Source organism: Brucella sp. 22210, assembly GCF_052045675.1.
Taxonomy (GTDB): domain Bacteria; phylum Pseudomonadota; class Alphaproteobacteria; order Rhizobiales; family Rhizobiaceae; genus Brucella.
This window is the reverse complement of the sequence record NZ_JBQEPD010000018.1, coordinates 1-55595: the sequence shown is the minus strand read 5'-3', so window position 1 is coordinate 55595 and position 55595 is coordinate 1. Positions and strand designations below refer to the sequence as shown.

Here is a 55595-nt window from a genome sequence, read left to right as displayed (position 1 = left end):
CCATTCACTGGCGGGACCTATCGACAGTCTGGGTCAATGGGCGGTTGCAAACCGGACGGCGTTGCGCAGCGCTCGCTCCCGTTTCGATAGCGAACAGGAATAGCAGGCTGGAACTGATTCCTGTCCGGCACGTTGGCCTTGGGGCGGCGTAACAGGAGACGATTCCATGCCTGCAAAATCTCAAGCCCAACAGAAAGCTGCCGGTGCCGCGCTTGCGGCCAAGCGCGGCGAGATCAAGCTCAGTGAGCTTTTCGGTGCATCGAAGGAAATGTATGAATCGATGACCGAGAAGGAACTGGAGGAATTTGCGGAGACCAAGCGCAAAGGACTGCCTGAGCATGCCGACGACAAAAAGGCCTCCTGATTTGTAATCAAGGGGCCTCTTCGGTCTGGCAGTCGCGGGTGGGTTTACTCGGCGGCTTTGGTTTGAACCAGCTCGATGGCGGTCAGCTTGCCATTGGTGATGCCGCAACGCAGGTTGACGCCATCCCACTTATAGCCTGTGCTCTTGATGCGCGCTTCGCCCAGCACGGAGATCACGGCTGATACCTTGCGCGGGTCCTTGGTGCTGAACTTCGACGAAGTATCATTGGTCGTTGCCGATGAAATATCATCCTTGGTAAAGCCCAGACGATCATATTTCTTGTCCTTCTTCACCAGATCATAGCCGCTGGCCACGCAATCGGCGACCTGCGGCGAGGCGTGCTGGTCCTTGACCAAAGTCTGGTAATTTCCGGTAAAATCTTTCGAGCGTTTCGGAACGGCGTCCGCGTGGGCGGCGCTCGCAAAGCCGATTGCGCAAATGGTGGAAAGTATAATTTTAGTCAATTGCATGCCCCACATCCTTTTCGGAAACCGTGCAAAATAAGCAACAAGAGCGCTTCCAACGATTCTATCTCAAGCGGAACCGTTCTGGAATCGATAATACCGCATCAAATTAGAAACCGGATTTGGATTTTTTTATGAATTCCGGGCGGTTAGAGTAAAACTCTCGTGACCACCTTACTGGCATATGCGTGCTGTGCAGGTTTTGCCATGACACCCCTGATCAAGATGCATATTGGTGCGATGCGCCGCATCGCCATCGGGGCCGATAACAGTCATGAATAGCTTGCAGCTTGCGCCATGCACGGCGCGCCAAAAGGCCTTTTCCTTGTCGGCTCCGTTCCAGCCGCTTTCCAGCTCCGTCTTGCTGCCGTCAGAGAACGTGAACGACATGATGTCGAGCGCATTGCCAAATGCATGTTCGGAGACGCGGCCTGTCGATGCGCCGTTCACCTTGCGGCATTGATAATCAGAGCCGGTGCCGATTTGCGTAATCTTGACGTCCTTGCCGTAAATATCGTGGGCAGCACTTTTCACGTCGTTGCTCCACTGGGCCAGTGTCACCGCCATGGCGCAGTTCGTCGTGACGGGGTTTGCGAGCTTGAGCGGTTCGTCCTTGCCGATTGCCGTCAGTGATAGCGGCGAATGAACGCCGCATTGCGCGCCATCTTCGATGGGCGACAGGAGCTTGCCTTCGACGTCGCCGGAAATGAGCGCAGGGCAGGCGACCTGATAGACACGCTCGTCAGGGGCGGGTTTCGCAGGTTCCGGCTGTTTCGGCTCGGCATGTTCCGGCGGGGTTGGCTTTTCAGGTGGTACGATGACAGCAGGCTGGGCCTCGTTTTTCGGTTCGGGTTTCTCATCCGGCTTGGTTTCCGGTGCCGGTGCCGGGGCTGGCGTCGGCACTGGCGCTGCCTCCGGGACCGGTTCCGGTCTGGGAGCAGGTGTCGGAACGGGAACAACCACAGGCAATGCGGACTGGGATATTGGCCTTTCCGGCGTTTTCTGTTCCTGTCGGGGGGCAGGCTGCTTGCTTTGCCGCTTCTTTTGCGGCTTCGCCGACGGGCGCTTGCGCTGCTGCTTTGCCTTTTGCGCGTCGCGTTTCAGGATTTTTTCGATGAATGTCTGCGCGTGGGCGGGCTGAGGGTAAAGGATCGCCGCTCCAGCCGGAGCGAGTAAACTGAGGGTGAGAATTGCGGTAATCGAATCTTTGCGGGATAGGAAACGGGGCAGGACCAGCAACACCGATGTACACCTCATATTCTACAGCCCCGACTGCATAATGCGGTAAATAGAGGCCACGTTCCTTCACGCTTGATGGCAATATGTTGCAAAGGACGGTAAAAAACGCTTTAAACGCCCGGTTATCAGGGCTTTGGCAAGCGTTCGAACTTGACAAGATGACATGCACATGACTAAAAGCCCGCCATCGCTGGCGCTTTAACGCGCTGGCGTTTCATTTGACGTGTCCCGTGGATGGAGATCGCTGCTGCGCGCTTCATCCTGTCAGTCCTCGAAAACGGAGGGCAGAGGAGGGCGCGTTTCCTGTCTGCGCCGTATGGCGCACTAACTTTTTGAAGGAAATGCGATGAGCAAGCGCGAATCCGCAAAGTATAAGATTGACCGCCGTCTTGGCGAAAACATCTGGGGCCGTCCGAAGTCCCCGGTTAACCGTCGTGAATATGGCCCGGGCCAGCACGGCCAGCGCCGCAAGGGCAAGCTCTCGGACTTCGGTGTGCAGCTGCGCGCCAAGCAGAAGCTCAAGGGTTTCTACGGCGATATCTCGGAAAAGCAGTTCCGCAAGACCTATGACGAAGCCGCTCGCCGCAAGGGCGACACGGGTGAAAACCTGATCGGTCTTCTCGAATCGCGTCTGGACGCTGTTGTGTACCGCGCAAAGTTCGTTCCGACGATCTTCGCTGCACGCCAGTTCATCAACCACGGTCACGTGAACGTGAATGGCCGTCGCGTCAACATCCAGTCCTTCCGCCTGAAGGCCGGTGACGTTATTGAAGTTCGTGAAAAGTCGAAGCAGCTGGTTGTTGTTCTCGAAGCTGTTCAGCTCGCAGAACGCGATGTACCTGACTACATCGAAGCAGATCACAACAAGATGGTTGCGACCTACGCCCGCGTTCCGACCCTGACGGATGTGCCTTACGCCGTCCAGATGGAACCGAACCTCGTCGTCGAATTCTATTCGCGTTAATCTGGTCGCCTTCGGGCACCACTTATCGCAAAGAAATGGCCGCCCATGGTTTCCCCATGGGCGGCTTTTCTGTATGTAAAGCGCAGTACGAGACAGCATCCGAGAAGAACCATGAACGCTTTCGATCTGAACATTGCGCCCGATAATTCGCCCGGTATATCGGAAGACGCCAGCGGAGACGGTTGCCATGCGCTGTTTCGCGAAGTGCCCACTTCGGTTGAATTCAACAAGCTGCGCAAGCGCCTTCTGCGTCTGACGCGTCAGGCTATCGAAGATTTCGGGATGGTGAAGCCGGGCGAGCGCTGGATGATCTGTCTGTCCGGCGGCAAGGATTCCTATGGCCTGCTGGCGCTGCTGCTCGACCTCAAATGGCGCGGCCTGCTGCCGGTGGAACTGCTGGCCGTCAATCTGGATCAGGGGCAACCGAATTTTCCAAAGCACATTCTGCCCGATTTCCTGAATCGCTATGGCATCGAGCATCGCATCGAATATCAGGACACCTATTCGATCGTGACGGAAAAGCTGCCAGAGACGAGCACCTATTGCTCGCTCTGTTCGCGCCTGCGTCGCGGCAACCTCTATCGTATTGCGCGTGAGGAAGGCTGCTCGGCCATTGTTCTCGGCCATCATCGCGAGGATATCCTCGAGACCTTCTTCATGAACCTGTTCCATGGCGGACGTCTCGCCGCGATGCCGCCGAAGCTTCTGAACGACGAAGGCGACCTGATGGTTTTCCGCCCGCTGGCCTATGCCGCGGAAGACGACCTTGAGAAGTTTGCGACGGCCATGCAGTTTCCGATCATTCCATGCGACCTGTGCGGCAGCCAGGAAGGGCTCCAGCGCAATGCCATGAAGGCCATGCTGACGGATATTGAAAAGCGCATGCCGGGCCGTAAGGACACGATGATCCGCGCTATGACCAATGTGCGTCCGAGCCACTTGCTGGACCGCAAGCTGTTCGATTTCGCAGGCCTGATGGCTGGCCCGCATGAGGAGAAGAGTGAGGGGAATGACAGTGCGCTTTGATGAAAGCCAGATCGACTGGCTTGCCGATCTTTTGGCAGAAGCCGCCCAACAGGAAATCATGCCACGTTTCCGCAAGCTTGATGCGGACGATATCCGACAGAAAACATCGCCAGCCGATCTGGTAACGGAAGCTGATGTCAATGCAGAGCGCTTTATCACCGCGAAGCTCAAAGAGCGTTATCCCGATGCTATGATCGTGGGTGAGGAAGCTTGTTCCGATAACCCAGCCTTGCTCGATGGACTCGGCGATGCCGATTTTGCTTTCACCATCGATCCGGTGGACGGCACATTCAATTTCGCATCCGGTGTGCCGCTTTTTGGTGTGATGCTGGCCGTTGTGTCGAAAGGCGAGACCGTAGCGGGTATCATTCACGATCCGGTTGGCAATGACTGGATCATGGCCGCAAAGGGTAGCGGTAGCTATGTTCGCCATGCTAGCGGCAGCACGCGCAACGTGCGCGTTGCCGAACCTGCTGGTATCAACCAGATGACAGGCTCGATTTCATGGCAATATACGGCGGAGCCGATGCGTTCCCGTCTGGCGCGCAATCACACGAAATTTCTGTCGCAGATCGGTTACCGCTGCGCAGCGCATGAATATCGCATTCTCGCGACAGGCGGTGCGCATTTCGCCGTCTACAACAAGCTCATGCCGTGGGATCATTTGCCCGGCGCGCTGATCCATCAGGAAGCGGGTGGCCATCTCGCTCGCTGGGATGGCAGCGATTATCATCCGTCGCATATCGGCGGAGGCATATTGGCCGCACCGAGCAAGGAAAGTTGGCAAGCCATTCAGGCCGCGCTCTGGGAAGAATGAGAACTAAAAAGCCCGCCAATTGGCGGGCTTTTCGTTTGGGCCTTATCCGACGACATGTTCGGCAGGCGGGTTTTGCACCCGGAACAGTTTGCCGCGTTCGGCGATCAGCACGCAGATCAGTGCAACGAAACCAAGCACGCCGTAACCCATCGCGACAGGCGTCGTAGTGCCATCAAAGGCCTGACCGATGATCGCCCCCAGCGCAGCACCGATGACCGTCTGGGCAAAGCCCAGCACAGACGAGGCCGTGCCTGCCACTTCGCCAAGCGGCTCCATGGCGAGTGCATTGAAATTGGCGGTCACGAGGCTGAACGAGAACATGATGGTCATGTAGATCGCCATCAGCAACGGGAATGGCACAGGATCGACCAGCACAATCGACAGTACCATCCAGAGCAGGCTGAAGCTGGTGAAGACCAGCAGCATCGTCTGGGAAATGCGGCGCATACCGTAACGCCCGACCAGTCGGGAGTTGAGGAATGAAGCCAGTGCCAGCGTCATGGCAACCGCTGCGAAGGCCAGCGGAAACAAAGAACCAAGCTTGTAGATTTCCACGAAGATCTGCTGCGCCGAATTGATATAGCCAAACAGCGCGCCGAGGATGAACGATGTGCCAAGCATATAAAACAGCGCGACGCGGTTGGACAGCACGATGCCGAAGCCGCCAATCACGCTTTTGACGGTCAATGGACGGCGCTGTTCGGCCGGAAGCGTTTCAGGCAGCCGGATAAAGGCCCAGATGCCCACAATCAACGCCATGATAGCCATGGACAGGAAGATCAGGTGCCATTCGCCGAACAGCATGATCAGTTGTCCGGTCGCTGGTGCAATGACGGGCAGGATCATGAAGATCATCATCACCAGCGACATGACTTCCGCCATCTGGCGTCCGGCAAAGCGGTCACGAACCACCGAAACCGCAATAACGCGTGTTCCGGCGGCGCCAAGTCCCTGAAGTACGCGCAGGATGATGAGTGTGGTGAAATCCTTGACCATGGCGGCACCGAGTGCGGCCAGTACATAAATCACCAGCCCGCCGAACAGTGGCGCGCGACGGCCGAAACGGTCGCTGAGCGGTCCATAGAACAGCTGTGAGACACCAAAGCCGAGCAGATAGGCGGTGATCACGAATTGAACGTGGTTTTCCGACTGCACACCGAGGCTCGCGCCAATCTGCGGCAGGCCGGGCAGCATGATATCAACCGCCAGCGCATTGATGGCCATGATAGCTGCGATCAGTGCAATGAATTCGCCACGCCCGTGCATGGAAGTTTTTTGATCTGGCGAGGCGTGCTTTATGTCGATCGGCATGACTGACATTCCTTGGCATAATGACGCGCCGCGCCTGAAAAGGGCGGTGCGAACGTCGAAATCTCGAAAATGGGGCACCCGGCAGAAGCTGCCGTCGGAAAAAAACGAAAAGGCGCCGATGAACGGCGCCTTTATAAAAAGCTAAGACTAAAGCCGTATGACCGGCTATTAATCCTCAAGCAGCCTTGGTGGCAATACCTTTATCGGTAAAAAGTGCTTGTAGTTCGTTGGACTGGAACATTTCGCGCACAATATCGCAGCCGCCGACGAATTCACCCTTCACATAAAGCTGCGGGATGGTTGGCCAGCTGGAATATTCCTTGATGCCCTGACGAATCTCGTCGGAGGCGAGCACGTTCACGCCCTTATAGTCGACGCCGAGATAGTCGAGAATCTGAACGACCTGACCGGAAAAGCCGCACTGCGGAAAGCCGGGCGTGCCCTTCATGAAAAGCACGACGTCGTTGGTCTTCACTTCATTGTCGATGAAATCGTTAATGCCGGTCATCTCGTTTCCTTTCAGAGCGTGTGCCCAATGTCGTCAGAACATATGGGCATCATCACGCTTCAAACAAACTCGCCGGGTCGATTTCCGGCATAATTGGGAGGTCACTCCCAATATAATCATTTACATGCTCGTAACCACCCCGTTCGGGTGAAAGCAAGTCAAATACGCGCGAAGTGCAGGATTTAAGGGGGCAACATCTTGCCGCAGCAATTGTCGCCCGCTCAATAAAGCGCCTGCCTTATTCCGGTACGCTGGTCTGCAGGGCGAGCGCGTGAAGCACGCCGCCCATGTTGCCCTTCAGCGCGTCATAGACCATCTGATGCTGCTGCACGCGCGACTTGCCGCGGAAACTCTCCGCGACCACTTCGGCTGCATAATGATCCCCGTCTCCGGCAAGGTCGCGGATCGTCACCTTTGCGCCGGGAATCCCTTCGCGTATCAGTTTTTCGATCTCATGAGCGTCCATAGCCATGCAAAAACTCCCGCCGTTTCCAGCTTCTTATCGTTGTTATTCATCGAATCGTACCGCACCATCGTGGAACGTCAATGAGTATCTGTCTAATGTTTAAATGCCACACACGCGATCCATACAAGCAAAACGCCCGGACGAGATATTCATCCGGGCGTTGAAGTCGTGTTCGCTTTGCTACGATCAGTTATCGCTGACCGGTTCACCACTCATGAAGCCCGGGAACCATCCTTCGAAAGCCTGCGTCAGTTCTGCGACGCTCGCATCAACGGTATCACCAAACGTCAGACGGTCGCCGCCGACTTGACCCAGAATGCGGAACGGAACGCCTGCGCCCTCGGCATTAAGCGCAATGAGCTTGGCCATTTCCGGCGTTGCAGCAATCACATAGCGCGCCTGATCTTCACCGAACAGAACAGCGTGCGGCAGGCCGTCGCCAGCATTGAGGGTCGCACCCTTGCCGGACTTGATCGCCATTTCAGCGACAGCAATTGCCAGTCCGCCGTCGGACAGGTCATGGCAGGCCGTGACCTGACCGTTGCGAATTGCCGAACGGACGAACTCGCCGTTGCGCTTTTCCATCGAAAGATCGACGGTCGGGGCAGGGCCGTCTGCACGGTCGAACAGATCGCGCAGATAGATCGACTGGCCGAGATGCGAGCCGTCGCCGCCAAGCAGAACCAGCGTGTCGCCGTCCTGCATGCCGCCGATCTTGGCCGTCTGCGACCAATCCGGGATAAGGCCGACGCCAGCAATGGTAGGGGTCGGCAGAATGGCCTGACCATTGGTTTCGTTATAAAGCGAAACATTGCCCGAAACGATCGGGAAATCGAGGGCGCGGCAGGCTTCGCCAATACCTTCGATGGCCTTGACGAGCTGGCCCATGATTTCCGGCTTTTCAGGATTGCCGAAGTTCAGATTGTCGGTCGAAGCCAGCGGCTCTGCGCCGGTCGCCGTGATGTTACGCCAGCATTCGGCCACAGCTTGCTTACCGCCTTCGAATGGGTCCGCTTCGCAATAACGCGGCGTCACATCCGACGAGAAGGCAAGCGCCTTGGTGTCATGGCCCTCAACGCGGATCACACCGGCATCGCCGCCGGGAACCTGCAAAGAATTGCCCTGAATGAGCGTGTCATACTGTTCGTAGACCCAGCGACGCGACGAAAGATCCGGCGAGCCGATGAGCTTGAGGAGCGCTGCCGAATAGTCGTCCACCTGCGGCACATTGCTGGCTGGGAGCGGTGCGTGCTTGCCCGGTTCCATCCACGGACGATCATATTCCGGTGCCTGGTCGCCCAGATCCTTGATCGGCAGATTGGCGACTTCCACGCCCTGATGAATGACGCGAAAACGCAAATCGTCGGTGGTCTTGCCGACAATGGCGAAGTCGAGGCCCCACTTGCGGAAGATCGCCTGCGCTTCGGCTTCCTTTTCCGGCTTCAGAACCATGAGCATGCGCTCCTGGCTTTCCGAAAGCATCATTTCATAGGCCGTCATGTTCTCTTCGCGGACGGGAACATGATCGAGAATGAGTTCAATGCCGAGGTCGCCCTTGGCGCCCATTTCAACAGCCGAACAGGTGAGGCCAGCCGCACCCATGTCCTGAATGGCGATAACCGCGCCGGAGGCCATCAACTCAAGGCAGGCTTCGAGCAGGCATTTTTCAGTAAACGGATCGCCGACCTGAACGGTGGGGCGCTTTTCATCAATCGATTCGTCGAATTCAGCCGAAGCCATAGTCGCGCCGCCGACGCCGTCGCGGCCTGTCTTGGCACCCAGATAGACGACCGGCAGGCCGACGCCCTTGGCTTCCGACAGGAAGATGCCGTCATGCTTGGCAAGACCGGCAGCAAATGCATTGACGAGGATATTGCCGTTATAGCGCTTGTCGAAGTTCACTTCGCCGCCAACGGTCGGCACGCCGAAGGCATTGCCATAGCCGCCGACGCCGGAAACGACGCCCGATACCAGATGACGGGTTTTCGGATGGTCAGGCTCGCCGAAGCGCAGCGCGTTCATTGCCGCAACAGGACGCGCGCCCATGGTGAACACGTCGCGCAGAATGCCGCCAACGCCAGTTGCTGCACCCTGATAGGGCTCGATATAGGACGGGTGGTTGTGGCTCTCCATTTTGAAGACGACGCAATCGCCGTCACCAATGTCGACAACGCCTGCATTTTCGCCGGGGCCCTGAATAACGCGCGGACCTGTGGTCGGCAGCGTGCGAAGCCATTTCTTCGAGGACTTGTAAGAGCAATGCTCGTTCCACATGGCCGAGAAAATGCCGAGTTCGGTAAAGCTCGGCTCGCGTCCGATCAATTCGAGAATACGCTGATACTCGTCCGGCTTGAGGCCGTGGGATTCGATGAGTTCCGGCGTGATTTCGCGATTATTGGAATTGGAAATAGTCATGGGAATGGGCAACCCCGTCGCAGGCTGTGGCACCCGAAAACCTTCCGCCGAAGGCTGGGCATCTAAGGTTTCAAGGGGTCTCTTTAACCTAACTCTGTTGGAAGCGCGACAGGAAAATGCCGCTTTCCCGGCCTGATTCAGCATCTTGCCGCATCTAGGCTCCAACAGTCCTGTGACGGGCAGCGTTTATACGCTGCCCTCATAGCCCGCCTGCTCGTTTTCGAGCAGTTGCCGCAATGTCAGGAAACTGCTCTCAACGATGTTCCGGTCGATTGGGGAGGAGAAGGCGATGCGCACGCGATGATAAATCTGATCGACGCGACCGGCTTTGAACTCGTCTTCATCATCAATCAGAATGCCGCTTTCATAGGCTGCAGCCTTGAATGTGCCAGATAGCCACGGCTCGGGCAGCCCCATCCAGAGGAAAGGAATATTGGGGCGGGACACAAAGTCGAAGCCAGAGAAAACGCGGCGCGCGATTTCCTCGCGCGCTTTTGTTTCTATACGGCTTTTCTCGCGAATGGCGTCGGCTGCACCGGAAAGCACAAGCTGCGCGCCGGTTTCAGCCAGAAGAAAAGCCACGCCGCCCGTCATCATCTTGTGTGTGACCTTCACACGCTGCGCGCAATGCGGCGGGCAGGAAACCCATCCGCTGCGTATGCCGGCGGCAACCGCTTTGGACAGGCTCGATACGACGAATGTGCGCTCTGGCGCAAAACTCGCCAGCAGCGGAATGTCGCTTTCGCACATGCCGCCGTAGATATCGTCCTCGATGAGCCAGACATTATAGCGTCGCGCAATATCGGCGATGGCGCGCCGCCGCTCCTCCGTCATGGTCGCAAGCGTTGGATTGTGCAGGGTCGGCATGAGAAATGCCAAAGTCGGGTGCTGCTGGCGGCAGGCGCGCTCGAACTCTTCCGGAATTAGGCCATATTCATCATGTGCAGCCTGAATGGTGCGCCTTCCGAGAAGTCGCACCGAACGGTTGATCTGCGCATAGGTCAGATTTTCGAACAGGATGCGGTCGCCCGGATTGGTAAAGGCCGTGATGATGGCAATGCTCGCGGCCTGCGCGCCATTGGTGATGACAATGCTGTCGAGATCGGGCTGCCAGCCAGCTCTGCTGAGCCATTTCTGGCCTGCTTCCAGCCAGTGCTGCGGAAACTGACGCGAATAGTTGGCAATCTCCTGGGGAAAATCGCGATGAATGTCGGCGCTGATCCTGGCGAGCACTTCGTGCTGGCCAACCTCTGGGGCCGATGTGGAATCGAGCCGGATTTTGCCCATCGGCACATCGGTAGGTTTTGTGCCGACCAGTCCTGGCGGGACAAGTCCGGATTCGGACGGCTCTTCGCCGAGCACATAGGTGCCGCGTCCCACTTCGCCGGTGACAAGGCCACGTTCATGGGCAAGTGCATAGGCGCGACCGATTGTACCGATTGTCACCTTTAGATCGAAAGCGAGATTGCGTTGCGGCGGCAATTTTACACCCGCAGGCAATCCGCCATTGCCAATCGCTTCTTCAATGGCATCCGCCAATTGCAGGTAAAGCGGACCAGTTCTGCTTGATAGGTCAGGAATCCAATTTGTCATGGTGACAACTTATAAATTGTATCGATTACTGAGTCAATTATAGAGTCATTCCAACGCTGAGTGATGACACGGCAACCAGATTTGCTGCGAGTAAACTTCAAATCTGGTCCGTTTGGACATCTGACGAGCAGAAAAATGGATCGAACAATGTTTTACTTCAGGCCGCAGACCGAGACAATAGATACAATTCTACCGATACCCGATGCTGATCGCATAAGTGACCTGCCTCAAGGCTTGCATGCCCAGCTGGCAGCTGCGACGGGAGAGGGGACGGATGTGGGCCTGCTGCGTCGATTTGTGAACTGGCTTTCATACATCAGCATGATGCGTCGCAGCCGCTTGGCGCTGTACGAAATGACGGATGAACAATTGCGCGACATCGGTCTCAAGAGAAGCGAGGCTGAACGCGAAGCACGTAAAGTGCGTTTTCATCTCCGTTAGAGATATCAAGGTAAAGTCCGGCATTGCGGCGCTGGTTGGCAAATCTGCGCCTGCAATAATTGAGATATGTATTAGGGATGTCGCGGTAGCTCTTTCAAAGAAATAGGGGGCGATAAAACCGGCTCAACTAGTTGTAATTGTTAATTTTTATGAAGTTGTTAGCATACTAATTATTGAAACATTTGCATAAAGCTAATGTTATAATTAGGAGGCTGCTGTAATGAACTACATCAGATCAACCAATGAAGTAATTGACGTCATTACCATTCTTCCGAATGTCGATCTTGAGAGTGATTTGAACGCAAGATTGCGCGCTCAACCGCCTTCGGACGAGCCGCAACGCATAAGCAGCGTATGGACATGGATTGTCGATGCAGTTCGATTTTCTCTGAACAGGCAGCGGACAAGGCGGATGCTCCGGGAACTGGATGATCGGCAGCTGCAAGATATCGGCATCAGGCGGGACGAAATTTGAAGCCTACCGTCCGGAAAAAAGAGCCGGTCTTGCGGAAGCTAGGCGCAAAGTGAATGGGAAAACCCAAGCCGATGGAAGTGGACCGGTATTCTATACGACTTATATGTGTCGCTTTATCTTTGAAGAGTGATGCAATCGAATGAACCCCTCCCGTGAGATCGCGGGAGGGGTTATTGATTTCAGCAGCCCTTCTGGCCGGATGCCCAGCGATTGACGTCGCTGAGGATGCGATTGCCATGGCTCTCCTGAAGCATCGGGCCGAAGGTTTCGACGCGTGCTGGATTGCCTTCCGCCTGAACAACCAGCAGCGGGCGCGCTGCAGGGTTATGGCCTGGTACAACGAGAATACGCGGACGGCCGCTATAGGAATTCAGTTCCGGCGCCAGCGTATAGCTGCGGAAATCCTTGTCCTTGGATTTGAACCAGCAGCTATTGGCGGCCAGCGCGATGCGTTCCATTGTCGGTAGCGCAGCCTTGCTGACATTTTGCGTGACGGGCCCACTGGCCGGGCGCGGTGTACAGGCCGCAAGAAGCGCAATCGCAGGCAAGGCGATAAGAGCGATGGTCTTTTTCGTCAAGAAACGAACTCCAAAAGGGCACGCCACCGGGAGGACTGAGGGCGGCATGCGAAAATAATGAGAGAAACGGGGATGCTACCGGCTTTTAAGCCAGATGCGGCATGAAGGCTTTCAGCCCGTCGCTCATCTCGTTCCAGATGCGCTCAAAGGCCGGGTGCTGCTTTGCCTTCGCGGCATATGCATCGAATTTCGGAAACGCGTCCAGCAGATCCGGCTTGTTCGACAGTTTCTTCAACGGTTCCATAAGAAAACGCACCGGCAGCAACCAGGCATCAGCCAGTGTCGGTTCTTCGCTGACGGCGTAGAACGTATCCGGAAGACGATGTTCGATCACCGACAAGCCGGTGTTCAGCTTTTCAAACAGGCGATCGATGGTTGCGCTGTCGCGCTCCGGTTTGCTCAGCAGGATGAACAGTTTCATTGCCGGTCCGAGCACTTCCAGCTCGATCACGCGGGCCAGAAGCCGGATTAGCGCGCGCTGGCGCGGCGTGCCGGGCAAAAGCGGCTTTTCAGGAAAATGATCTTCGAGATATTCGGCGATCACAACGGCTTCAAAAAGCGTTTCGCCGGAACTTGTAATCAGCACCGGAACACGGCGCAGAGGCGTGATTTCACCAAAATCAGCCGGGAAAGGATAGGGCAGAGTGATCGGCTTGAAGGGCAGATCCTTCAGATAAAGGACACTGCGCACAAAAGCTGAGTAAGGGGAAAGTGGTCTTGAATAAAGTTGCATTTCGCGGTCCCCCCGATTCGGTTGCCAAGGAATTCTCCCAAGGCAAAACTGCCATGAAAACAGGCTTCAAGCTAGACTGGTTTTCGCTGGCGGGAAAGCGGGACGTGGGAACGTTATCTTACCGACGATGCAATTCGGTGAAGGAAATGAAAAAGGGCGGCCTCATGGAGAACCGCCCTTTTTGAGAAATCTATCAGGCTGCGATGCCCAGAGCGCCTGCAAAAAGTGCGCGCCCATCGTCGCCGCCGTGGGCGGCTTCGATCAGGTTCTCCGGATGCGGCATCATGCCAAGCACATTGCCGCGCGCACTGACGATGCCGGCAATATCATTGACCGAACCGTTCGGGTTGGTGCCTTCTGCATAACGGAAAACGACCTGACCTTCGCCTTCGATGCGCTTCAGCGTTTCGGCATCGGCAAAATAATTGCCGTCATGATGCGCGACCGGGCAGCGGATGATCTGGTTCTGCTGGTAACCGCGGGTGAAAGCGGTGTTGGCATTGCTGACTTCCAGCTTCACTTCGCGGCAGACGAACTTCAGCGAGGCGTTGCGCATCAGCGCGCCTGGCAGCAGGCCGGCTTCAACGAGAATCTGGAAACCGTTGCACACGCCCATAACCATGACGCCCTTGTCGGCCTTCTCGCGCACGGCCTGAAGAACCGGCATACGGGCAGCAATCGCGCCGCAGCGCAGATAGTCGCCGTAAGAGAAGCCGCCGGGGATGAGGATCAGGTCGACGTCGTCCGGAATGCTGGTATCGGTCTGCCAGACCGTGACAGGAGCCTGACCGGTGATCTTGGTGAGCGCTGCGATCATGTCGCGGTCACGATTGAGGCCGGGAAGGAGAATGACAGCGGATTTCATGGGCGTCTGCTTCCTTTGTTTGGCTCAGCCGATGGCGATGGAATAATCTTCGATCACCGTATTGGCTAGGAGCTTGTCGCACATGGCCTTCAGCTCTGCTTCGGCCTTGGCCTTGTCGGTGCCTTCGAGTTCGAGGTCGAACACCTTGCCCTGACGTGCCGAGTTGACGCCAGCAAAGCCGAGGCTGCCGAGTGCGCCGACGATTGCTTTGCCCTGCGGGTCCAGAACGCCGTTTTTCAGTGTAACGGTGACGCGTGCCTTGATCACTCTGTGGTTCCTGTAGCTCTAGATTTGGTTCTCACAACTTCAGACAGAAATCTGGAGCTGCTGGTCGCGAATGAAACGGCCCGGAAGGTTTTGTCTTAGCGACTCCCGGGCCGATCAGATTACTTCACAAGCACGGGGCCAGAAGGACGGGGCGAGTCATTCTCGTTCATGATGCCGAGACGGCGCGCCACTTCCTGATAGGCCTCGACCAGTCCGCCCATGTCGCGGCGGAAACGATCCTTGTCGAGCTTGTCATTGGTGTTGATATCCCAAAGACGAGCCGAGTCCGGGGAGATTTCGTCGGCGACGACGATCCGCATCATGTCGCCTTCCCACAGACGGCCACATTCGATCTTGAAGTCGACAAGCTGGATGCCGACGCCCAGGAACAGGCCGGAAAGGAAGTCGTTGACGCGAATGGCAAGTGCCATGATGTCATCGATTTCCTGCGGGCTGGCCCAGCCGAATGCAGTGATGTGTTCTTCCGTGACCAACGGGTCTTCGAGCGCGTCGGCCTTGTAATAAAACTCGATGATCGAGCGCGGCAGCACCGTGCCTTCCTCGATCCCGAGGCGCTTGGACAGCGAACCGGCTGCAACGTTGCGGATCACGACTTCCAGCGGAATGATTTCCACTTCCTTGATCAGCTGCTCACGCATGTTGAGACGGCGGATGAAGTGGGTTGGAATTCCGATGCGGTTCAGCTGGGTAAAAATATATTCGGAAATGCGGTTGTTGATGACACCCTTTCCGTCCACGACTTCGTGCTTTTTCTTGTTGAACGCGGTTGCATCGTCCTTGAAGAACTGGACCAGCGTTCCTGGCTCGGGGCCTTCGTAAAGAATCTTGGCCTTGCCCTCGTAAATACGGCGGCGACGGTTCATGGCTTTTCTCGGATTTCCATATCTATGGTGATCGGCTCTAAGCCGCTATTCTCGCGGGCTACCTATAGCAAATAAGGGCTTTTAACAATCCTGCTTCGTGCCGGTTCCCCCGTTTTCGGTGTTTCCAGAGCGTGTATCGATCCGATTGCATCCGATCGGCGCTCCAGTTCATGTTTTGGCGCGCATCTATTCCGAAAATGTTTCGCACTTTTCGGGATGCGTTTTAGTGCAAGATTATGGACGAGCTACAAGAAATTGATTTGCCGCTCTTGTATAATCTTGCTCCCCTTGCCAGCATTAGGCAAGAGAATGGGTGACGATCTCTTCCTAATGGGAGTTGTTGGGAGTTTTGTGAATGACGACAGGTATGGACGATCGCCGCGATACTTTCGAAAAGAAATTCGTGCACGATGCTGACTTGCGCTTCAAAGCCGAAGCGCGCCGCAACAAGCTTCTCGGATTGTGGGCTGCCGAGCGGCTCGGCAAGAAGAACGGCGAGGCGGAAGCCTATGCCCGCGATGTGGTTGCAGCCGATTTTCTCGAGGTCGGTGACGGCGATGTGTTTCGCAAAATCCGCACCGATTTCGACGATGCAGGTCTCCCCGACAGTGACGAAACGATCCGCCAGAAGATGCAACTCTTCCTGGAGGAAGCGATCCGTCAGATACAAGAAGATTGAAGCGATAGGGTGGAAGTGCAGGCTTCCGCCCTATGTTTTATTTGCCCGTTATTCTGAAATGCCATTCTCATGAAATGCCAGTTGTGAAATGAAGGAAATCCCTATGTCGTTGTCTTCGCGTTTGCGTGCCGGTGAAACTGTTCTCTCGGCGTGGTCGTCTCTTCCTGAGCCGCTGACGGTTGAAATCCTTGCTCATACTGCCTTTGACGCTGTCACGCTGGACATGCAGCACGGCGGTCATGACGAGGCAAGCGTGCTGCGCAGCGTTGGTCTCATTCTGAACGCCGGTAAGCCGCCGGTGGTGCGTATTCCGGTCGGGCGCTTCGATATGGCCAGCCGTGCGCTGGATTTCGGTGCTCAGGCGGTGATTGCACCGATGATCAATTCCGCCGAGGATGCGCGCAAGTTCGCGGCGGCCATGAAATATCCGCCGGTGGGCGAGCGTTCGTGGGGTGTTTTCCGCCCCAATGCCGATTATGGCACGCCCGGTTCCAATGATTATCTGACCACGGCAAACCAGGACACGCTGGCTTTCGCGATGATCGAAACGCGCGATGCCTATGATGCGCTGGACGCTATTCTGGATGTGCGCGGCATTGACGGCGTATTTGTCGGCCCGGCTGATTTCTCGATTGCCTGGAGCAATGGACGCGAGGCCAATCCGCATTCGGACGCCATTGTCGAGCCGATCAGCAATATTGCGCGCAAGGCCGCTGCGGCAGGCAAGATCGCCGGCATTTATTCGCCGTCGCCGGAGTTTGCGCGCCGCTATATTCCGCTGGGCTTCCGGTTTGCGACCGTCAGCAACGAAGGCGGTTATTTGCGCCTTGCCGCACAGAAGCTGGTGGATACCGTTCGCGCCTGAGTTGGCCTCAGATCGTTGAATAGACAAAAGGCGGGTTTTGAACCCGCCTTTTTGTTTCAGTGTTGTTTTGGCGCCTGGAGTTGCGTCATGAACTCCGCAAACACCATGGAGCCTTCCGGCCAAGGGCCATGGCCTGAATCCGAGTTGATATGACCGGATTCACCTGCATCGATGAGCATCGCACCCCAGTCCTTCACGACCTCTTCGGCAGCTTCGAAGCTTGAGAAAGGATCGTTGCGGCTTACAACCGTGATCGTCGGAAAGGGTAGTCGCTCACGCGGATAAGGACCGAAGGTCATCAGATGCTTCGGGCGGATGCTCTCATTGGAGACATCCGGTGGCGCGACGAAAAAAGCGCCTGCGATCTTGTGCTGGATCAGCGGCACAGCGTGCAAGGCTGTCGCCACACCCAAAGAATGCGCAACCAGCACAATGGGCTTTGTTGCGGCATTCGCGGCCTTGACCACTTCACCGACCCAATCGTCGCGCACTGGCTTCGACCATTCGGCCTGCTGCACACGGCGCGCGGTTGAGAGCTTGCTCTCCCAACGGGTCTGCCAGTGGTCGGGGCCGGAATTGGTATAGCCGGGAATAATGAGAATATCTGCGTCTTTGACTTTCATAGCCCCCATTTAGATCGCCTTAGTCCGTTCTTCAAGCGCTTCGACGTGCGCGGAAACGAATACGAATGTTGAACAGCCTGTTCGCAGATCGCGATCTTGTGAACGATGCAGCAAACAGCGATGTTTACGGAGAGCAAAACGCGAAGGAGAGCATAGGCCATGGCAATCAGCAGACGTTCGGTGCTTGGCGCTACGGGAGCTGCTGTGATGGCCGGTATATTGCCCGCGCGTGCAGACATGCCGTCGAAGGAGAATGATATGACACAGCAATTGAAGACGCCGGTTACTGAGACGACCCGTCCTGTTGCACCTCTTCCATTTGCCATGACTGCGCCGATGCGTGTGGCGCGCATTGGTCTCAAGGCACGTGATGCGGAAACGCTGGCTGAATATTACCGCGACGTTGTTGGCTTGCGCGAAATGAGCCGTCGTGGCGCGTCCATCGTTCTCGGCGCTGGTGATCGCGAATTGATGGAAATTGAACAGTTCTCAGCTGCTCGTCCTGATGATCCGCGCAGTGCCGGTCTTTACCACACGGCGTTCTTGCTGCCGACGCGTGGCGATCTGGCACGCTGGTCGCGCCGGGCTATCGACAAGCAATTGCCGGTTGTTGGCGCTTCGGACCACGATGTCAGCGAAGCTATCTACCTGACCGATCCGGAAGGCAACGGCATCGAGATCTATTCCGACCGCCCACATGGGAATTGGCAGTGGAATGGCGATCGCGTGAAAATGGGCACGGAAGCGCTCGATGTGCGCGGCTTGCTTGATGTCATCAAAACGGAAGGCGGAGAATGGACCGGTGCGCCGCAGAACACGGTCGTTGGCCACGTGCATCTGCGTGTCGGTAACGCGCATGACGCGGAAACCTTCTGGCACAATGAACTTGGGCTGGAAACGGTGCAGACCTATGGCGACCGGGCTGTGTTTATGTCCACCGGGCGTTACCACCACCATATCGCGGCCAATGCCTGGCAGAGCGCCGGTGCTGGCAAGCGCGATGCGGATCGGACAGGCCTTGCCTGGGTCGAGCTGGAAGATACGCGCGGCGGCGACAACAGTTCTTTCGTCGATCCTTGGGGCAATGTGGTCAATACGATCAAGACCAAGGCTTAAAGGCTAAGCCGCTGAGAAAAGTAAAAAGCCCCATGTTTTCCAAAACATGGGGCTTTTTCTAATGTGAAAAAATGACTTGAAGGGTGATCGTTTCAGATCAGTCGAACACTTGTTGTCCCCCTCATCCTGAGCAGGTGCGAAGCACCGTGTCGAAGGGCGAGGGCAGACGCTTTGCTTGTTTCCCTCTCCTTCGATCCTTCGGAAATCTCAGGATGATGCGCCGTTTTCAACGGCTCCTCAGGATGAGGGAAACGGCAGCGCCAGAACCAAAATCTCCTTAGCCGAAGACGCGCTTGAAAATCGTGTCTACATGCTTTGTGTGGTAGCCGAGATCAAACTTCTCGCGGATCTGCTCTTCGGAGAGGGCTGCACGCACTTCCGCGTCGCCGAGCAGTTCTTCGAGGAAGTCAGCACCCTGTTCCCAGACCTTCATGGCATTGCGCTGCACCAGACGATAAGCGTCTTCGCGCGATACGCCAGCCTGCGTCAGTGCCAGCAGGACGCGCTGCGAATGCACTAGGCCGCGGAACTTGTTCATGTTTTTCAGCATGTTGTCTGGATAGATCACCAGCTTTTCGACAACGCCAGCCAGACGGTTGAGCGCGAAGTCGAGCGTGATGGTGGTGTCCGGGCCAATGGCGCGCTCGACGCTCGAATGCGAAATATCGCGTTCGTGCCAGAGAGCGACGTTTTCCATCGCAGGCGTGACCGACATACGCACCAGACGGGCGAGGCCGGTCAGGTTTTCGGTCAGAACCGGGTTGCGCTTGTGCGGCATGGCCGACGAACCCTTCTGGCCCGGAGAGAAGAACTCTTCGGCTTCCAGAACTTCCGTGCGCTGCATGTGGCGGATTTCGATGGCGACATTTTCGATCGACGAGGCGATGACGCCGAGTGTCGCGAAGAACATTGCATGACGGTCGCGCGGGATGACCTGCGTGGAAACCGGCTCGGCTTTGAGGCCAAGCTTGGCGCAGACATATTCCTCAACGCGTGGATCGATATTGGCAAAGGTGCCGACAGCTCCGGAAATTGCGCCGGTTGCGATTTCTGCACGTGCTGCGACGAGACGGGTGCGGTTGCGCTGCATTTCTGCATAGAAGCGCGCGAAGGTGAGGCCCATCGTGGTCGGCTCGGCATGGATGCCATGGCTGCGACCGATACGCACCGTATCCTTGTGTTCGAAAGCGCGGGTCTTCAGCGCGGTCAGAACGCGGTCCATATCGGCGAGCAGCAGATCGGCAGCGCGCACCAGCTGGACGTTGAGCGTGGTGTCGAGCACGTCCGACGAGGTCATGCCCTGATGCACGAAACGGCTGTCCGGGCCAATGAATTCAGCAAGATGGGTCAGGAAGGCGATAACGTCGTGCTTGGTGACAGCTTCGATCTCGTCGATGCGAGCGACGTCGAACTTTGCCACGCTACCCTTTTCCCAGATGGTCTTGGCAGCTTCCTTCGGGATGACGCCCAGTTCGGCCAGCGCTTCGCAAGCATAGGCTTCGATCTCGAACCAGATACGGAATTTCGTCTCTGGAGACCAGATAGCGACCATTTCAGGCCGGGAATAGCGCGGGATCATTGGCAAATCCTGTTTTGGCGGCCCGGATGCGGGCCGCAGGTCTTGGGAAATAGGGATAGGCGCGGTGTAGCAGAGGTGACGCCTCTGCTCAACGCCTTAACGACGCGCAGCTTCGGCTGCGGCGCGGATTGCCTGAATATTGGTGCGGTAGGATTCCACCGAATTGCCCTTATAGACGGCAGAGCCTGCAACAAGGACATTGGCGCCTGCGGCGACAACCAAGCCAGCGGTTTCAGCCGTCACGCCGCCATCGACTTCAATATCGATTGGACGGTCGCCAACCACTTCACGGACGCGCTTGATCTTGTCGAGCATCGGGTGGATGAACTTCTGGCCACCGAAGCCCGGATTGACGGTCATGACTAGGATCAGATCGACATCATCCAGAATATTGGTGATGGCTTCGACCGGAGTTGCCGGGTTGAGCGCGATACCGGCCTTTTTGCCGAGTGCGCGGATCGATTGCAGCGAACGATGCGTGTGCGGACCGGCTTCGGCGTGAACCGTAATCACATCGCAGCCTGCATCGGCAAAGGGCTCGAGAAAGAGATCGCACGGCGCGATCATCAGATGCGTGTCAAAGACTGCCTTGGTGCGCGGGCGGATCGCCTTCACCACCTGCGGGCCAAACGTGATGTTCGGCACGAAATGCCCATCCATGACATCGATGTGGATCCAGTCGGCACCGGCTTCCAGCACGGCATCAACTTCTTCGCCAAGACGGGCGAAATCTGCGGAAAGAATGGACGGGGCAATCGCGATGGGACGCATGGTGGGCTCCTTGAGCAATTTCCTGGGGTGACTGGCTCCCAGGCAATATCGCTTGCCGGTAGCACGGGGCAGGGGCGCACTCAACCAATTAAAGCATCCCAAAAATGCCTATATCGGTTGAAATTGCCGCTCCAGCCCCGTGTTGAACCCCAAAGGGAACTTTATCCCCAGCGCTTGTGGAACCACATCCACTGGCCCGGATATTCACGAACCCATTGTTCGACAGTATCGTTGAGCAATTGCGCCGTGGCATCGATATCGATCTGACCCTTGTCGTCGCGTGGCAGTTCCATGCGCTCATAAAGTTCCAGCCGGTAGCGTCCGCCGGGCAGACGGATACAGCGCGCCGGATAGACATCGCAATCATACTGGCGTGCAAGCTTGGCCAGCAGCGGATTTGTTTTCACCGGACGGTTGAAGAATGTCGACGGCACGCCGCGCGAAAACTTCTGGTCGACGAGCATGCCGACATTGCCGCCATCGCCCAGAATACCTGCCAGCGCCCAGGCCGCACCTGCCTTGGAAGGCACGAGGTGACCCATATTGGTATGGCGGGCTTTCAGAACCTTGTTGGCGATATAAGGATTGTTCGGTGGACGGAACAGCGCGGTGACATTCAGGCCGAATGTGGCCGCGCAGATCGGCAGCAGCTCGAAATTGCCCGTATGCGCCGTGAAGAAGATATGCGGCTTCTTTTCATCGCGCAGGCGTTCGAAAATCGGAATGCCATCGACTTCGATCAGGCCCGGCTTGGCAGCATGGGGATCAAAATCGAAAATCGCGTCGAGGAAAATATATTCCGCCAGAAGGCGCGCCATGGAATCCCACATGTCGCGCGCAATCACTTCGATCTCCGCATCGCTCTTTTCGGGATAGGCTTTGCGCAGATTGTTGGTTGCGATCTTGTGGCGCGGCGTTAGTGGCCCGATGAGACGGGACACCTTGGCTGCAAAGCTGATGGCAGCCTTCGCCGGAAACAGGCGCAACAGACCAAGCAGCACAAAAACGGCCTGAGCCCAGAGCCAGTAATTGAACTGCTTCAGCTTGCGCGACCAGCGAAAGAGCAGGAGCTTCAGTTTGAACATCATGACAGGGACGGGCTTCAGTCGATCTGGAGAATGATCTTGCCGAAGACGTCACGGCCTTCCATGCGCTTCAGGGCGGTGTCGATATCGTTGAAACCGACCACTGTGTCGATGACCGGATGCACGATACCACGCGCCATTTTCTGCATGGCGTCGGCCATGTTTTCCATACGGCAGCCGAAGGAACCCAGAATCTTGAGCTGCTGCTGGAACAGCTGCATCAGGTTCATGTTGGTCGAAACGCCCGAGGTAGAACCGCAGGTGACAAGACGCGCGCCGCGCTTCATGCAGAGCATCGAGCCAGCCCATGTGTCTGCGCCGACATGTTCGAAGACGACATCGACGCCCTTCTTTTTGGTCAGCTTGCGCACAACACCTTCGAAGCGGTCTTCGCGATAGTTGATGACGTGATCGGCGCCGAGAGCCTTGGCCTTCTCGATCTTGTCGTCAGAACCGACTGTGGTGATGACCGTGCAGCCCATCTTCTTGGCAAGCTGGATCGCTGCCGAACCGATGCCCGAGCCGCCAGCCTGTACGAGAACGGTTTCGCCCGGTTCCAGCTTGGCATTGTCGAACAACATATGCTCGACCGTGCCGAAGGTCACGGGAGCAACGGCAGCACCGATAGCGTCAACACCGGGAGGTGCAGCCACGAGCAGGCGGGCCGGAAGATTCACGGCTTCGCATGCAAAGCCATCGAGATGGAAACCATGCACGCCGCCGACATGTTCGCACAGATTGTCACGGCCTTCGCGGCAGGCGCGGCAAAGACCGCAGGTACGCGCACCATAAATCGAAACGAGCTGGCCGGGCAGCAGATTGGAAACACCGGGACCAACGGCATCGACAACGCCGGATGCTTCCGCACCGATCACCAGTGGCATTTTGCGCTTGGCGAAAGCCATACCACGCCAGCCCCATACGTCGATATGGTTCAGCGCGACCGCCTTGATCTTGACCGTAACTTCGCCAAGGCCAGGAGGCGGGGGCGGTGCAATATCGGTGATTTCTAGGCGACGGTCGTCGAGAAGCTGCAAAGCGCGCATGGGCTATTCCTTTCATGGCATGATCCCGGAGAGCTTCCGCCTTCCGGGATCATCAGGAAATTTAAAATTCGTTTGCCGGACGGATTAATTCGGATTTGCCGCCAAAACAAGGCTCGTATTCTGTCCGCCGAAGCCGAATGAGTTCGAAAGCACTGCGGAAACCTCCGCCTGACGCTTCACATTCGGCACAACGTCCAGCGGAATAGCCGGGTCCGGATTGTCGTAATTGATGGTGGGCGGCAGCGTTCCGGTCTGGATCGTAAGCAGCGAGAACACAGCTTCAATCGCACCGGCTGCGGTCAGCGTATGGCCAATCATCGACTTGTTGGACGAAACCGGGATGGATTCGATGCGTTCGCCGAATACGGACGAAAGCGCCAGATATTCCATCTTGTCGTTTTCCGGCGTCGAGGTGCCGTGGGCGTTGATGTAGGAAATCTGGTCTTCGGTGAGGCCTGCATCGGCAAGGGCAGCGCGCACCGTGCCAATGGCAGGCGAGGCGTCGGGCTTCGAGCGGGTGCGGTGGAAGTCGTCGGCCTTTTCGCCGCAACCGGCCAGAATGCCGAGAACCTTTGCGCCGCGGGCAACAGCACTTTCGAGCGATTCCATGACCAGTGCGCCAGAGCCTTCGGCCATGGCAAAGCCGTCGCGATCCTTGGAGAAAGGTTTCGAGGCTTTTTCCGGCTTTTCATTCTGCGTGGACAGTGCAGAGAGCAGCGAGAAGCGGATCAGCGCTTCCGCTGAAACGGAACCGTCGGTGCCAATCGCCAGAACATGATCGCTTTCGCCGCGACGGATGGCTTCAACGCCAAGCTGGATCGCCGTTGCACCCGAAGCGCAGGCGGTGGAAAGCGTGATCGGCAGGCCGCGCGTCCCGAAGGCTTCCGAGAGGCGCTCGGCGATATAACCGAACTGCGTCGTGCTGAAGAGCGCTTCATGGCGCACGCGGCGGCAGGCTTCGAGCAGAAGCTGATAGCTGGCCGGGCCTTCGTTCTTCACGCTGGCATCAAGCGCAAAGCGGCTTTTCCAGTCGAGTTCGACCGGTGGGGCGGCCAGAAAGAGCGGGCCGCCGAAATTGGTTGTCGAAAGGCCGGACTGGGCAAGTGCCTCCTCACCGGCAAGACGTGCCAGCTTTTCAGACAATGCGGACGCGCCGGTTTCGCTTTCAGGCAGGAAATCCACAGTGCCCGCAAAGCGTGTGTTCAGATTTTCCAGCGGAAAACGGGTAATGCTGTGAATGCCCGAAACACCGCCGGTCAGCGCGGCCCAGTTGTCTTCCTTGCCCTGTCCGAGCGAGGAAACAACGCCAGCGCCTGTGATGGCGACGATGGGGCGGCCCAGATGGTCTGTATATTTGGTCATCTTATGCTCTCACCAGCTTTGCGGCACCTTCGGCGCGCGTTGCTCCGACAGTGGTGACGACGGCTTCGCTGATTTTTCCGTCAGCGGCCTTTTCCGATGCATTCAACGGCGCAAAAGCCTCACCCTTCCAGACGGAAATGGCGGCCAGCGCCAGCGCCAGCGGAAATTGTGCTTCGCGCAAATGTCCGGTCAGGCCGGATATGCCGCGATAGGCTGCGCAAAAGCCGTTCAATACGGATTTTTCAGCTTTGGTCGCTTCATGAGCGCCGGATGCGCCGGAAACAACATAGGCCGGGTCCTTGCCGTCATTGGCTGCCAGAACAAGATCGCGAACGGTCTTGGCAAGATCGTCGCTTTCGCGGCGGATTTGCGTGGCTGCGATTCCCGCGACTTCTGCATAGGCGCGTGCACCGCGCTTGGCAGCATGTTCGGCATTTTCGAGAACGAGGAACACGCCGCCGGAGCCGGAGATCATGCCGCCGCCTGCCGAACCGTCACGCTCCCAGAGCGGTGCCCAGCCGTCATGCTTGAGCAGTCCGCCCAGCTCGTGACCGAGAATCATGTCGAAATGTTCGGCATTGTAGGAGCCGCCCACCAGAGCATGCGTGCTCTGTCCGGTGCGGATGCGGGCTGCCGCTGTTTCAATGGCCGAAATGCCGGAGCCTTCTTCGCCCATGAAAGTGCGCGAAGAACCCGTCACCTTGTGGACGATGGAAATATTGCCAGCGAGCAGGTTGGAAAGTTGCGCCAGAAACAGGGTCGGCCGCAGTTCGGTCGAGAGTTTCTCGTTCAGCATCACACCGCGATTGTTGCTAGTGCGGCCTTCTTCGAGAATCTGCATGTCGACGGTAATGTCGCGTTCGCCACCACCTGCGCCCACAACCATATCCATGGTCGCGCAGAGCGCTTCATCGTCCTTCATGCCTGCATCTTGCAGCGCGAGGCCTGCGGCATAAGTGCCGAGTCGCTGCCAGGTTTCCATCTGGCGCTGGTCACCGCGCTTTGGAATTTGCAAGCTCCAATCGACTTCGCCGAGTGGATGAACGGTGTAGGGAGCAAAGGCTTCTCTTTCGAGGCGTGGTTCGCTACCCGCTGTCGAAAAAGCGTTCCAATGCACTTCGGCGCCTTCGCCGAGTGATGAAATAATGCCGATGCCGGTGATGACGACTTTATTGTTCTGCATGGGTCCGGTTCTGCCGTGATGAGGCCAAGGGGCTGTCCTAGGAACTGTCTTGTGCTCCAGAAACGGAATCAGGGCGAACATTGCTGTCCACCCTTCAATACCGTCAATTTTTCAGCGAGCTCAGGCCTTTTTGGCCGCAACCAGCTCGTCGATCTTGGCGCAGAGATTCTTCAGGACGAAGTATTCTTCGGTCGGAACCTTGCCTTCGTTTACTTCCTGCGTCCACTGCTCAAGCGGAATCTTGATGCCGAAAGCCTTGTCGATAGCAAAGACGATGTCGAGGAAGTCGAGGCTGTCGATGCCCAGATCGTCGATGGTGTGGCTTTCCGGCGTGATGGTGTCACGATCGATTTCACTGGTTTCGGCGATGATGTCGGCGACTTTGTCAAAAGTAGAGGACAAGTTTCGATTCCTTTATTCCTGATGATGCCGCGAATTATAGGCATCTGATTTTTTCGTCGCATTTCGCGGCCAGCAAAAGTGTTGGGCACATTTGCTGGAAATGCTCTGTATGCGCGTGTCTAGCGTTTTTCCGGTCATGAGGAAAGTCATATTAGTTTCAAGATCACCGGGAGTTCGATGCGCATATAAGATGCCAGACGAGCGAAGCGCAACATAAAGGCAATCTCAATTTTTTGAAATCTCTTCATGCGGGGCTGTATTGGCATCTTTTTCAGCGCTTGGCGAAATAGATTACACCTATCAGAGAGACCGCAATCATCGCACAGGCAAGTCCCGTTTCCAGCGGGCCATCCTGCACGATAATGGCGACCAGCCCTGATGCGATACTCGCCACAGTGCCAAGCACTCCGGGCTGTTGCAATGTACTCACGACAGGATTGCCGGGTTGAGCGACCTCTGGCCGCGTGTTGTACGCGGGTTCATAGGAGTGCGGGAACGAAATGCCCGCTGGATACGCGGGATCGACATCGTTGACAGGCTTTAGCGCAAGCGCCAGCGCGCGTGAACGCACCCGTTCAACGCGGGCCTGCCAGCCTTTACCGAAGGTTGCGGCGGCAGCAAGTCCCCGGAGCCAGGCCGCGCGTTCATCGCATAGCCGGTCGATAATATCCTGCGGCGGGCGGGCTGAGAGTGCGGCAAAAGTAGCGGGTCCGAGATATCCGTCTTGCAATAGACCAAGTATTTGCTGCAACATTTTTATTGCGTGACTTGGGCCGGAATTGACCGCAAAGTCCAGCATGGCATAGTCAATGCCAGAGGGAAGACTGTCGCCGTCTATCTTGTCCCAATACTGTTTTCTATAAATGTCTGTAGCAGTATCTTTCGTAAGATTTTTCACGTCCTGGGCAGATTCGGAATGACCTGTTCATCCGGCAAGAGTACCGATGGTAATACCCATATTGGTTGCGCCGCCAGGATCAGCCGGATTGTCGACGAAGCCACCTTCTTCCTGAAATATATACGGCATAATCGTCGCAAAATTTAATCGCATATCTATACCTTTTTCAATTTATATTTGAAAAATATATTAAATACGGTGTCAGTAATACTGAATGCTCTAACATATAGACATGTAAAAAATATCGGAGGAATCGATTGTGATCAAGCGGCAACCCTCTTGCTTAAGAGCTTGCAATGCGGCTTGATGCGGTTCCCTTAAATCATACTTTTACAGGCGGCAGACGTGACATCGGAAGTTTTCGGACATGCGCCAGACGGGCAGGCGGTTCATCGGCTGACCATCTCCAACGGGCCGTTGACGGCCAAGATCATCACATGGGGCGCGGCGATTCAGGATCTGCGCTTCGCGGGTCATGATGCGCCGCTGGTGATCGGCTATCAGAATTTTGACGATTATCCCGCCCATTCGCCGCATCTGGGCGCAATTGCGGGCCGCTCGGCCAACCGCATTCGCGACGCGCATTTTGTGCTGGATGGTAAGACCTATGAGGTGGAGGCGAACTATCTTGGACGCCATAATCTTCATGGCGGCAGCAAGGGGCTCGGCAATCGGGTCTGGAAGGTCACGGGCAGCGGCGCGGATTATGTGACGCTCGGCACGGTGGCCGAAGATGGCGAAATGGGATTTCCGGGCAATCTGAAGGTCAGCTGCACCTACATGCTCAATGAGAACGGCGCCTTGATCGTGCGGCTGGAAGCTGTGACTGACAAGCCGACGGTCTGCAACCTTCTGCATCACAGCTATTTCAATCTCGATGATGGCGGTGAGGGCGATATTCTGGACCATCAGCTCAAGATTCTAGCCGACGCCTATATGCCGGTCGATGAGGCGCTGATTCCAGATGGGCGTGTTCTGCCGGTCAAGGACACGGTGTTCGACTTCCGCGATTATCGCCCGATACGCCATGCCGACAACGGCAAGCAGGTCGAGTATGACAGCAATTTCTGTCTGTCGGCGACACGTGTGCCGTTGCGGCTTTGCGCCTCAGTCAAGGGGGCGAAGTCAGGTGTGCGCATGGACGTGCTGACGACAGAGCCGGGCGTTCAGTTTTATGCAGGGAATACGATGGCCAATGATTGCATCGGCCTGACCGGCAAGCCCTATGGCAAACATGCGGGCTTCTGCCTCGAGCCGCAAATCTGGCCGGGTTCGCTTGAATATCCCTATTTCCCACAGGCCATTCTGCGCCCGGGCGAAATCTACGCTCAGGAGAGCCGTTTCGCCTTTACGCGGGACTAGAGCGGCATCACCCGGCATAAGCGGCGCGCGCCGTCTCCATGGGCGTGAGCGCGCCGCGCGTTTCGACGACACGGGCTGCAACGGCATGGGCTTTCTGGGCGGCTTCAACCGGCGATAGCCCTTCCATGCGCGCAACGAGATAGGCGCCGTTGAAGCTGTCGCCAGCCCCCGTAGTATCCACGGCATTGGCGAAAACGGAGGGAACCAGTGTCTGTTCGCCATTGGTTGCGACCAATGCCGGTTCCGTACCGTCCTTGACGACAACTTCCTTCACACCAAGGCCTATCAGGCGTTCTGCACAGGCTTCGGCGTTTTTGTCACCGAAAAGCGCCTGCTCATCAGGGAAGGTGGGCAGCGCGATATCGGCAAGCCGCATTGCTTCGCTGATGATTTCCTGCGCCGCCTTGCGATCCGGCCAGAGCTGGTGACGGAAGTTCGGATCGAAAGCGATCCGCGATCCCGCAGCGCGGCATTGCCGCAGCACGTCGAAGAATGTATCGCGATGCTCGGGCAAGACGATCGCGATGGAAATGCCGGAAAAATAGATAATGTCGCGGCCCGAAAGGCTTTGCTCCAGCGCGGCCCGGTCGCTGGCAAGGCGGCGGGCGGCGGCATCGCTGCGCCAATAGGTGAAGGAGCGTTCAGCACCGTTTAGCGTAATCGCATAAAGACCCGGATGCACACCGGCGATCACCGGGCTATGCGCAATGCCGATGCCGTTGGACGAGAAGAAAACGCGCTGCTTTTGCGAGAAATTGTCTTCGCCGAAAGCGCTCACATAATCGACCGGAAACGATCTGTCGGTTAGTGCGCGAACATACCAGGCGGTGTTCAGCGTATCGCCAGCAAAACCCATGCGCCATTGGTCGCCTTCGCCGCCCGAAAGCTCAATCATGCACTCGCCGATAGACGCGAAACCGCTCATCTTTTTCTCCTCAAATCGATTACAGACGCCTATACCAATTTTCTGTGATGTAAAATCGCTTTGTCAGTTGTCTTACATCATTGTCATACAGGCTTTATCGACTTGCCACATTCGTTGTGTAACGATCCCGCGCCACGCCGCGGCGAGACACGGTTCCAGACCAAGGATTTGAAATGCGTTATGCGATCTATTTCACGCCGCCTTCCAGCGATGCGCTTCTGAAGGTTGCGGCCAACTGGCTGGGGCGCAATGCCTTTAGCGGTGAGCCGGTCAAGCTGCCGGCGATTCGCTCGCTTGGCACGGAAGAGATTGCATCGCTGACCGAAGAACCGCGTCGTTATGGTTTTCACGCCACGATGAAAGCGCCGTTTCGGCTGAATGACGATCTGACGGAAAGCGAACTTCTGTCGGCGCTGATGCATTTTGCATCGTCGGTGGAGCCCGTCATCATCCCGCGCCTGAAGCTTCGGGCCATCGGGCCGTTTTTCGCGCTGGTGCCGCATGAACCAGTCACGGCCTTGAACCAGCTCGCCAATGATGTTGTCGTCGCGCTGGATCGTTTTCGCGCTCCGCTCAATGAAGCTGAAATTGCCAAACGCCGTCCTGAGCGCCTGAATGAAGCGCAGCGTCACAATCTGGAACGCTGGGGTTATCCTTACGTTTTTGAAGAGTTCCGCTTCCACATGACCCTGACTGGCCCGGTCGCGGAAGGTGATCGCGCGCGGATCGAGCGTCGGCTGGAAGAATTCTTTGCACCGCTTCTGAACGATCCGGTCGAGGTTGCGAATCTCGCACTGTTCGTGGAACCTGAGAAGGGCGCGCCCTTCGAGATTCATTCGCTGCATCCGCTAACAGGTGGAATTACGAAGACGCGGACCCAGCGGGCAGTGGGGAGGCCTTAAGTGATGACCAGTGAAACTATCCTGCGTAACGCGCGCATCGTTCTCGCAGACGATCTCATCAAAGGCTCGATCAAGCTCGTCGATGGTCAGATTGCAGATATTGCCAGCGGGTCGTCATCGGTCGGCGAAGACATGGAAGGCGACTTCCTGACACCGGGTCTGATCGAGCTGCACACCGACCATCTGGAAGGGCACTATGCACCGCGCCCCAAAGTGCGCTGGAACCCGATTGCCGCCGTACAGGCGCATGATGCGCAGATTGCCGCTTCTGGTATCACCACCGTCTTCGATGCTTTGCGCATCGGTTTGGATGATGATGCGCAAACCGGCATCGACGACATGCTGAAGCTTTCCACGGCCATTGCAGAGGGTCGTGCGGCGGGCAGGCTGCGTGCCGACCATTTCCTGCATATGCGTTGCGAAGTGTCTGCGCCCGATTGTCTTCCGGCCTTTGAACGTTTCGGCAGCCACCCGCTGGTCATGCTGGTTTCGCTAATGGACCATGCGCCGGGACAGCGGCAGTTCACCAATCTGGACGCCTACAAGGCCTACTTTCTGGGCAAGAACAAGCTGTCGGAAGAAGAGTTCCGGATTTATTGCGAGCGCCGCATCGGCCAGTCGCAGATTTATTCCGCCAAGACGCGCAAGGCGATTGCCGATCTGTGTCATGAACGCGGCGTGATCCTTGCAAGCCATGACGATGCAACGCTCGATCACGTGGCAGAAGCGCGTGAACAGGGCATTCGCGTTGCCGAGTTCCCGACAACCCACACGGCGGCGAAAGCCTCGAAAGAATCTGGTATGTCGGTGCTTATGGGCGCGCCCAATGTGGTCCGTGGCGGCTCGCATTCGGGCAACGTTTCAGCGCGAGAATTGGTCGAAGCCGGACATCTCGACATCATCTCATCGGATTATATCCCGGCCAGCATGATGCAGTCGGCATTCTTTCTGGCTGATGTCTTGGATGGCATTTCATTGCCGCAAGCTATTCGTCTGGTTTCGAAGAACCCTGCGCAGGCTGTGGGCTTTGACGATCGTGGCGAAATAGCCGAAGGCAAGCGCGCCGATCTGGTGCGTGTTCAGGTGGCCGAACATGTGCCGATCATACGGACCGTTTGGCGCGAGGGGCGGCGGGTCATTTAATTCTGGCTCTGACGGCCTGCAAATGGCGTTGTTCTGCGCTTCCGGTGCTCATGTGCTGAAGCACACTGCGCGCCGGTTCTCGAACTCCACCATTTTCGGCTCATCATAACCAGAATTTCGTCGCGCTTATCCGACCGAAATGGTTTCACCGACGGCAAGGCTGAGCTTGCCGTCGTCGGCCACGCTCAGTGCCAGCTCGCGATAGCTGTCGATGCTTCGATGCGAGGTTTCCGGCGAATGTGGGTGCGTTGCCGTGACGACAACCACGCAAGCACCAGCTGATTCTCCGGCGACTATGCCCGCCGGTGCGTCTTCGAACACCAGACAGCGATGCGGATCAAAGCCAAGTTTCTTTGCGCCAAGCTGAAAGCATTCCGGGCTCGGCTTGCCGCGTTCAACATCTTCCGCCGAGACAATGGTCTTTGGCAGCGGCAATCCTGCTGCCTTGATGCGGCGACGGGCCAGTTCAAGCGGGGCTGACGTCACAATCGCCCAACGGTTTTCCGGCAGCGCGTTCAGGAAGTCGCAGACGCCATCGATTGGAACGATACCATCCAGATCGGCCATTTCAGCTTCCAGTAGAATTGCAGCTTCCTGATCGGGGTCGAGGCCGATATCGAGACGGCGGACTGTATCGACGGCGCGCACGCCGTGAATTGTCGGCAAAAATGTAACCGGATCGATCCCGTGACGCTTGGCCCATTCTCCCCAGACGCGCTCGGTCGCCGCAATGGAGCTGAGAATCGTGCCGTCCATGTCGAACAGGAAGGCATCGAAGGATTTGCCGAATGGGGAAAGGTAGGTCACGCCGGATTTCCTTGAATGATGAGAAAAGAATCGGAGGGGATTGCTTAGGACGCGATCATAATGCGCAAATGCGACCAAAGTCACAGCCTGTTCGCCTTTAAAGGCGCTGGTCGGTGCTGAAACCGATGAAATATAGCGATAAGGTTCTATATTGGAGCTTAGCTGCAAAACTTGAACATTTCGCGCAAGTGTGGCTTTTTGCGCCATTCTAACGGCAGATTGCCAGCATTCTGATCGAATGATCTGAAATCATTCCTTGAATCGCCTTCTTAGGATTTATGTCTAAATGACTGATGCAACATCGAAAAACCGCAACTATCCGGACTATCGCTTCGCCGTTGCGCCGATGATCGATTGGTCCGTCAGACATTGCCGGTATCTTCACAGGCTCTTTTCGAAGCGTGCATTGCTTTATACGGAAATGGTTGTGGCGGATGCGGCGATCCATGGTCCGCGCGAACGTTTGCTCGGTTTCGATGCGGCAGAACACCCAATCGCCTTGCAGTTGGGCGGGTCTGACCCAGCCAAGCTTGCAGAAGCGGCGAAAATCGGGATCGGCTTTGGTTATGATGAGATCAACCTGAATGTCGGCTGCCCATCAGACCGCGTCCAGTCGGGTACATTTGGCGCTTGCCTGATGCAGACGCCCGAAATCGTGGCGCGTTGTGTCGAGGCGATGAAAAACGTTGTTTCTGTTCCGGTCACGGTCAAGTGCCGTATCGGCGTCGACGATCAGGACCCGGAAGTGGCGCTGGATGCGCTCGCTGATCTGGCGCTTGCCGCCGGAGCCGACGCCCTGTGGGTGCATGCACGCAAGGCATGGCTAAAAGGTCTGTCTCCGAAGGAAAATCGTGAAATCCCGCCACTCGATTATGATCGCGCCTATCGGTTGAAGGCCCGTCTCGGCGATGTTTTCGTTGGCATTAACGGCGGTATTACCACGCTCGATGACGCCAAAACCCATCTGGAACATATGGATGGGGTGATGCTCGGGCGCGCCGCCTATCACAATCCCGCCTTGCTGGCGGAAGTGGATGCCCGTCTGTTTGGCGATGACCCCGTCGCTGTTGATATGGCGGATATTATCGAGGCCATGTGCGAGTATACCGACCGGCATATCGCATCGGGCGGCAGGCTTTCGAATGTGAGCCGCCATATGGTGGGTCTGTTCAGTGGCTTGCCGGGCGCTCGCCGCTGGCGTCAGATGCTATCCACCGACGCGACAAAGCCTGGCGCGAACAGCGATGTGTTGCGTGAAGCCTATGCCGCTGTAGCCGAGGCCAGTGCCGAAGCGGCTTAATCGATCAGGATCAACTGGTCGCCACGTACCGTAAAGCCCCCCAGCGTTTGCAGAAAATTCATCCCGAGCAGACTACCGGTCATCAGACCTTCCTTGGTGACCATGGCGCGAATGTTTTGGCGCTCGATGTCGCCGATCTGCAAGTTCGCGATGGTTATGCTTGCGGCGGAAGCGGTGCCATTGGCTGTCATCACCGGCACATTATAGTTCAGTGACGCTGTATCAAGGCCTGCGCGCTCCGCGTCTTCCTGTGACAGAACAACCGAAGAAGCGCCCGTATCGACCAGAAAATGCACGCGCGCGCCGTTGACGCGGCCATTCACTTCGAAATGGCCGTTGGAAGCCTTGGCAAGTGTGACTGTTACAGCGCCTTCGGCGTTTCGCCCGGAAATCGGACTGCCGGGGATAAGGCCTGCGGTGATCCGGCTTGCAGCGTCCTGAAGATCGTAGCGATACTGATAGCCCGCGACGAGACCGAGAATAATCACCGCCCAGACGGCCATATTGCGCGCGAAATCCGAAAGCTTGATGCCGGAGCCGAGCAGACCGGCAGCGAGAACCACGCCCCATATGCCGAGATAGGCTGCACGGGCGAAGACATCATTGTCGAGCCCCAGCGTGGTACCGCTGTCATTGTTGGACATCAGCAACAAAGCGACGATTGCGACGGCGGCAATAACGAGCCAGAAAAAGCGCCCCATCAGCCTACTTTCTTTTCAATGAGAATTTCATGCCGGTCGGGCAGAAGCGATAGTACCGTGATTTGCTCTTCGGCGGTCATGCGCGACCAGCGCGTAATTTCATCGAGCGTGCGCGCGCAACCCAGACAAAAGCCGGTTTCAGCGTCCATCGTGCATATCAATATGCAGGGTGATTTGATTGTCGCCGTGTTCATGAGTGAAATGTGGTTGCATTACAGGGTCATGACAAGCCCGATTAACACAGCAAGGGAAGCGATTTGTTGCGCAGCGCCCAAGGTGTCGCCGGTCTGTCCGCCGATTTTCGACATGCAAAGCCGGGCAAAGCCGACAAGCAGCAGCGTCACAAGAACAAGTGTGTTGATCACCGACAGGACGCCGCCGGAAGGGATCAGCCCGACCGCCATGATGACGAAACCGAGTGCCGCGCCGCAAACCACTGTTTCCCAGCTCGGCGCGCCAACGCTGTCGGCAAGTCCACCGGGACGGGCTGATGGCAGGCTATGCCAGAAGGCGAGCATGGCAGAGCGGCTTGCCGCTTCACTGGCGATCAGCGCAAGCAGGGCATAGCCGGGACCCGCGCGCTCCATAATGGCTGTCAGCAGAGAAACCTTGATGCCGACCCAAATGATGAGTGTGAGTGCGGCGAAAGTGCCGATGCGGGAATCCTTCATAATGTCGAGGCGACGCTCCGGCGTCGCTCCGCCGAAGAAGCCATCGGCCGTGTCGCCAAGCCCATCTTCATGCAATGCGCCGGTCATAGCCGCTAGTACGCCAACTGCGATAAATCCGCAGGCGAGGGCAGGCAGATGCAGAGAATTGGCGATTATCAGCGCGATGCCAGCAAGCAGGCCCAGCACCGCACCGGCAAGTGGAAATGCGCGTGCATTGCGTAGCAGCGAATCGTCCGTGTTCTCGAACCAGCTTGGCGGAAGCGGAAGGCGGCTCAGAAAGCCGAGCGACCGGATTGTATCGCCTATGAAACCATTTCGCTGCAAATGACTGCTCCGCAACACTTTATCGCCCATAGGACTATTTAGGGCTCGCGATATTTCGCCTCAAGGGCCATCGGCTCGAAGAGGTGATTTGAAAAATTGTGTGAGTGCTTATAGGACGTGCCAAACAGATTTGCATCTCCCATGATCGATTGGACTGAACGATATGAGCGCCAGTGGCCTTCCCTTTGACGATTTTCGTGAACTGATCCGCAATCTGCCCGGTCCCGATCTGGGTGCTGAACGGGCAGTGCGCGAGCGCGAGGTAACTCTGACCAAGCCTGCCGGTTCGCTGGGACGTCTTGAAGACATCGCCGCCTGGCTTGCAGCCTGGACGGGCAAGCGCACGCCGCAGATCAATCGCCCGCTGGTCGCAGTTTTTGCAGGCAATCACGGCGTCACCGCCAAGAACATCACGCCGTTCCCGTCCAGCGTCACGGCGCAGATGGTTGAGAACTTCGCGGCAGGCGGTGCGGCGATCAACCAGATCTGCATTGCCAATGATCTTGGACTGAAGGTTTTCGATCTGGCGCTGGAACATCCGACTGCCGATATCACCGAAGAACCGGCCATGGATGAGCGCACCTGTGCGGCGACCATGGCATTTGGCATGGAAGCGATTGCCGGTGGCACCGATCTCCTCTGCATTGGTGAAATGGGTATCGGTAACACGACCATTGCGGCGGCGATTGCACTCGCATTGTTTGGCGGTACGGCGGAAGACTGGGTTGGACCGGGCACGGGCTCGACGGGCGATCTGTTGCAGCGCAAGCTTGCAGCGGTCCGTCAGGCGGTTGCCTTGCATCAGGCGCATCTGAAAGACCCGCTCGAAGTGCTGCGCCGCCTCGGCGGACGTGAAATCGCAGCCATGGCTGGCGCCATTCTGGCCGCCCGCATGGAAAAAATCCCGGTGATTATCGACGGCTTTGTGGCGTCTTCGGCTGCGGCCATACTCTATGCCGCAAATCCGGAAGCGATCGATCATTGCCTGTTTGGCCATGTCTCGGCTGAACCGGGCCATCGCTTGCTGCTTGCAAAACTCGGCAAGGAGCCGCTTCTCGATCTCGGCATGCGTCTCGGCGAAGGAACCGGCGCTGCCCTCGCTGCCAGCATCGTCAAGGCGGCTGCGCAGTGCCACAGCGGCATGGCCACCTTTGAACAGGCTGGCGTGGCTTCCGCAAAGCACTGATAAAAAGCTCAGCACAAAAAAGCCCGCCGATCGGCGGGCTTTTTTGTGAAGCTCGGTTCCAGTCAGTTCTCGATCGTCACGCGAACGGTGATCGTGTTGGAATTGACAGGCAGCGTCATGCGCATTCTTGCGCGTGGCTGCGAAAGGCGCTTGTTGCGGGCTGCGTGGCTAACCAGCAGGCCGACGAGATCACGGGTTTGAAACCCGGTGCCGCGGCGCACATCGGCAATTCGCAATGCGGCTTGCTTGAGTGTCTGCACCGAGAACAGCCCGCCGAGTGCAGGCGCACGGTTTTCTTCATGAGACCAGACGGTCTTCAGCGGTGGTTGTACGTAAGTGTCTTTCATATTGGACATCTCGAAACCCTCTACGCTTTACAAAATTCGGGTTTGAAGCTGTTGCGAGGGGCGAAAGTCCCCTCGCGCTTGATCAGTTGGCAACGGCATAGCAGCCGAAGCTCTTCTTCTTGAGAGATGCGCAGGCATCCCACGCAGCCTGCTTCGAGTTGAAGCCGACAAAACGGGCACGGTAGTAAGTGGCGTTGCCCTTGCTGAAGGTTTCCGTGTAGGGCGATGCACTGCGCAGCGCGCCACCGACAGACGAGGAAGCCTTGGCAAGCATGTCGCGCGCCTGGCCTTCGCTTGGCAGAGAACCGATCTGGATAGCCCAGCCGCCAGCTGATGGCGCCGAAGCGGTCGTGACCGGGTCAACATCCTGCTGCGATGCCTGAGCCTGCGCTTGGGCCTGCAACGTTCCCGATGGGATAGAGGCCTTTGGCGTCGGACGAACGGCTGCCTGGGCGGCAAGAGCGGCCGGACGGGCGGTCGGAGCGGCCAGAGCCAGCACCTGCGGCTGATCCGCATCGCCTTCACCGGATTCGTTATTGATCGTGTCGTTGACCGTTTCTACGCGTGCAACTGGAACAGGCGCCTGTTTCGCCTTCGGCAGATCGACGGCGGCAACGGTTTGCGGCACGTCATTCGTCGCGGCAATGAGGGCGTCTGTGCTGCGGCCACGTTTGGCCTGCGGCAGGTATTTGTTGATCAGCTGCGCCATATGGGCATCACGGCTTGCACCGGTATTGCCGCCCATGACAACGGCGACGATGCGGCGGCCATCGAGATTGACCGACGAAACGAGGTTGTAGCCGGAAGCATTGGTATAACCGGTCTTGATGCCGTCCACGCCTTCGATGCGGCCGAGCAGGCGGTTGTGACCATTGATGGTCTGACCGCGATAAACGAAGCTGCGGCGCGAGAAATAGGCGAATTCACGCGGGAAATGCTGACGCAGCGCAATGCCGAGAATCGCCATGTCGCGCGCTGTGGAATGCTGCGCCATGTTCGGAAGGCCGGATGCGTTGCGGAAAGTGGTGTTGCGCATGCCGAGACGACGCGCTTTGGCGGTCATCATCTGGGCAAAACGCTCTTCCGAGCCGCCAATATATTCGCCGACCGCGGTAGCCGCGTCATTGGCGGATTTGGTGACCATGGCGAGCGCTGCATCTTCGGCGCGAATGGTCTGGCCGGGGCGGAAGCCGATCTTTGTTGGCGGACGTGCGCGGGCATAAGCCGACACAGGGATCGGCGTATCGCGGTTGATGCGCCCGGCCTGCATGGCCTCAAACAGCATATAAAGCGTCATCATCTTGGTCAGCGAAGCGGGATAACGCTGCGCATCGGCATTCGCGGCAAAAAGCGTCTTGCCCGTGTTCGCATCGACGACGATTGCAGCATACCTGTCGCTTGCGGCAATAGCCGGTATCGTGGTGGAGGCTGTCGAACAGCCCGTCACGGTCGCGAGAAGGAGCGTAGCTTGCGCCGCTTTTTTCAGGGCATATGCGACTTTACTGAATGCCAAACGCACGATGATGACCTATCTGAATGCTGGCCTATGAGCTGGCCTTGCCGGAACTTTTATGCTGCGGCACAAAAGGCACACAGCGATCTAATTCCTCCACCCTAATGTCATCAGCGTTACCAATCCGTTTATGGTAAGCGTGTCGTTCATAATTATCCGAAATTTTTTTGGTCGCCCGATGTGGTTCCCACCTTTGATCACGCATTTATGAAGACCGTTTTGCGGCTTAACGGCATCTGTTCGGACAAAATGCGACGGTGGTTTTTTGCAGAAAGCGTTAGCAAACCGGGCCTTGACCTATATTAGTTGTGTCAAGGGGCTCGCTGGTAATAAGTCTCGGTTGCAAGTGCCACTGAAGGGCTTAAAATCAGCAGGAAAAGACCTACATATTGACGCAGGGCGGGGTCGGCAGATGGGCATTTGGGTACAGGTTTCATGAGGCATTTCAATACAATCATGCAAAGCAAGACCGATGGCGGGAACGGGCCGGATAACGGCACCGTTGTGGTCACGCGCACGCAGCCTAAAACCAAGAAGCCCAGCCTCTACCGTGTCCTGCTTCTAAACGACGACTACACCCCCATGGAGTTCGTCGTACATGTCCTGCAGCGTTTTTTCCAAAAAAGCCTTGATGATGCCACGCGCATCATGCTGCATGTTCACAATCACGGTGTTGGTGAATGCGGTGTATTTACATACGAAGTCGCCGAGACCAAAGTGAGCCAGGTCATGGATTTTGCCCGCCAGAATCAGCATCCGCTGCAATGCGTGATGGAGAAAAAGTGAGGTCATATGCCATCGTTCTCTCCCAGCCTTGAAAGGGCACTGCATCAAGCCCTGACAATCGCAAACGAGCGGCATCACGAATATGCTACGCTCGAACATCTTTTGCTTGCCCTGATCGACGATCAGGATGCGGGCGCAGTGATGCGCGCCTGCAACGTCGATCTGGACCACCTGAAGCGCGTCGTTACCGATTATATCGACCGCGAACTGGATAATCTCGTCACCGGCTATGACGAGGATTCCAAACCGACGGCCGCCTTCCAGCGCGTAATCCAGCGCGCAGTCATTCACGTCCAGTCGTCGAATCGTGAAGAAGTCACGGGCGCCAATGTGCTCGTCGCCATCTTCGCGGAACGGGAAAGCCATGCTGCCTACTTCCTTCAGGAACAGCAGATGACCCGTTACGACGCCGTGAACTATATTTCGCACGGCATTTCCAAGCGTCCACAGAGCGGCGAAACCCGTTCGCCCCGCGGCGCTGAAAATCCGAGCGAAGAGCAACGCCCCGGCGTGGAGCAGGAAGAGGGACCGAAGAAGAAGCAGGACGCCTTGTCCGCTTACTGCGTCAACCTCAATGACAAAGCCAAAGCCGGTCGTATTGATCCGCTGATCGGTCGCGACAGCGAAATCAGTCGGACGATTCAGGTCCTGTGCCGCCGCTCGAAGAACAACCCGCTTTATGTGGGTGATCCCGGCGTCGGCAAGACGGCCATTGCCGAGGGTCTCGCAAAGCGTATCGTGGAAGGGCAGGTTCCTGAAGCGCTCGCCGACGCGACGATTTTCTCGCTCGACATGGGCACGCTTCTGGCTGGTACGCGCTATCGCGGTGACTTTGAAGAACGTCTGAAGCAGGTCGTGAAGGAACTCGAAGAGTTTCCGGGCGCGGTTCTGTTCATCGACGAGATTCATACGGTCATCGGAGCCGGCGCGACTTCGGGCGGTGCGATGGATGCATCAAACCTGCTCAAGCCTGCGCTTTCTTCCGGCGCGATCCGTTGCATCGGGTCGACGACCTATAAGGAATATCGCCAGTTCTTCGAGAAGGATCGGGCCCTTGTGCGTCGTTTCCAGAAGATCGACGTCAATGAACCGTCGATCCCGGATGCGATTGAAATCATGAAGGGGCTGAAGCCTTACTTCGAGGATTTCCACAAGGTCAAATACACGGTCGACGCCATTAAGTCGGCGGTGGAATTGTCCGCGCGCTATATTTCGGATCGCAAGCTGCCCGACAAGGCGATTGATGTGATCGACGAAACCGGTGCGAGCCAGATGCTTTTGCCGGAAAACAAGCGCAAGAAGACCATCGGCGTAAAGGAAATCGAAGCGACCATCGCGACGATGGCCCGCATTCCGCCGAAGTCCGTTTCGAAGGATGACGAACTGGTCCTGTCGCATCTCGATGCGGAGCTGAAGCGTGTCGTCTATGGTCAGGATCTGGCTATCGAAGCGCTATCGGCCTCGATCAAGCTGGCCCGTGCGGGTCTGCGTGAACCGGACAAGCCAATCGGCTCCTATCTGTTCTCCGGCCCAACCGGCGTGGGTAAGACGGAAGTTGCCAAGCAGCTTGCTGCTTCGCTCGGCGTGGAGCTTCTGCGTTTCGACATGTCGGAATATATGGAGCGCCATACGGTTTCGCGGCTCATCGGCGCGCCTCCAGGCTATGTCGGCTTCGACCAGGGCGGTCTTCTGACCGATGGCGTCGATCAGCATCCGCATTGCGTGCTGCTGCTTGATGAAATCGAGAAGGCCCATCCGGACCTCTACAACATTCTGTTGCAGGTCATGGATCATGGCTCGCTGACTGACCATAACGGCAAGAAGATCGATTTCCGCAACGTGATCCTGATCATGACCACCAATGCCGGTGCGTCGGATATGGCCAGAGCGGCAATTGGCTTCGGCTCCACGCGGCGTGAAGGCGACGATATGGAAGCGATCAACCGGCTGTTCACGCCGGAGTTCCGCAACCGTCTCGATGCGATCATTCCCTTCGGTCCGCTGCCGGTTCCGGTCATTCATCAGGTCGTGCAGAAGTTCGTTCTTCAGCTGGAAGCACAGCTTGCCGAACGTGGTGTCACCTTCGAACTGACCGAAGGCGCAATCGCATGGCTTGCCGACAAGGGCTATGATGAGCGCATGGGTGCACGCCCGCTCGGACGTGTCATTCAGGAGCATATCAAGAAGCCGCTGGCTGATGAAGTGCTGTTCGGAAAGCTCAAGCACGGCGGCACGGTGCGCGTCGACGTGATCACCAAGGCAGACGGCAAGACCGACCTGTCACTGGAATCCGTTGCCGAGCAGCCTGTGAAGCCGAAGAAGGACATTCCGGCGGAGAAGAAGATTTCTCCTCGTCGGAAGGCCGCACCGAAGAAGGCTGAAAAGGAAAAGGTTCTCGCCGGTAAGGACGAACCAGCTCCTAAGCCAGCCGCCAAGGCGGCGCCGAAAGCTTCGACTGCCAAGTCCTCGGTACCGAAAGTACCGCGCAAGAAGTAAAGCCTGATAAGGCGGCCCCTCTTCGGAGGGGCCGTTTTTGTTTATGGGGGAATATGCAGTTCAAAATTCGACCGGCCACGCCGTCTGATATGCCGCGTATAACGCATGCCAGAACTTCGGTAAGAGAAAACCATCTGTCTGTAGAACAAATGGCCGATATGGGGATTACTGAAGTAAGCGTCTCAGAAATGATTCAGACGTCTCTTTGCTGTTGGGTCGCTCTATACGACAATGAGATTGTCGGTTTTTCGATGATTGATAACGCTGAAGGTTCGCTTTTTGCGGCATTTGTTCTTCCGGACCATGAAGGTAAAGGCATCGGAAAGCGGTTGGTGCAAATCGCAGAGCAAGAACTTGTTCAAGCGTCACGCGCTGATTTGGCTTGAGACAGGAGCGTCAACGCGAGCTGCTGGCTTCTATCGGAGCATGGGGTGGGGGAACGATAAGACTGTCGGGCCTGACTACATTCGCCTCGAAAAGCGGCGGGCGTCTGAAGGTGGTCTTTCTTGAAGTGGCGCTTACCGCGTTAGAATTTTGTTTTAACGCACCTTGTCACCCGAAAACCATTTCACACTTTTCGGTATGCATTCTAACGTGTCTCCATGCCAGCGACTCAACTTCCCGATCAGCCTCCGCAACAGGACGTGACTTCAGCGCATAGCGGTCAGCATTTTCGCTGGTTCCTGCGTGGTTGTGGGCGCATTTTCAGCATTCCTGCCATATTGCTGATGAGTTCGTTTGTCGGCTTTGCCGGACTTGCCATTGAAAGCGGCATCTCGGTCGGGCAGGCGGTGTTTATGACGCTGACCATCTGGGCGCTACCGGCCAAGGTCGTGCTGATTGGCGCTATCAGCGCCGGCGCGACATGGCCAGCCGCCGCACTCGCTGTCGGCCTGTCGTCGGTGCGGCTTATGCCGATGGTGGTGGCGCTTCTGCCGGAACTCAAAGGACCGAAAACGCGCAAGCTGACACTGGCGGCGCTGTGCCATTTCGTGGCGGTCACGGCATGGGTCATGGCGATGGAGGAGTTGCGCAACATTCCGCGCGACATGCGCACCAGCTATTTCGCCGGAATCGGTTCGGTTCTGGTTGGCACCAATGCGTTGGTCGTCGCCATTGTCTATATGCTGTCGTCGTCGTTCCCGCCGGTTGTGTTTGCTGCACTTTTCCTGCTCACGCCGATGTATTTTCTAACCTCGCTCTGGCGGTCAGCGCGCGAACGGGCAGGGCAGGTCGCCATGGCGTCCGGCCTGCTGCTTTTTCCGGTCTTTCACCAGTTCATGCCGGGATATGACTTGCTCTGCACCGGCATTGTCGGCGGACTGATCGCCTTCGGCTTTCACCGGAAACGCAGCTTGGCGAAGGAGGAGGCGCTATGAACTGGAACAGTTTCGACAGCTGGTGGTGGCCGTTCGTCTTCATCATACTGGCGGGATCGCTGCCAACCTATATCTTTCGCGTCATGGGCGTGATCGTTGGCGGGCGGGTGCGCGAGGATTCCGAGCTGCTCGTACTGGTGCGATGCATCGCAACGGCGCTGGTCGCAGGCGTGATTGCGCAGCTTATCCTTTATCCGAACGGTGCTCTTGCCGATTCGCCGATCTGGTTGCGGGTCGGAGCAGCCGGTGCAGGATTTGCCGCTTATCTGATGGCCGGCAAGCGTCTGCTCGTCGGTATCGCGGTCGCGGAAATCCTGCTGGTTACCGGGTTGCTGACGCTCTAAAACGGAGACTTATCAGAGCGCTGCGCGAATTTTCTCAGCATTTGCTGAAAGAACGGCGGGGTCTTCCATCTGGCCGGTATGCGGCTTGAGAGCAACGCCTTCAAAACGCGGAATGACATGGAAATGCAGATGATAGACGGTCTGGCCGGAAGCCGGTTCGTTGAACTGCATGACGGTGACGCCATCGGCATTAAACGCCTTCTTCACCGCCTGTGCGATTTTCTGCACGGTTCCGATCACGATAGCCAGCGTCTCGGGCTTGGCGTCGAGCAGGTTGCGCGACGGTGCTTTCGGCACGACCAGCGTGTGGCCGGTGCCCTGCGGCATGACATCCATGAAGGCGACGACATCGTCGGTTTCGTAGACGCGGGTGGACGGAATTTCACAGCGCAGGATTTTTGCGAAGATGTTGTTGTCGTCATAGGTGGCAGACATGCGATTCTCTCCAATGCTGGAATTCGCCCAAATCTGACCGCATGGAGCGCATTTAGGCAAGCTTCGTTGGATCAGTCTTCATGGCGATAGGGGGTATGTTCCTCCAGCGCCTCGTGAATTTGTTCAACCTCGCGCCGTTCCCGATCAAGATAGTCACTCACGGCATCCCGAAAACTTTCATTGACGATGTAATGCGCGGAATGGGTGGTAACAGGCACATAGCCGCGCGCGAGCTTGTGTTCGCCCTGCGCGCCTGCTTCCACCACGCGCAGCTTGCGCTCAATGGCGAAATCGATGGCTTGGTGATAGCAGACCTCGAAATGCAGGAAGGGGTGATCTTCGATACAGCCCCAGTGCCTGCCGAACAGCCTGTCGCCGCCGATGAAATTGATGGCGCCTGCGATATAGCGCCCGGCGCGTTTCGCCATGACCAGCAGAATATCCTCTGCCATAGTTTGGCCGATCAGCGAATAGAACTGGCGGTTGAGATAGGGGCGGCCCCATTTGCGGCTGCCTGTATCCATGTAGAACGCAAAAAAATCGTCCCAGACCGCTTCCGTCAGGTCGCTTCCGGTCAACCACTCTATTTCAATGCCGTCGGACAAGGCTTCACGCCGCTCCTTTTTGAGCGCTTTGCGTTTGCGCGAAACAAGCTCACTCAGGAAGTCATCATAATTGGAAAAGCCGTTGTTTATAAAATGAAACTGCTGGTCCGTCCGATGGAGGAAGCCTGCGCGCTCAAGCGCTGCGATTTCGTCGGGCAGGGCAAAGGTCACATGAGCCGAAGATACGCCTGCTTGGTCCGTCAGCTCGCGCAAGCCGCCCGCCAGCGCCAGCCGCACAGCTTCGTCGTCATAGGCGATATGGTTGAGCAGACGCGGTCCGGTTGCAGGCGTGAAGGGAATCGCTGCCTGAAACTTCGGGTAGTAACGCCCGCCTGCGCGTTCAAATGCATCCGCCCAGCCGTGATCGAACACATATTCGCCTTGGCTGTGGCCCTTGAGATAATTCGGCACGACGCCGAGCAACTCGCCACGACTATTTTCGAGGCGAAGATGGCGCGGCAGCCAGCCCGATTTTCGAGAAACGGAACCGGACTCTTCCAGAGCGGACAGGAAAGCGCGGGTTGTAAAAGGATTATAGTTCGCATCCTGCCGGGAAGCCCCGGCAAGACTGCTCCACTCGTCTTCTGTAAATTCGCTGATATTTTCAACGATGCGAAGAACGAAGCTTTCTTCACTGTGCGGATCTTCGTCGTTCACCGCAAATCCTTTGTTGTCAGGCGACCAGTGCGCGCGGATCGAACCCTTCGAACGTTATCTGTTCGACATTGAGTTCGCTGTACTTTTGCATCTCGCGGTCACGGACAGTCCAGCTGATGACTGGCATATGCAGCTTTTCCCGCACGAAGGTGACGAACGGGTTCGGCAGATGGTGCACATTATAGGATACGAAGGAAATGCCATGCGCGAGCATGGAGAAATGCGCTTCGAAATTCTGCGGGCGCGTGCCTTCCGCAGTCAGCCCGCCCGGAATGCCCGGCGCGTCGCTTGCAAAGCGGCGGATCAGGTGATGGTCGAACGACATGATGGCGGCTTCGCCCTTGTATCCGGCGAGTTCACGCGCAACGGCTGCGACCAGCCCATCGTCACGACCTTCGATGCCTTTCAGCTCGATCACCAGTGGAACACGACCATCGACCAGATCGAGCATCTGGCGAAGCGTCGGTACACGCTCTTCAGTGCCGCCGACATGAAGCGCGGTTGCTTCAGCCAGCGTCAGATCGCTGATACGGCCCTCGCGCCCTGCAAGGCGTTGCAGGTCGTCATCATGGAAAACGACCACGCCGCCGTCTTTCGTCAAATGCACATCGCATTCGATGGCAAAGCCAGCCTTGGCGGCAGCTTCAAAGGCAGCCAGCGTGTTTTCCCAACGGGTCTTGTTCAGATCATGCAATCCGCGATGCGCTATTGGGCGCTTTGCGAGCCATTCGATAGAGGACATTATGCAACCTCGATAATCGCTTCGACTTCAACCGGTGCGTTGAGCGGCAGGCTGGCGACGCCGACAGCGGATCGCGCATGTTTGCCTGCATCGCCCAGAACGGCGACGAGCAGATCCGACGCGCCATTGGCGACGAGATGCTGTTCAACGAAATCGGCCGTCGATGACACGAAAACAGTGATCTTTACGATGCGCTTGATCTTTTCAAGATCGCCGAGTGCGGCCTTGGCCTGTGCGAGAATATTCACGGCGCAAGCGCGCGCAGCAACCTGACCATGGGCAACCGTCAATTTGTCGCCAACCTGGCCAGTGTGCACAAGTTTGCCATTTTCCAGCGGCAGCTGGCCAGACGTGAGCAAAAGCGAGCCTGTTTCAGCAAAAGGAACGTAGTTTGCGGCAGGTGCAGCCGCTACCGGCAGGGATATACCCAGATTTTTCAGGCGGCTTTCGATCGTGTCGGTCATTGCATTAATCCTTGCTTGCAAAGGGACTTCTCCGTCAACCTATAGGCAGAATCGGTGAAGCTTTTGGGAAGGGTGCGTTTTTTGCCTCGCTTCCGCCACGAGTTTTTTTATCATGCTTGTCAACTCATCGGGAGATTCATGTATGCGTTTTTTGAAGCCGGGTTTTAAGGTTGCTGTAGCTGCAAGTGGAACCGCTGCCTGTGTGTGGGCTGGACTTGCGAGCGTGGCCCAAGCGGCTTCGACTGTAACGCTGGTGCCGCACCGTGCCGTTTATGACCTGACACTGGACCGTGCCGATGAAAAGTCGGGAATCAGTGGCCTGACCGGGCGCATGGTTTACGAGTTCAACGGATCGGCCTGCGAAGGCTATACGACCAACTTCCGTTTCGTGACCCGCATCGACATGGAAGAACAACCGCAGCGCGTGACCGATCAGCAGACGACGACGTTTGAAGGCAATGACGGCAAGAGCTTCCGTTTCGTCAATAAAACCTTCGTTGATAAGGATCTCGTCAAGGAAGTGCGCGGCGATGCCAAGCTTGAAGGCGGCAAGACCGTTGTGGAACTTTCGAAGCCGAAAGAAAACAAGATTGATCTGCGGGCAACGCAGTTTCCCACCCAGCATATGGAAGAGCTGATCGGCAAGGCGGAAGCGGGCGAGAAGTTTTACCAGACCTCGCTGTTCGACGCCTCTGAAGATGCCGACCGCGTGGTCGCCACCACGGTAGTCGTTGGCAAAGGGCAGAATCCAGCCGATGACGAAACCAAGTTCATGGGCAAATTTTCCAAGGATCCGGTCTGGCCAGTGACCATTGCCTATTTCGATGACAAGGAAAAGCAGGACGGACTGCCGATCTATCGCATCAACTTCAAACTTTACCGCAACGGCATTACCCGTGACCTCACCATGGACTATGGTGACTTTGCCATGCGCGGTAAGCTTGTGAAGCTCGATGTATTCGACAAGGCTGATCAGAAGGCCAGCTGCAAGTAGTAAATGTAAAGTGACATATATTTATATGAAGGCTACAATGCATTGCATTGTATCCTTTTTATTTATTTAATGGATTTTTATATGAGAAAGATACTGTTTGCATTGCTGTTATCTTTTCTTGGCGTTTCTTTTCCGTAGATTTTCATTCTTGGGATAATTATATAAGCCAGTAATCCGACCGTGGGCGCTGAAACGCTTTCATCCTGCGGACGGATTGCGGTATATTGGCCAAACGACTTGCAATTCATGGCGTGATCGGTTAACAGCGCGCCTATTCCACACACGGGATTGGGCTTTTGTCGGGAGAAATCCGGCAAGAACCTCCGGTGGCGAGCAATCGCCTCAGCCCGTGGAGGTTAAACCGGAAAAGGAAAATAAAGATGGCATTGCCTGATTTCAGCATGCGCCAGCTTCTGGAAGCTGGTGTTCACTTCGGCCACCAGACCCACCGCTGGAACCCGAAGATGGCGCCTTTCATCTATGGCGCTCGTAACAACATCCACATCATGGACCTGTCCCAGACCGTTCCTCTGCTGCACAACGCGCTGAAGATCGTTTCGGACACCGTTGCTCGCGGCGGTCGCGTTCTGTTCGTCGGCACGAAGCGTCAGGCTTCGGACATCATTGCCGATGCAGCAAACCGTTCGGCTCAGTACTACGTCAATGCCCGCTGGCTCGGCGGCATGATGACCAACTGGAAGACGATCTCCAACTCGATCCAGCGTCTGCGCAAGCTCGACGAACTTCTGGCTGGCGAAGGCCAGGGCTTCACCAAGAAGGAACTTCTGAACCTTCAGCGTGAGCGTGAAAAGCTTGACCGCGCACTCGGCGGTATCAAGGACATGGGTTCGGTTCCTGACCTGATCTTCATCATCGACACCAACAAGGAAGCAATTGCTATCCAGGAAGCCAAGCGTCTTGGCATTCCGGTTGTTGCTGTGATCGATTCGAACTGCGATCCGGACCAGATCGACTACCCGATCCCGGGCAACGACGACGCCGCACGCGCCATCTCGCTCTATTGCGATCTGATTGCACGCGCTGCTCTCGACGGTATTGCTCGCCAGCAGGGCGCAATGGGCATCGACATCGGTGCACAGGCTGAAGCTCCGGTTGAGCCAGCTCTCGAAGCTCCGGCTGAAGGCGCTTAATCAGCGCATGATTTCATCCATCCGTCATATCTCTGATAGAGGCGGATGGATAATCTCGTTTCATTCCGGCGCAAGGCGTGATTCCGAAGCACGTTTGACGGTTTTCGGACAAAAACACGCTACGTCAAAATAGCGCCGGTTCAAAGTTGGCACACCCATTCGGTGTGCCTTCGCTTTCGTGAAAGGCGACACAATGAGCATTTCCGCATCTCAGGTTAAAGAACTCCGCGAACTGACCGGCGCTGGCATGATGGACTGCAAGGCTGCTCTTGCAGAAACCAATGGCGACGTCGAAGCTGCTGTCGATTGGCTGCGCGCCAAGGGCATTGCAAAGGCTGACAAGAAGGCTGGCCGTACGGCTGCTGAAGGTCTGGTTGGCGTTGCATCTTCCGGCAACAAGGCTGTTGTCGTTGAAGTCAACTCCGAAACCGACTTCGTTGCCCGCAACGACGCTTTCCAGGATCTGGTTCGCAAGATCGCTCAGGCTGCCCTGGCAACCGACGGTTCGACCGAAGCTGTGGCCAACGCCAATGTCGACGGCAAGTCCGTCACCGAAACTGCCAAGGACGCAGTTGCAACCATCGGCGAAAACATCAGCTTCCGTCGCTCGGCTGCCCTCAGCGTTTCGCAGGGTACCGTTGCAACCTACATCCACAACGGCGTTGCTGACGGTCTCGGCAAGCTCGGCGTTCTGGTTGCTATCGAAACCGCTGGTGATGCAGAAGCTGCAAACGCATTCGGTCGTCAGGTTGCCATGCACGTTGCTGCTATCAACCCGCTCGCGCTGACCGCTGAAGACGTTGATCCGGCTGCCGCTGAACGCGAAAAGTCGATCTTCATCGAGCAGGCTCGTGAATCCGGCAAGCCGGACAACATCATCGAAAAGATGATCGAAGGCCGTATGCGCAAGTTCTACGAAGAAGTCGTTCTTCTTTCGCAGGCTTTCGTCATCAATCCGGACCTGACGGTTGCAGCTGCCCTCAAGGAAGCTGAAGAGACCATCGGCGCTCCGGCCAAGATCGTCGGCTTTGCCCGCGTCGCTCTCGGCGAAGGCATCGAAAAGGAAGAAAGCGATTTCGCTGCTGAAGTCGCTGCTGCTGCCAAGGGCTAATCAGCTCTTTCTTCCTCCGAAAGCGACTTTCTGCTTTCAGAACAGGCTTTAGCCTGAAAAGGCTTTTGATTATGAAGGGCATCGCGTGACAACGCGGTGCCCTTCGTGTATCGGAACCCAACACAATCACTTTATTTCGATCAGCGGAGAGCATTCCATGTCCGGCAAGCCCGCCTACAAGCGCGTCCTTTTGAAAGCCTCGGGCGAGGCATTGATGGGCAGTCAGGGTTTCGGCATCGATGTTTCCGTCGCAGACCGGATCGCCAACGATATCAAGCAGGCCCGTCTGCTGGGTATCGAAGTCGGCGTGGTGATCGGCGGCGGCAATATTTTTCGCGGTGTAGCGGTGGCGTCCAAGGGCGGCGACCGCGTGACCGGCGACCATATGGGCATGCTGGCGACGGTGATCAATTCGCTGGCGCTGCGCACTTCACTGCACAAGATCGGCGTTGATGCCGTTGTTCTCTCCGCCATAGCAATGCCTGAAATCTGCGAGAGCTTCTCGCAGCGTCAGGCTACGGCCTATATGGACGAGGGCAAAGTGGTGATTTTCGCAGGCGGCACGGGCAATCCGTTCTTCACGACCGACTCTGCTGCTGCGCTGCGCGCGGCGGAAATCGAAGCGGATGCGCTGTTGAAGGGCACGCAGGTTGACGGCATCTATTCGGCTGATCCGAAAAAGGACCCGACCGCGACGCGTTTCGACACGCTCACCCACAAGGAAGTTCTCGATCGCGGCCTTGCTGTCATGGATACGGCTGCCGTCGCCCTTGCGCGCGAGAACAACATTCCGATAATAGTCTATTCCATCCATGAAAACGGCGGCTTGGCCGAAATTCTGCAAGGCAAGGGACGCTGCACGATCGTTTCCGACAATTGATCAACGATGATCGTTCACATGTCTTGCTGCGTATCGAAGGAGAATATGCATGAGTGATGCTTTTGACATCAACGACCTGAAACGCCGCATGGAAGGCGCAGTCAATTCTTTGAAGCACGATCTGAACGGTCTTCGCACCGGCCGTGCTTCCGCCAGCCTGCTTGAGCCGATCACCATCGAAGCCTATGGCGCAACGATGCCGATCAATCAGGTTGCCAATATCACTGTTCCTGAATCGCGCATGCTTTCGGTTTCCGTCTGGGACAAGAGCATGGTTGGTGCTGTCGAACGCGCTATTCGCGATTCCGGTCTGGGCCTTAACCCGATCACCGATGGCATGACGCTGCGTATTCCACTGCCGGAGCTGAACGAACAGCGCCGCAAGGAGCTGGTCAAGATCGCGCATCAATATGCCGAGCAGGGCCGCATCGCCGCTCGTCACGTCCGCCGCGATGGCATGGACACGCTGAAGAAGCTGGAGAAGGACGGCGACATCAGTCAGGATGACAGCCGGGTTCTGTCCGAAAAAGTGCAGAAGCTGACCGACGACACCATTGCTGAAATGGATAAGGTCGTTGCCGTCAAGGAAGGCGAAATCATGCAGGTTTAGTGCGGTAAATCCGAAATTCGCGTATCTCGCAGCGGGGTTGCGAACGAATTTCGGATTTAAAGCCACACTAGCAATACACAGACTCTGGTGTGGCCTACGAATTTGAAGTCCCGTAACGTGGATGCCATGTTAATAACGGGGAACTTCAAATTCATCACACCATGACCTGCGTGATTATCGTATAGGGAGAGCCAGGAATGTCCGATCCGCGCCACATCGCCATTATTATGGATGGCAATGGCCGTTGGGCGAAGGCGCGTGGTTTGCCACGCAGCGCCGGGCATCGTGCTGGCGTTGAGGCTTTGCGCGAAACGGTGCGGGCGGCAGGTGATCGCGGTCTTGGCTATCTCACGCTTTTTGCGTTTTCTTCCGAAAACTGGTCGCGGCCGAGCGGTGAGGTCAATGACCTGCTCGGTCTGCTCAAACTGTTCATTCGCCGCGACCTTGCCGATCTTCATCGTAACAATGTGAAGGTTAGCATTATTGGCGAGCGGGAAGGGCTGACCGACGATATTCGCGGGTTGCTCACCGAGGCGGAAACTCTGACCCGCCGCAATACCGGCCTCAATCTGGTGATTGCCTTCAATTACGGTTCACGCGACGAGATCGTCCGTGCGGTCAAGAGCCTGGCGCGCGATGTTGCTGCCGGTCTTCTGGACCCGTCGTCGATTTCTTCCGAGCTGATCTCGGCCAATCTCGATACTGCTTCCATGCCCGACCCGGACCTCATCATCCGCACCAGCGGTGAGATGCGTCTGTCGAATTTTCTGCTTTGGCAGGCTGCCTATGCGGAGTTCCTGTTTATGCCGGGGCACTGGCCGGATTTCCGTCCGGCAGATCTTGATGCTGCCTATGAAGTGTTCCGCCAGCGCGAACGTCGCTTTGGTGGCGTCGAGGCGCGGAGCAATCTTGAAACCAGCCTCGAAGATTGCGAAGAGGGCAGCCGGGCTATCGGGCAATAGATGTCATGACGGATCGTTTCGCTGCCATGCTTCTCTATTGCCGTGTTCCATCGCATCGCATGCCCTGACGCAGCGCAAGCCGAAAGGTCTCAATGTCCAATCTGCAAACCCGTATTCTCACCGCCATCGTGCTCGGCGCAGCGGCCTTATGGCTGACCTGGGTAGGCGGGTTGGGTTTCACGCTTTTCGCAATCGCTATCGGTCTGGCGATGTTCTACGAATGGACGGCACTCAGCGCCCCGCGTCAAACCTCGTTTTCCCGAATGCTCGGCTGGGCTTGGCTGGTTCTGACAAGCGTTCTTCTGATTCTGGATCGCAGCGCGTTGCTGACTATCGGTACGCTTCTGCTTGGAACACTGATTCTTCTCGCCACCCAGTGGAAAACCGGTCGGGCGTGGCCCGCAGCCGGGCTTTTCTATGCTGGCTTCTCGGCAATATCGCTGTCGCTGCTGCGTGGTGACGAACCTTTCGGCTTTACGGCCATTGTCTTTCTGTTCGCCGTCGTCTGGTCCACGGATATTGCAGCCTATTTCAACGGACGTGCCTTGGGTGGGCCGAAGCTGGCACCGCGTTTTTCCCCCAACAAGACTTGGTCAGGCGCCATTGGCGGTGCTGCAGCAGCTGTTGCAGGCGGCATTCTGGTCGCATCACTGGTGGCAACACCGGGCAGCTTGATCGTGCCGCTTCTGGCTCTGTTGCTTTCCATTGTTTCCCAGATCGGCGATCTGGCTGAATCCTGGGTGAAGCGCCAGTTCGGCGCCAAGGATTCGGGGCGTCTTCTGCCCGGCCATGGCGGAGTGCTGGATCGCGTCGACGGGCTTGTCGCCGCCGCCGCACTTCTATACCTCTTTGGTGCCGTGATTGCTGAGCCGGATGTGCCATCTGCAATCTTTTTCAGTTTCTAAGCGGCAGACGATTCGTAGAGTACGAGGATCGGCGCGCCAATCGAGGTCGCAGTCGATCAACGGGTGATTTGTAAGGAGTAGTGATTTGCAGGAGGCTCTGGCCTTTTTCTTTGGCGGTGAAAGCCTGCTTGTCGGGACAATCGTACCGTTCCTTTTCGTTCTTACAGTCGTCGTTTTTGTGCATGAGATGGGGCATTATCTTGTCGCACGATGGTGTGGCATTGGTGCGCAGGCCTTTTCGATCGGTTTCGGCCCCGAACTGCTCGGCTTTACTGATCGGCGTGGAACGCGCTGGAAGCTTTCTGCGATTCCGCTCGGCGGCTATGTGAAGTTCATCGGCGATGAAAGCGAAACCAGTTCGCCTGTCGGTGTGGATAGCACTGCGCTGAGCGAGGAAGATCGCAAGCGTGCGTTCCATACCCAGCCTGTGTGGAAGCGTGCGGCAACGGTTTTCGCCGGACCTGCTTTCAATATCATTCTGACGATTGTCATTTTCAGCATTTTCTTTGCGCTTTACGGCCGCCAGATCGCTGATCCGCTGATTGCAGGCGTACAGCCCAACAGCCCGGCCGCCGCGGCTGGTTTTGAACCGGGTGATCGCTTTATCAGCGTAGAGGGCGAGAAGATCACCACCTTTTCCGATGTGCAGCGCATTGTTTCGGGCCGGGCAGGTGACACGCTCGACTTTACGGTCGAGCGCGGCGGCAAGATGGTTGATCTCAAGGCGACGCCTGCGACTGTCGAGCGTGTAGACCCGCTCGGCAACAAGGTGAAGCTCGGCGCCATTGGCGTGGAGACCACCGAAGCGGTTGGTAATTTCCGCCGTATTGAATACGGCCCGCTCGAATCAGTCGGGCAGGCAGTGATGGAAACCGGTTTCATCATCAGCCGCACGGGTGAGTTTTTCACACGTTTCGCTTTTGGCCGTGAGGACAAGTGTCAGCTCGGTGGGCCGGTCAAAATTGCCAATATGGCGAGCAAGGCGGCGAGCGCCGGCTTTGATTGGTTGATACAATTGACGGCTATGCTCTCCATCGGGATCGGGCTTTTGAACCTGTTTCCCCTGCCGCCGCTGGATGGCGGGCATCTGGTTTTCTATGCTGTGGAAGCAATCAAGGGCAGCCCGGTGTCACCGGGAGCGCAGGAAATTTTCTACCGTATTGGATTCCTCCTTGTGATGGGATTTATGGGGTTCGTACTTTTCAACGACCTCTTTGCCTGCTAGATCAATTGCCGACTGGCTCAGGCAGCGGTCCTAGGAATTGAAATCTTGGGGGATGGCGATCTTGGGGTTATTGGCTTGACCGGCCTGTCCGGTTAGGCTGGCCGCAAAGAGACGACACCTTGTCCGACGGAGGCCGGGCAAGGTGTTAAACAGAAGTGAACATTGGGAGCGACGACCGGAAAAGCTAAGCAATCTGTTTACCATAACTCACAATTCGCGTGGCACGGATGCCACGCTTGTTGCCTAAGTAAACAGAATTTAACCGCAACGCTTGCTTGTATGGAAAAACCGGCTAATACGGTTGTATCTGTACGCATTTTTCTGGGTTAATCGTCCCGGGGACAGAAACGAAGGTTCGGAAAGCCTATGACGGCAAGTTCTAAATTCTTTGGCGCCGCGTCTGCGCTCGCCATGTCGGTGGCTCTAGTGGCTTCGGGTACTGCAGCGCTCTCGCTGGCATCCGTGAATGTCGCGGAAGCTGCCGTTGTGAGCCGTATCGACGTTCGCGGCAATACGCGTGTTGATGCGCAGTCCATTCGCGACAATATCGACATTCGTCCGGGTAAGGCCTTCACCAGCGCTGATATTGATGCTGCGGTGAAGCGTCTTTTCGCCATGGGCCTGTTTTCGGATGTTCGCATCAATCAGTCCGGCAGCACGCTCGTCGTGACCGTGAACGAACGTTCCGTGGTCAATAATGTCCTGTTCCAGGGCAACAAGAAGATCAAGGATCCTGATCTGACGCGCGCCGTCCAGCTGAAGCCGCGTTCGCCTTACGATGCGGCGACGATGGAATCGGACAAGGAAGCCATCAAGGCTGCCTATGCACATATCGGACGCAGCGATGCGACCGTGAATGCACGCACCGTCGATCTCGGTCAGGGTCGCGTCAACGTTGTCTATGAAGTCAACGAAGGCTCGCGCACCAAGATTTCCAATATCGAATTCGTCGGCAATCAGGCCTATAGCGGCCGTCGTCTGCGCGATGTCATCTCCACCAAGCGTTCGAACCCGCTGTCGTGGCTGACCCGTAATGACGTTTACGACGAAGGCCGTTTGCAGGCTGACGAAGAAACGCTGCGTCGCTTCTATTACAATCGCGGCTACGCGGATTTCCGCGTTGTTTCGTCGAATGCGGTTCTTGATCCGTCGACCAATGAATACACGATCACCATCACGGTCGATGAAGGTCAGCGTTATACCTTTGGTGATGTGAGCGTTGAAAGCACCGTTGATGGCGTTGATACCAACGCGCTCGGCGGTCTCGTGAAGACCCGTTCGGGTCGCGCTTATAGCGCCAAGGAAGTTGAAGATTCCGTTCTGGCTGTGACCGAAAGCGTTGCCGGTAGCGGTTATGCTTTTGCCAAGGTTGAGCCGCGCGGCGATCGTAACTTCGAAAACCGCACGATCTCGGTCGTTTACAGTGTCGATCAGGGTCCGCGCGCTTACATTCAGCGCATTGAAATCCGCGGCAACGACAAGACGCGCGACTACGTGATTCGTCGTGAGTTCGACATGAACGAAGGCGATGCCTTCAATCAGGTCATGGTGCAGCGCGCCAAGCGTCGTCTTGAAGCTCTGGATTTCTTCCAGACGGTCAATATCTCGACCGCTCCGGGCTCCGAGCCGGATCAGGTGATCCTGGTTGT

The 55595-nt window shown here is 56.7% G+C and carries 62 protein-coding genes and 1 pseudogene (1 of these 63 running past the window's edge); 31 read left to right on the top strand and 32 right to left on the bottom strand.

Annotation, left to right across the window (positions count from 1 at the left end; translation table 11 throughout):
- On the top strand, positions 1-103 hold the end of the coding sequence (locus tag ACTJKP_RS19160) for a winged helix-turn-helix transcriptional regulator (RefSeq protein ID WP_078338443.1). 311 nt of this gene lie to the left of the window's left edge; the window shows 103 of its 414 coding nt (coding positions 312-414); the start codon falls outside the window, past its left edge; it ends in the stop codon at positions 101-103.
- Positions 104-166: 63 nt separating this feature from the next.
- Positions 167-364 (top strand): DUF3008 family protein, encoded by a 198-nt coding sequence (locus tag ACTJKP_RS19155; protein ID WP_440631800.1) that lies wholly within the window; start codon positions 167-169, stop codon positions 362-364.
- 44 nt (positions 365-408) lie between these two features.
- Here the strand turns inward: ACTJKP_RS19155 and bspC are convergent, their stop codons facing one another.
- Positions 409-834, bottom strand: a complete 426-nt coding sequence (gene bspC, locus ACTJKP_RS19150; RefSeq protein WP_440631799.1) for a type IV secretion system effector BspC — start codon at positions 832-834, stop codon at positions 409-411.
- 168 nt (positions 835-1002) lie between these two features.
- Positions 1003-2058 (bottom strand): extensin-like domain-containing protein, encoded by a 1056-nt coding sequence (locus tag ACTJKP_RS19145; RefSeq protein WP_440631809.1) that lies wholly within the window; start codon positions 2056-2058, stop codon positions 1003-1005.
- A 355-nt stretch (positions 2059-2413) separates the two neighbouring features.
- Here ACTJKP_RS19145 and rpsD point away from each other — a divergent pair, with 355 nt between their 5' ends.
- The 3 genes from rpsD to ACTJKP_RS19130 all read left to right on the top strand — a co-directional run bounded on the left by rpsD (position 2414) and on the right by ACTJKP_RS19130 (position 4874).
- Positions 2414-3031 carry a 30S ribosomal protein S4 gene (rpsD, locus tag ACTJKP_RS19140; RefSeq protein WP_440631798.1) on the top strand — a complete coding sequence of 206 codons (618 nt, stop codon included), beginning with the start codon at positions 2414-2416 and terminating at the stop codon, positions 3029-3031.
- Between the two features lie 111 nt (positions 3032-3142).
- Positions 3143-4057 carry a tRNA 2-thiocytidine(32) synthetase TtcA gene (ttcA, locus tag ACTJKP_RS19135; protein ID WP_440631797.1) on the top strand — a complete coding sequence of 305 codons (915 nt, stop codon included), beginning with the start codon at positions 3143-3145 and terminating at the stop codon, positions 4055-4057.
- On the top strand, positions 4047-4874 hold the full coding sequence (locus tag ACTJKP_RS19130) for an inositol monophosphatase family protein (protein WP_440631808.1): 828 nt from the start codon (positions 4047-4049) through the stop codon (positions 4872-4874). The genes ttcA and ACTJKP_RS19130 overlap by 11 nt, the downstream gene beginning before the upstream one ends.
- 42 nt (positions 4875-4916) lie before the next feature.
- Here the strand turns inward: ACTJKP_RS19130 and ACTJKP_RS19125 are convergent, their stop codons facing one another.
- The gene (locus ACTJKP_RS19125; RefSeq protein ID WP_440631796.1) at positions 4917-6185 is read right to left on the bottom strand and encodes a multidrug effflux MFS transporter; all 1269 of its coding nucleotides are present in this window, start codon (positions 6183-6185) and stop codon (positions 4917-4919) included.
- Between ACTJKP_RS19125 and ACTJKP_RS19120 the strand changes: the two genes are divergently transcribed.
- On the top strand, positions 6172-6330 hold the full coding sequence (locus ACTJKP_RS19120; protein ID WP_162762612.1) for a hypothetical protein: 159 nt from the start codon (positions 6172-6174) through the stop codon (positions 6328-6330). The two genes, ACTJKP_RS19125 and ACTJKP_RS19120, sit on opposite strands and share 14 nt — an antisense overlap.
- Before the next feature lie 30 nt (positions 6331-6360).
- Here ACTJKP_RS19120 and grxD read toward each other — a convergent pair whose 3' ends face one another.
- The 4 genes from grxD to ACTJKP_RS19100 form a co-directional block, all read right to left on the bottom strand.
- Positions 6361-6693: a Grx4 family monothiol glutaredoxin gene (grxD, locus tag ACTJKP_RS19115; RefSeq protein WP_078338449.1), complete on the bottom strand. Its 333-nt coding sequence runs from the start codon at positions 6691-6693 to the stop codon at positions 6361-6363.
- Between the two features lie 238 nt (positions 6694-6931).
- Positions 6932-7165: a BolA/IbaG family iron-sulfur metabolism protein gene (locus tag ACTJKP_RS19110; RefSeq protein ID WP_007874594.1), complete on the bottom strand. Its 234-nt coding sequence runs from the start codon at positions 7163-7165 to the stop codon at positions 6932-6934.
- 180 nt (positions 7166-7345) lie between these two features.
- A complete protein-coding gene (gene purL / locus ACTJKP_RS19105; RefSeq protein ID WP_440631795.1) occupies positions 7346-9574 on the bottom strand; it encodes a phosphoribosylformylglycinamidine synthase subunit PurL in 2229 nt (742 codons plus the stop codon).
- Between the two features lie 186 nt (positions 9575-9760).
- Complete coding sequence (locus ACTJKP_RS19100) at positions 9761-11167, bottom strand: PLP-dependent aminotransferase family protein (RefSeq protein WP_440631794.1); 1407 nt, start codon at positions 11165-11167, stop codon at positions 9761-9763.
- 135 nt (positions 11168-11302) lie between these two features.
- Here ACTJKP_RS19100 and ACTJKP_RS19095 point away from each other — a divergent pair, with 135 nt between their 5' ends.
- Positions 11303-11608: a DUF1127 domain-containing protein gene (locus ACTJKP_RS19095; RefSeq protein WP_440631793.1), complete on the top strand. Its 306-nt coding sequence runs from the start codon at positions 11303-11305 to the stop codon at positions 11606-11608.
- Positions 11609-11828: 220 nt separating this feature from the next.
- Positions 11829-12083 carry a DUF1127 domain-containing protein gene (locus tag ACTJKP_RS19090; protein WP_440631792.1) on the top strand — a complete coding sequence of 85 codons (255 nt, stop codon included), beginning with the start codon at positions 11829-11831 and terminating at the stop codon, positions 12081-12083.
- A gap of 179 nt (positions 12084-12262) precedes the next feature.
- Here ACTJKP_RS19090 and ACTJKP_RS19085 read toward each other — a convergent pair whose 3' ends face one another.
- The gene (locus ACTJKP_RS19085) at positions 12263-12661 is read right to left on the bottom strand and encodes a hypothetical protein (RefSeq protein WP_113533537.1); all 399 of its coding nucleotides are present in this window, start codon (positions 12659-12661) and stop codon (positions 12263-12265) included.
- An 85-nt stretch (positions 12662-12746) separates the two neighbouring features.
- Positions 12747-13394 carry a glutathione S-transferase family protein gene (locus ACTJKP_RS19080; RefSeq protein WP_078338454.1) on the bottom strand — a complete coding sequence of 216 codons (648 nt, stop codon included), beginning with the start codon at positions 13392-13394 and terminating at the stop codon, positions 12747-12749.
- Between ACTJKP_RS19080 and ACTJKP_RS19075 the strand changes: the two genes are divergently transcribed.
- Positions 13379-13579, top strand: a complete 201-nt coding sequence (locus ACTJKP_RS19075) for a hypothetical protein (RefSeq protein ID WP_440631791.1) — start codon at positions 13379-13381, stop codon at positions 13577-13579. The genes ACTJKP_RS19080 and ACTJKP_RS19075 overlap by 16 nt on opposite strands.
- An 8-nt stretch (positions 13580-13587) precedes the next feature.
- Here the strand turns inward: ACTJKP_RS19075 and purQ are convergent, their stop codons facing one another.
- From purQ to purC, 3 genes are all read right to left on the bottom strand, one after another.
- Positions 13588-14259 (bottom strand): phosphoribosylformylglycinamidine synthase subunit PurQ, encoded by a 672-nt coding sequence (gene purQ, locus ACTJKP_RS19070; protein WP_078338456.1) that lies wholly within the window; start codon positions 14257-14259, stop codon positions 13588-13590.
- A gap of 24 nt (positions 14260-14283) precedes the next feature.
- A complete protein-coding gene (gene purS / locus ACTJKP_RS19065) occupies positions 14284-14526 on the bottom strand; it encodes a phosphoribosylformylglycinamidine synthase subunit PurS (RefSeq protein ID WP_078338457.1) in 243 nt (80 codons plus the stop codon).
- Positions 14527-14645: 119 nt separating this feature from the next.
- Positions 14646-15410 carry a phosphoribosylaminoimidazolesuccinocarboxamide synthase gene (gene purC, locus ACTJKP_RS19060; protein ID WP_113533538.1) on the bottom strand — a complete coding sequence of 255 codons (765 nt, stop codon included), beginning with the start codon at positions 15408-15410 and terminating at the stop codon, positions 14646-14648.
- Positions 15411-15765: 355 nt separating this feature from the next.
- On the opposite strand from purC, the gene ACTJKP_RS19055 reads away from it, so the two are divergent.
- Positions 15766-16089 (top strand): DUF1476 domain-containing protein, encoded by a 324-nt coding sequence (locus ACTJKP_RS19055; RefSeq protein WP_440631790.1) that lies wholly within the window; start codon positions 15766-15768, stop codon positions 16087-16089.
- A 97-nt stretch (positions 16090-16186) separates the two neighbouring features.
- Positions 16187-16954, top strand: a complete 768-nt coding sequence (locus ACTJKP_RS19050; protein ID WP_440631807.1) for an HpcH/HpaI aldolase family protein — start codon at positions 16187-16189, stop codon at positions 16952-16954.
- 56 nt (positions 16955-17010) lie between these two features.
- Here the strand turns inward: ACTJKP_RS19050 and ACTJKP_RS19045 are convergent, their stop codons facing one another.
- Positions 17011-17577: an alpha/beta hydrolase gene (locus tag ACTJKP_RS19045; protein ID WP_078338460.1), complete on the bottom strand. Its 567-nt coding sequence runs from the start codon at positions 17575-17577 to the stop codon at positions 17011-17013.
- A gap of 159 nt (positions 17578-17736) precedes the next feature.
- On the opposite strand from ACTJKP_RS19045, the gene ACTJKP_RS19040 reads away from it, so the two are divergent.
- The gene (locus ACTJKP_RS19040; protein WP_440631789.1) at positions 17737-18693 is read left to right on the top strand and encodes a VOC family protein; all 957 of its coding nucleotides are present in this window, start codon (positions 17737-17739) and stop codon (positions 18691-18693) included.
- A gap of 277 nt (positions 18694-18970) precedes the next feature.
- Here the strand turns inward: ACTJKP_RS19040 and purB are convergent, their stop codons facing one another.
- The 8 genes and pseudogenes from purB to ACTJKP_RS19000 form a co-directional block, all read right to left on the bottom strand.
- Positions 18971-20272 carry an adenylosuccinate lyase gene (gene purB / locus ACTJKP_RS19035; protein ID WP_440631788.1) on the bottom strand — a complete coding sequence of 434 codons (1302 nt, stop codon included), beginning with the start codon at positions 20270-20272 and terminating at the stop codon, positions 18971-18973.
- Between the two features lie 96 nt (positions 20273-20368).
- On the bottom strand, positions 20369-21043 hold the full coding sequence (gene rpe / locus ACTJKP_RS19030; protein WP_440631787.1) for a ribulose-phosphate 3-epimerase: 675 nt from the start codon (positions 21041-21043) through the stop codon (positions 20369-20371).
- Between the two features lie 161 nt (positions 21044-21204).
- Positions 21205-22131, bottom strand: coding sequence for a lipid A biosynthesis lauroyl acyltransferase (locus tag ACTJKP_RS19025; RefSeq protein WP_078338465.1), 927 nt, complete (start codon positions 22129-22131; stop codon positions 21205-21207).
- Positions 22132-22145: 14 nt separating this feature from the next.
- Positions 22146-23174 (bottom strand): zinc-binding dehydrogenase, encoded by a 1029-nt coding sequence (locus ACTJKP_RS19020; protein ID WP_078338466.1) that lies wholly within the window; start codon positions 23172-23174, stop codon positions 22146-22148.
- A gap of 84 nt (positions 23175-23258) precedes the next feature.
- Entirely contained in the window at positions 23259-24536 is a 1278-nt protein-coding gene (locus ACTJKP_RS19015; RefSeq protein WP_440631786.1) for a beta-ketoacyl-ACP synthase, read from the bottom strand.
- A gap of 1 nt (position 24537) precedes the next feature.
- Positions 24538-25719 carry a beta-ketoacyl-ACP synthase gene (locus tag ACTJKP_RS19010; RefSeq protein WP_440631785.1) on the bottom strand — a complete coding sequence of 394 codons (1182 nt, stop codon included), beginning with the start codon at positions 25717-25719 and terminating at the stop codon, positions 24538-24540.
- 120 nt (positions 25720-25839) lie between these two features.
- Positions 25840-26121: an acyl carrier protein gene (locus ACTJKP_RS19005; RefSeq protein WP_078338469.1), complete on the bottom strand. Its 282-nt coding sequence runs from the start codon at positions 26119-26121 to the stop codon at positions 25840-25842.
- 271 nt (positions 26122-26392) lie between these two features.
- Positions 26393-27172: pseudogene (locus ACTJKP_RS19000) on the bottom strand (glycoside hydrolase family 108 protein).
- Positions 27173-27364: 192 nt separating this feature from the next.
- Here ACTJKP_RS19000 and ACTJKP_RS18995 point away from each other — a divergent pair.
- Complete coding sequence (locus tag ACTJKP_RS18995) at positions 27365-28381, top strand: aldose epimerase family protein (RefSeq protein WP_440631784.1); 1017 nt, start codon at positions 27365-27367, stop codon at positions 28379-28381.
- 7 nt (positions 28382-28388) lie between these two features.
- On the opposite strand, the gene ACTJKP_RS18990 is transcribed toward ACTJKP_RS18995, so the two are convergent.
- Positions 28389-29306 carry a sugar kinase gene (locus ACTJKP_RS18990; protein WP_440631783.1) on the bottom strand — a complete coding sequence of 306 codons (918 nt, stop codon included), beginning with the start codon at positions 29304-29306 and terminating at the stop codon, positions 28389-28391.
- Between the two features lie 173 nt (positions 29307-29479).
- On the opposite strand from ACTJKP_RS18990, the gene ACTJKP_RS18985 reads away from it, so the two are divergent.
- Together ACTJKP_RS18985 and ACTJKP_RS18980 are read left to right on the top strand one after the other, a co-directional pair.
- The gene (locus tag ACTJKP_RS18985) at positions 29480-30208 is read left to right on the top strand and encodes a DUF1045 domain-containing protein (RefSeq protein WP_440631782.1); all 729 of its coding nucleotides are present in this window, start codon (positions 29480-29482) and stop codon (positions 30206-30208) included.
- 3 nt (positions 30209-30211) lie between these two features.
- On the top strand, positions 30212-31351 hold the full coding sequence (locus tag ACTJKP_RS18980; protein ID WP_440631781.1) for an alpha-D-ribose 1-methylphosphonate 5-triphosphate diphosphatase: 1140 nt from the start codon (positions 30212-30214) through the stop codon (positions 31349-31351).
- Between the two features lie 126 nt (positions 31352-31477).
- Here ACTJKP_RS18980 and ACTJKP_RS18975 read toward each other — a convergent pair whose 3' ends face one another.
- A complete protein-coding gene (locus ACTJKP_RS18975; protein ID WP_440631780.1) occupies positions 31478-32158 on the bottom strand; it encodes an HAD family hydrolase in 681 nt (226 codons plus the stop codon).
- A gap of 286 nt (positions 32159-32444) precedes the next feature.
- Between ACTJKP_RS18975 and dusA the strand changes: the two genes are divergently transcribed.
- Complete coding sequence (dusA, locus tag ACTJKP_RS18970) at positions 32445-33458, top strand: tRNA dihydrouridine(20/20a) synthase DusA (protein ID WP_440631779.1); 1014 nt, start codon at positions 32445-32447, stop codon at positions 33456-33458.
- Here dusA and ACTJKP_RS18965 read toward each other — a convergent pair.
- From ACTJKP_RS18965 to ACTJKP_RS18955, 3 genes are read right to left on the bottom strand one after another with little or no spacing between them, the layout of a single operon-like run.
- Entirely contained in the window at positions 33455-34159 is a 705-nt protein-coding gene (locus ACTJKP_RS18965) for a TIGR02281 family clan AA aspartic protease (RefSeq protein WP_440631778.1), read from the bottom strand. The genes dusA and ACTJKP_RS18965 overlap by 4 nt on opposite strands.
- Positions 34159-34353: a DUF1289 domain-containing protein gene (locus tag ACTJKP_RS18960; protein ID WP_151589552.1), complete on the bottom strand. Its 195-nt coding sequence runs from the start codon at positions 34351-34353 to the stop codon at positions 34159-34161. The genes ACTJKP_RS18965 and ACTJKP_RS18960 overlap by 1 nt, the downstream gene beginning before the upstream one ends.
- An 18-nt stretch (positions 34354-34371) precedes the next feature.
- On the bottom strand, positions 34372-35154 hold the full coding sequence (locus ACTJKP_RS18955; protein ID WP_440631777.1) for an adenosylcobinamide-GDP ribazoletransferase: 783 nt from the start codon (positions 35152-35154) through the stop codon (positions 34372-34374).
- Between the two features lie 163 nt (positions 35155-35317).
- Here ACTJKP_RS18955 and cobT point away from each other — a divergent pair, with 163 nt between their 5' ends.
- Complete coding sequence (cobT, locus tag ACTJKP_RS18950; protein WP_078338479.1) at positions 35318-36340, top strand: nicotinate-nucleotide--dimethylbenzimidazole phosphoribosyltransferase; 1023 nt, start codon at positions 35318-35320, stop codon at positions 36338-36340.
- Between the two features lie 62 nt (positions 36341-36402).
- Here the strand turns inward: cobT and ACTJKP_RS18945 are convergent, their stop codons facing one another.
- Both ACTJKP_RS18945 and ACTJKP_RS18940 read right to left on the bottom strand, forming a co-directional pair.
- Entirely contained in the window at positions 36403-36696 is a 294-nt protein-coding gene (locus ACTJKP_RS18945) for a hypothetical protein (RefSeq protein ID WP_078340821.1), read from the bottom strand.
- Positions 36697-36769: 73 nt separating this feature from the next.
- On the bottom strand, positions 36770-38206 hold the full coding sequence (locus ACTJKP_RS18940; RefSeq protein ID WP_078340822.1) for a D-alanyl-D-alanine carboxypeptidase: 1437 nt from the start codon (positions 38204-38206) through the stop codon (positions 36770-36772).
- Positions 38207-38635: 429 nt separating this feature from the next.
- Here ACTJKP_RS18940 and clpS point away from each other — a divergent pair, with 429 nt between their 5' ends.
- From clpS to ACTJKP_RS18915, 5 genes are all read left to right on the top strand, one after another.
- Complete coding sequence (gene clpS, locus ACTJKP_RS18935) at positions 38636-38986, top strand: ATP-dependent Clp protease adapter ClpS (RefSeq protein WP_078340823.1); 351 nt, start codon at positions 38636-38638, stop codon at positions 38984-38986.
- A gap of 6 nt (positions 38987-38992) precedes the next feature.
- Positions 38993-41482: an ATP-dependent Clp protease ATP-binding subunit ClpA gene (gene clpA / locus ACTJKP_RS18930; protein WP_440631776.1), complete on the top strand. Its 2490-nt coding sequence runs from the start codon at positions 38993-38995 to the stop codon at positions 41480-41482.
- 53 nt (positions 41483-41535) lie between these two features.
- Positions 41536-41868: an N-acetyltransferase family protein gene (locus ACTJKP_RS18925; protein WP_440631775.1), complete on the top strand. Its 333-nt coding sequence runs from the start codon at positions 41536-41538 to the stop codon at positions 41866-41868.
- Between the two features lie 342 nt (positions 41869-42210).
- Positions 42211-42861, top strand: coding sequence for an AzlC family ABC transporter permease (locus ACTJKP_RS18920; protein WP_113533606.1), 651 nt, complete (start codon positions 42211-42213; stop codon positions 42859-42861).
- Positions 42858-43205, top strand: a complete 348-nt coding sequence (locus ACTJKP_RS18915) for an AzlD domain-containing protein (RefSeq protein WP_138786817.1) — start codon at positions 42858-42860, stop codon at positions 43203-43205. Before ACTJKP_RS18920 ends, ACTJKP_RS18915 begins: the two co-directional genes overlap by 4 nt.
- Before the next feature lie 12 nt (positions 43206-43217).
- Here the strand turns inward: ACTJKP_RS18915 and ACTJKP_RS18910 are convergent, their stop codons facing one another.
- From ACTJKP_RS18910 to ACTJKP_RS18895, 4 genes are all read right to left on the bottom strand, one after another.
- Positions 43218-43640, bottom strand: a complete 423-nt coding sequence (locus ACTJKP_RS18910) for an HIT family protein (protein ID WP_440631774.1) — start codon at positions 43638-43640, stop codon at positions 43218-43220.
- A gap of 71 nt (positions 43641-43711) precedes the next feature.
- Positions 43712-44902 carry a GNAT family N-acetyltransferase gene (locus tag ACTJKP_RS18905; RefSeq protein WP_440631773.1) on the bottom strand — a complete coding sequence of 397 codons (1191 nt, stop codon included), beginning with the start codon at positions 44900-44902 and terminating at the stop codon, positions 43712-43714.
- Positions 44903-44918: 16 nt separating this feature from the next.
- Positions 44919-45644: a glycerophosphodiester phosphodiesterase gene (locus tag ACTJKP_RS18900; RefSeq protein ID WP_440631772.1), complete on the bottom strand. Its 726-nt coding sequence runs from the start codon at positions 45642-45644 to the stop codon at positions 44919-44921.
- Entirely contained in the window at positions 45644-46108 is a 465-nt protein-coding gene (locus ACTJKP_RS18895; protein WP_109369174.1) for a RidA family protein, read from the bottom strand. The genes ACTJKP_RS18900 and ACTJKP_RS18895 overlap by 1 nt, the downstream gene beginning before the upstream one ends.
- 142 nt (positions 46109-46250) lie before the next feature.
- Here ACTJKP_RS18895 and eipB point away from each other — a divergent pair, with 142 nt between their 5' ends.
- The 9 genes from eipB to bamA all read left to right on the top strand — a co-directional run.
- Positions 46251-47102 carry a cell envelope integrity protein EipB gene (gene eipB, locus ACTJKP_RS18890; RefSeq protein WP_440631771.1) on the top strand — a complete coding sequence of 284 codons (852 nt, stop codon included), beginning with the start codon at positions 46251-46253 and terminating at the stop codon, positions 47100-47102.
- 380 nt (positions 47103-47482) lie between these two features.
- Positions 47483-48253 carry a 30S ribosomal protein S2 gene (gene rpsB / locus ACTJKP_RS18885; protein ID WP_113533587.1) on the top strand — a complete coding sequence of 257 codons (771 nt, stop codon included), beginning with the start codon at positions 47483-47485 and terminating at the stop codon, positions 48251-48253.
- Between the two features lie 193 nt (positions 48254-48446).
- Positions 48447-49364, top strand: a complete 918-nt coding sequence (gene tsf, locus ACTJKP_RS18880) for a translation elongation factor Ts (RefSeq protein WP_440631770.1) — start codon at positions 48447-48449, stop codon at positions 49362-49364.
- A 157-nt stretch (positions 49365-49521) separates the two neighbouring features.
- Entirely contained in the window at positions 49522-50244 is a 723-nt protein-coding gene (gene pyrH / locus ACTJKP_RS18875; protein ID WP_078340835.1) for a UMP kinase, read from the top strand.
- A 49-nt stretch (positions 50245-50293) separates the two neighbouring features.
- Positions 50294-50854, top strand: a complete 561-nt coding sequence (gene frr, locus ACTJKP_RS18870) for a ribosome recycling factor (RefSeq protein WP_078340836.1) — start codon at positions 50294-50296, stop codon at positions 50852-50854.
- A 197-nt stretch (positions 50855-51051) separates the two neighbouring features.
- On the top strand, positions 51052-51816 hold the full coding sequence (locus ACTJKP_RS18865; protein WP_078340837.1) for an isoprenyl transferase: 765 nt from the start codon (positions 51052-51054) through the stop codon (positions 51814-51816).
- Between the two features lie 92 nt (positions 51817-51908).
- Entirely contained in the window at positions 51909-52721 is an 813-nt protein-coding gene (locus ACTJKP_RS18860; RefSeq protein WP_440631769.1) for a phosphatidate cytidylyltransferase, read from the top strand.
- A gap of 85 nt (positions 52722-52806) precedes the next feature.
- Positions 52807-53946 carry an RIP metalloprotease RseP gene (rseP, locus tag ACTJKP_RS18855; protein WP_440631768.1) on the top strand — a complete coding sequence of 380 codons (1140 nt, stop codon included), beginning with the start codon at positions 52807-52809 and terminating at the stop codon, positions 53944-53946.
- Positions 53947-54312: 366 nt separating this feature from the next.
- Positions 54313-55595 (top strand): outer membrane protein assembly factor BamA (gene bamA, locus ACTJKP_RS18850; protein ID WP_440631767.1); only part of this gene is annotated, 1283 nt, incomplete at its 3' end.

Bases quoted from the DNA above. Each gene is read 5' to 3' on its own strand.
- pyrH (WP_078340835.1), top strand. From the start codon at position 49,522: ATGTCCGGCAAGCCCGCCTACAAGCGCGTCCTTTTGAAAGCCTCGGGC.
- purC (WP_113533538.1), bottom strand. From the start codon at position 15,410: ATGAACCGTCGCCGCCGTATTTACGAGGGCAAGGCCAAGATTCTTTAC.
- ACTJKP_RS18920 (WP_113533606.1), top strand. From the start codon at position 42,211: ATGAGTTCGTTTGTCGGCTTTGCCGGACTTGCCATTGAAAGCGGCATC.
- ACTJKP_RS19015 (WP_440631786.1), bottom strand. From the start codon at position 24,536: ATGACCAAATATACAGACCATCTGGGCCGCCCCATCGTCGCCATCACA.
- rpsB (WP_113533587.1), top strand. From the start codon at position 47,483: ATGGCATTGCCTGATTTCAGCATGCGCCAGCTTCTGGAAGCTGGTGTT.
- purL (WP_440631795.1), bottom strand. From the start codon at position 9,574: ATGACTATTTCCAATTCCAATAATCGCGAAATCACGCCGGAACTCATC.
- ACTJKP_RS18965 (WP_440631778.1), bottom strand. From the start codon at position 34,159: ATGGGGCGCTTTTTCTGGCTCGTTATTGCCGCCGTCGCAATCGTCGCT.
- cobT (WP_078338479.1), top strand. From the start codon at position 35,318: ATGAGCGCCAGTGGCCTTCCCTTTGACGATTTTCGTGAACTGATCCGC.
- frr (WP_078340836.1), top strand. From the start codon at position 50,294: ATGAGTGATGCTTTTGACATCAACGACCTGAAACGCCGCATGGAAGGC.
- ACTJKP_RS18865 (WP_078340837.1), top strand. From the start codon at position 51,052: ATGTCCGATCCGCGCCACATCGCCATTATTATGGATGGCAATGGCCGT.
- ACTJKP_RS18915 (WP_138786817.1), top strand. From the start codon at position 42,858: ATGAACTGGAACAGTTTCGACAGCTGGTGGTGGCCGTTCGTCTTCATC.
- ACTJKP_RS19125 (WP_440631796.1), bottom strand. From the start codon at position 6,185: ATGCCGATCGACATAAAGCACGCCTCGCCAGATCAAAAAACTTCCATG.
- dusA (WP_440631779.1), top strand. From the start codon at position 32,445: ATGACTGATGCAACATCGAAAAACCGCAACTATCCGGACTATCGCTTC.
- ACTJKP_RS19010 (WP_440631785.1), bottom strand. From the start codon at position 25,719: ATGCAGAACAATAAAGTCGTCATCACCGGCATCGGCATTATTTCATCA.
- ACTJKP_RS19095 (WP_440631793.1), top strand. From the start codon at position 11,303: ATGGATCGAACAATGTTTTACTTCAGGCCGCAGACCGAGACAATAGAT.
- tsf (WP_440631770.1), top strand. From the start codon at position 48,447: ATGAGCATTTCCGCATCTCAGGTTAAAGAACTCCGCGAACTGACCGGC.
- ACTJKP_RS19100 (WP_440631794.1), bottom strand. From the start codon at position 11,167: ATGACAAATTGGATTCCTGACCTATCAAGCAGAACTGGTCCGCTTTAC.
- ACTJKP_RS18910 (WP_440631774.1), bottom strand. From the start codon at position 43,640: ATGTCTGCCACCTATGACGACAACAACATCTTCGCAAAAATCCTGCGC.
- ACTJKP_RS19090 (WP_440631792.1), top strand. From the start codon at position 11,829: ATGAACTACATCAGATCAACCAATGAAGTAATTGACGTCATTACCATT.
- ACTJKP_RS19020 (WP_078338466.1), bottom strand. From the start codon at position 23,174: ATGCGCGCTTTGCAGCTTCTCGACGACCGTCGCCTAGAAATCACCGAT.
- ACTJKP_RS18980 (WP_440631781.1), top strand. From the start codon at position 30,212: ATGACCAGTGAAACTATCCTGCGTAACGCGCGCATCGTTCTCGCAGAC.
- ACTJKP_RS18925 (WP_440631775.1), top strand. From the start codon at position 41,536: ATGCAGTTCAAAATTCGACCGGCCACGCCGTCTGATATGCCGCGTATA.
- ACTJKP_RS19080 (WP_078338454.1), bottom strand. From the start codon at position 13,394: ATGCAACTTTATTCAAGACCACTTTCCCCTTACTCAGCTTTTGTGCGC.
- ACTJKP_RS18860 (WP_440631769.1), top strand. From the start codon at position 51,909: ATGTCCAATCTGCAAACCCGTATTCTCACCGCCATCGTGCTCGGCGCA.
- rpsD (WP_440631798.1), top strand. From the start codon at position 2,414: ATGAGCAAGCGCGAATCCGCAAAGTATAAGATTGACCGCCGTCTTGGC.
- ACTJKP_RS18945 (WP_078340821.1), bottom strand. From the start codon at position 36,696: ATGTCCAATATGAAAGACACTTACGTACAACCACCGCTGAAGACCGTC.
- ACTJKP_RS18990 (WP_440631783.1), bottom strand. From the start codon at position 29,306: ATGAGCGGTTTCGCGTCTATCGGCGAGTGCATGATTGAGCTTTCGGGC.
- grxD (WP_078338449.1), bottom strand. From the start codon at position 6,693: ATGACCGGCATTAACGATTTCATCGACAATGAAGTGAAGACCAACGAC.
- ACTJKP_RS19025 (WP_078338465.1), bottom strand. From the start codon at position 22,131: ATGATGTTCAAACTGAAGCTCCTGCTCTTTCGCTGGTCGCGCAAGCTG.
- ACTJKP_RS18900 (WP_440631772.1), bottom strand. From the start codon at position 45,644: ATGTCCTCTATCGAATGGCTCGCAAAGCGCCCAATAGCGCATCGCGGA.
- ACTJKP_RS19110 (WP_007874594.1), bottom strand. From the start codon at position 7,165: ATGGCTATGGACGCTCATGAGATCGAAAAACTGATACGCGAAGGGATT.
- ACTJKP_RS19055 (WP_440631790.1), top strand. From the start codon at position 15,766: ATGACGACAGGTATGGACGATCGCCGCGATACTTTCGAAAAGAAATTC.
- ACTJKP_RS19120 (WP_162762612.1), top strand. From the start codon at position 6,172: ATGTCGATCGGCATGACTGACATTCCTTGGCATAATGACGCGCCGCGC.
- ACTJKP_RS19040 (WP_440631789.1), top strand. From the start codon at position 17,737: ATGGCAATCAGCAGACGTTCGGTGCTTGGCGCTACGGGAGCTGCTGTG.
- bspC (WP_440631799.1), bottom strand. From the start codon at position 834: ATGCAATTGACTAAAATTATACTTTCCACCATTTGCGCAATCGGCTTT.
- purB (WP_440631788.1), bottom strand. From the start codon at position 20,272: ATGATCCCGCGCTATTCCCGGCCTGAAATGGTCGCTATCTGGTCTCCA.
- clpA (WP_440631776.1), top strand. From the start codon at position 38,993: ATGCCATCGTTCTCTCCCAGCCTTGAAAGGGCACTGCATCAAGCCCTG.
- ACTJKP_RS18960 (WP_151589552.1), bottom strand. From the start codon at position 34,353: ATGAACACGGCGACAATCAAATCACCCTGCATATTGATATGCACGATG.
- ACTJKP_RS19045 (WP_078338460.1), bottom strand. From the start codon at position 17,577: ATGAAAGTCAAAGACGCAGATATTCTCATTATTCCCGGCTATACCAAT.
- rpe (WP_440631787.1), bottom strand. From the start codon at position 21,043: ATGCGTCCCATCGCGATTGCCCCGTCCATTCTTTCCGCAGATTTCGCC.
- ACTJKP_RS19155 (WP_440631800.1), top strand. From the start codon at position 167: ATGCCTGCAAAATCTCAAGCCCAACAGAAAGCTGCCGGTGCCGCGCTT.
- purQ (WP_078338456.1), bottom strand. From the start codon at position 14,259: ATGAAATCCGCTGTCATTCTCCTTCCCGGCCTCAATCGTGACCGCGAC.
- ACTJKP_RS18985 (WP_440631782.1), top strand. From the start codon at position 29,480: ATGCGTTATGCGATCTATTTCACGCCGCCTTCCAGCGATGCGCTTCTG.
- ACTJKP_RS18895 (WP_109369174.1), bottom strand. From the start codon at position 46,108: ATGACCGACACGATCGAAAGCCGCCTGAAAAATCTGGGTATATCCCTG.
- eipB (WP_440631771.1), top strand. From the start codon at position 46,251: ATGCGTTTTTTGAAGCCGGGTTTTAAGGTTGCTGTAGCTGCAAGTGGA.
- clpS (WP_078340823.1), top strand. From the start codon at position 38,636: ATGAGGCATTTCAATACAATCATGCAAAGCAAGACCGATGGCGGGAAC.
- ttcA (WP_440631797.1), top strand. From the start codon at position 3,143: ATGAACGCTTTCGATCTGAACATTGCGCCCGATAATTCGCCCGGTATA.